General features: G+C 63.3%; 58 protein-coding genes and 1 riboswitch (2 of these 59 only partly in view). Of the genes, 33 read left to right on the plus strand and 25 right to left on the minus strand.

Translation table 11 applies throughout. The features are described 5' to 3' along the window. Positions 1-483, plus strand: the 3' portion of a protein-coding gene (fdhD, locus tag ACFO3E_RS11395; protein WP_380805143.1) for a formate dehydrogenase accessory sulfurtransferase FdhD. The gene continues 321 nt to the left of window position 1, outside the view; the window shows 483 of its 804 coding nt (coding positions 322-804); its start codon lies off the left edge, out of view; the stop codon is at positions 481-483. Here the strand turns inward: fdhD and ACFO3E_RS11400 are convergent. Continuing rightward, entirely contained in the window at positions 470-2,065 is a 1,596-nt protein-coding gene (locus tag ACFO3E_RS11400; RefSeq protein WP_066531145.1) for an alpha-glucosidase, read from the minus strand. The genes fdhD and ACFO3E_RS11400 overlap by 14 nt on opposite strands. Before the next feature lie 82 nt (positions 2,066-2,147). After that, positions 2,148-2,339, plus strand: a riboswitch (cobalamin riboswitch). 168 nt (positions 2,340-2,507) lie between these two features. Here ACFO3E_RS11400 and ACFO3E_RS11405 point away from each other — a divergent pair. From ACFO3E_RS11405 to ACFO3E_RS11460, 12 genes are all read left to right on the plus strand, one after another. Beyond that, positions 2,508-2,915 carry a DUF1636 domain-containing protein gene (locus ACFO3E_RS11405; protein ID WP_066531146.1) on the plus strand — a complete coding sequence of 136 codons (408 nt, stop codon included), beginning with the start codon at positions 2,508-2,510 and terminating at the stop codon, positions 2,913-2,915. Next, positions 2,912-3,928 carry a nicotinate-nucleotide--dimethylbenzimidazole phosphoribosyltransferase gene (cobT, locus tag ACFO3E_RS11410; RefSeq protein ID WP_066531148.1) on the plus strand — a complete coding sequence of 339 codons (1,017 nt, stop codon included), beginning with the start codon at positions 2,912-2,914 and terminating at the stop codon, positions 3,926-3,928. Before ACFO3E_RS11405 ends, cobT begins: the two co-directional genes overlap by 4 nt. Beyond that, positions 3,925-4,488, plus strand: coding sequence for a histidine phosphatase family protein (locus ACFO3E_RS11415; protein WP_066531149.1), 564 nt, complete (start codon positions 3,925-3,927; stop codon positions 4,486-4,488). Before cobT ends, ACFO3E_RS11415 begins: the two co-directional genes overlap by 4 nt. Continuing rightward, on the plus strand, positions 4,485-5,195 hold the full coding sequence (locus ACFO3E_RS11420; protein ID WP_066531151.1) for an adenosylcobinamide-GDP ribazoletransferase: 711 nt from the start codon (positions 4,485-4,487) through the stop codon (positions 5,193-5,195). The genes ACFO3E_RS11415 and ACFO3E_RS11420 overlap by 4 nt, the downstream gene beginning before the upstream one ends. Further along, positions 5,192-6,169 carry a threonine-phosphate decarboxylase CobD gene (gene cobD, locus ACFO3E_RS11425; protein WP_380804810.1) on the plus strand — a complete coding sequence of 326 codons (978 nt, stop codon included), beginning with the start codon at positions 5,192-5,194 and terminating at the stop codon, positions 6,167-6,169. The genes ACFO3E_RS11420 and cobD overlap by 4 nt, the downstream gene beginning before the upstream one ends. 13 nt (positions 6,170-6,182) lie before the next feature. Continuing rightward, the gene (gene cbiB, locus ACFO3E_RS11430; RefSeq protein WP_380805145.1) at positions 6,183-7,085 is read left to right on the plus strand and encodes an adenosylcobinamide-phosphate synthase CbiB; all 903 of its coding nucleotides are present in this window, start codon (positions 6,183-6,185) and stop codon (positions 7,083-7,085) included. Continuing rightward, entirely contained in the window at positions 7,082-7,621 is a 540-nt protein-coding gene (gene cobU, locus ACFO3E_RS11435; RefSeq protein WP_066531157.1) for a bifunctional adenosylcobinamide kinase/adenosylcobinamide-phosphate guanylyltransferase, read from the plus strand. The genes cbiB and cobU overlap by 4 nt, the downstream gene beginning before the upstream one ends. Positions 7,622-7,956: 335 nt before the next feature. Beyond that, entirely contained in the window at positions 7,957-8,247 is a 291-nt protein-coding gene (locus ACFO3E_RS11440) for an NAD(P) transhydrogenase subunit alpha part 2 (protein WP_066531158.1), read from the plus strand. A 3-nt stretch (positions 8,248-8,250) separates the two neighbouring features. Then, entirely contained in the window at positions 8,251-9,642 is a 1,392-nt protein-coding gene (locus ACFO3E_RS11445) for an NAD(P)(+) transhydrogenase (Re/Si-specific) subunit beta (RefSeq protein WP_066531160.1), read from the plus strand. Between the two features lie 337 nt (positions 9,643-9,979). Continuing rightward, positions 9,980-10,567, plus strand: coding sequence for a hypothetical protein (locus ACFO3E_RS11450; RefSeq protein ID WP_066531164.1), 588 nt, complete (start codon positions 9,980-9,982; stop codon positions 10,565-10,567). A gap of 119 nt (positions 10,568-10,686) precedes the next feature. Next, a complete protein-coding gene (locus ACFO3E_RS11455; protein ID WP_380804815.1) occupies positions 10,687-11,001 on the plus strand; it encodes a hypothetical protein in 315 nt (104 codons plus the stop codon). Positions 11,002-11,111: 110 nt separating this feature from the next. Next, positions 11,112-11,720: a Crp/Fnr family transcriptional regulator gene (locus ACFO3E_RS11460; protein WP_225870627.1), complete on the plus strand. Its 609-nt coding sequence runs from the start codon at positions 11,112-11,114 to the stop codon at positions 11,718-11,720. A gap of 76 nt (positions 11,721-11,796) precedes the next feature. Here the strand turns inward: ACFO3E_RS11460 and ACFO3E_RS11465 are convergent, their stop codons facing one another. The 5 genes from ACFO3E_RS11465 to ACFO3E_RS11485 form a co-directional block, all read right to left on the minus strand. Beyond that, a complete protein-coding gene (locus ACFO3E_RS11465) occupies positions 11,797-12,474 on the minus strand; it encodes a Ros/MucR family transcriptional regulator (RefSeq protein ID WP_066531166.1) in 678 nt (225 codons plus the stop codon). Between the two features lie 469 nt (positions 12,475-12,943). Beyond that, positions 12,944-13,219: an HU family DNA-binding protein gene (locus ACFO3E_RS11470; RefSeq protein ID WP_066531167.1), complete on the minus strand. Its 276-nt coding sequence runs from the start codon at positions 13,217-13,219 to the stop codon at positions 12,944-12,946. A gap of 361 nt (positions 13,220-13,580) precedes the next feature. Next, complete coding sequence (locus ACFO3E_RS11475; protein WP_066531169.1) at positions 13,581-15,188, minus strand: phytoene desaturase family protein; 1,608 nt, start codon at positions 15,186-15,188, stop codon at positions 13,581-13,583. Next, positions 15,185-16,366: an aromatic ring-hydroxylating oxygenase subunit alpha gene (locus ACFO3E_RS11480; RefSeq protein WP_380804819.1), complete on the minus strand. Its 1,182-nt coding sequence runs from the start codon at positions 16,364-16,366 to the stop codon at positions 15,185-15,187. Before ACFO3E_RS11480 ends, ACFO3E_RS11475 begins: the two co-directional genes overlap by 4 nt. Before the next feature lie 62 nt (positions 16,367-16,428). Beyond that, positions 16,429-17,412, minus strand: a complete 984-nt coding sequence (locus ACFO3E_RS11485; protein ID WP_380804822.1) for a bile acid:sodium symporter family protein — start codon at positions 17,410-17,412, stop codon at positions 16,429-16,431. Between the two features lie 70 nt (positions 17,413-17,482). On the opposite strand from ACFO3E_RS11485, the gene ACFO3E_RS11490 reads away from it, so the two are divergent. From ACFO3E_RS11490 to ACFO3E_RS11520, 7 genes are all read left to right on the plus strand, one after another. Further along, the gene (locus ACFO3E_RS11490) at positions 17,483-18,241 is read left to right on the plus strand and encodes an enoyl-CoA hydratase (RefSeq protein ID WP_066531175.1); all 759 of its coding nucleotides are present in this window, start codon (positions 17,483-17,485) and stop codon (positions 18,239-18,241) included. A gap of 48 nt (positions 18,242-18,289) precedes the next feature. After that, positions 18,290-19,975, plus strand: coding sequence for an MFS transporter (locus ACFO3E_RS11495; protein ID WP_335676159.1), 1,686 nt, complete (start codon positions 18,290-18,292; stop codon positions 19,973-19,975). Between the two features lie 89 nt (positions 19,976-20,064). Then, on the plus strand, positions 20,065-20,685 hold the full coding sequence (locus ACFO3E_RS11500) for a TetR family transcriptional regulator (protein ID WP_197486362.1): 621 nt from the start codon (positions 20,065-20,067) through the stop codon (positions 20,683-20,685). Positions 20,686-20,791: 106 nt separating this feature from the next. Beyond that, positions 20,792-21,703, plus strand: coding sequence for a sulfate adenylyltransferase subunit CysD (cysD, locus tag ACFO3E_RS11505; protein ID WP_066531762.1), 912 nt, complete (start codon positions 20,792-20,794; stop codon positions 21,701-21,703). A gap of 122 nt (positions 21,704-21,825) precedes the next feature. After that, the gene (gene cysN / locus ACFO3E_RS11510; protein ID WP_380804827.1) at positions 21,826-23,739 is read left to right on the plus strand and encodes a sulfate adenylyltransferase subunit CysN; all 1,914 of its coding nucleotides are present in this window, start codon (positions 21,826-21,828) and stop codon (positions 23,737-23,739) included. Continuing rightward, a complete protein-coding gene (locus ACFO3E_RS11515; RefSeq protein WP_066531186.1) occupies positions 23,736-24,509 on the plus strand; it encodes a 3'(2'),5'-bisphosphate nucleotidase CysQ in 774 nt (257 codons plus the stop codon). Before cysN ends, ACFO3E_RS11515 begins: the two co-directional genes overlap by 4 nt. A 15-nt stretch (positions 24,510-24,524) precedes the next feature. Continuing rightward, positions 24,525-25,250: a dienelactone hydrolase family protein gene (locus ACFO3E_RS11520; protein ID WP_066531188.1), complete on the plus strand. Its 726-nt coding sequence runs from the start codon at positions 24,525-24,527 to the stop codon at positions 25,248-25,250. Here the strand turns inward: ACFO3E_RS11520 and ACFO3E_RS11525 are convergent. Next, complete coding sequence (locus tag ACFO3E_RS11525) at positions 25,243-26,028, minus strand: SIMPL domain-containing protein (protein ID WP_156518683.1); 786 nt, start codon at positions 26,026-26,028, stop codon at positions 25,243-25,245. The two genes, ACFO3E_RS11520 and ACFO3E_RS11525, sit on opposite strands and share 8 nt — an antisense overlap. A gap of 121 nt (positions 26,029-26,149) precedes the next feature. Here ACFO3E_RS11525 and ACFO3E_RS11530 point away from each other — a divergent pair, with 121 nt between their 5' ends. Then, positions 26,150-26,965 (plus strand): DUF1206 domain-containing protein, encoded by an 816-nt coding sequence (locus tag ACFO3E_RS11530; RefSeq protein WP_380804831.1) that lies wholly within the window; start codon positions 26,150-26,152, stop codon positions 26,963-26,965. A gap of 2 nt (positions 26,966-26,967) precedes the next feature. Here the strand turns inward: ACFO3E_RS11530 and ACFO3E_RS11535 are convergent, their stop codons facing one another. The 3 genes from ACFO3E_RS11535 to ACFO3E_RS11545 are packed head-to-tail and all read right to left on the minus strand — an operon-like array spanning position 26,968 to position 29,158. After that, positions 26,968-27,258 carry a hypothetical protein gene (locus ACFO3E_RS11535; RefSeq protein ID WP_380804833.1) on the minus strand — a complete coding sequence of 97 codons (291 nt, stop codon included), beginning with the start codon at positions 27,256-27,258 and terminating at the stop codon, positions 26,968-26,970. After that, positions 27,255-28,841 carry a PepSY-associated TM helix domain-containing protein gene (locus tag ACFO3E_RS11540; protein WP_380804836.1) on the minus strand — a complete coding sequence of 529 codons (1,587 nt, stop codon included), beginning with the start codon at positions 28,839-28,841 and terminating at the stop codon, positions 27,255-27,257. The genes ACFO3E_RS11535 and ACFO3E_RS11540 overlap by 4 nt, the downstream gene beginning before the upstream one ends. Next, on the minus strand, positions 28,838-29,158 hold the full coding sequence (locus ACFO3E_RS11545) for a hypothetical protein (protein ID WP_380804839.1): 321 nt from the start codon (positions 29,156-29,158) through the stop codon (positions 28,838-28,840). Before ACFO3E_RS11545 ends, ACFO3E_RS11540 begins: the two co-directional genes overlap by 4 nt. A gap of 148 nt (positions 29,159-29,306) precedes the next feature. Between ACFO3E_RS11545 and ACFO3E_RS11550 the strand changes: the two genes are divergently transcribed. After that, positions 29,307-30,203: a LysR family transcriptional regulator gene (locus ACFO3E_RS11550; protein ID WP_197486364.1), complete on the plus strand. Its 897-nt coding sequence runs from the start codon at positions 29,307-29,309 to the stop codon at positions 30,201-30,203. Here the strand turns inward: ACFO3E_RS11550 and ACFO3E_RS11555 are convergent. Genes ACFO3E_RS11555 through ACFO3E_RS11565 form a run of 3 tightly spaced genes read right to left on the minus strand, consistent with a single transcriptional unit; the run spans position 30,200 to position 35,854 of the window. Then, a complete protein-coding gene (locus ACFO3E_RS11555; protein WP_380804842.1) occupies positions 30,200-31,564 on the minus strand; it encodes an efflux transporter outer membrane subunit in 1,365 nt (454 codons plus the stop codon). The genes ACFO3E_RS11550 and ACFO3E_RS11555 overlap by 4 nt on opposite strands. Then, the gene (locus ACFO3E_RS11560) at positions 31,561-34,701 is read right to left on the minus strand and encodes an efflux RND transporter permease subunit (protein ID WP_380804844.1); all 3,141 of its coding nucleotides are present in this window, start codon (positions 34,699-34,701) and stop codon (positions 31,561-31,563) included. The genes ACFO3E_RS11555 and ACFO3E_RS11560 overlap by 4 nt, the downstream gene beginning before the upstream one ends. Positions 34,702-34,708: 7 nt before the next feature. After that, a complete protein-coding gene (locus tag ACFO3E_RS11565; protein WP_380804847.1) occupies positions 34,709-35,854 on the minus strand; it encodes an efflux RND transporter periplasmic adaptor subunit in 1,146 nt (381 codons plus the stop codon). Between the two features lie 264 nt (positions 35,855-36,118). Here ACFO3E_RS11565 and ACFO3E_RS11570 point away from each other — a divergent pair, with 264 nt between their 5' ends. Continuing rightward, entirely contained in the window at positions 36,119-36,853 is a 735-nt protein-coding gene (locus tag ACFO3E_RS11570) for a response regulator (protein WP_066531205.1), read from the plus strand. Next, positions 36,850-38,220 carry an ATP-binding protein gene (locus ACFO3E_RS11575; protein ID WP_380804850.1) on the plus strand — a complete coding sequence of 457 codons (1,371 nt, stop codon included), beginning with the start codon at positions 36,850-36,852 and terminating at the stop codon, positions 38,218-38,220. The genes ACFO3E_RS11570 and ACFO3E_RS11575 overlap by 4 nt, the downstream gene beginning before the upstream one ends. Here ACFO3E_RS11575 and ACFO3E_RS11580 read toward each other — a convergent pair. From ACFO3E_RS11580 to ACFO3E_RS11605, 6 genes are all read right to left on the minus strand, one after another. After that, positions 38,201-38,836: an ATP-binding cassette domain-containing protein gene (locus ACFO3E_RS11580; protein ID WP_066531209.1), complete on the minus strand. Its 636-nt coding sequence runs from the start codon at positions 38,834-38,836 to the stop codon at positions 38,201-38,203. The two genes, ACFO3E_RS11575 and ACFO3E_RS11580, sit on opposite strands and share 20 nt — an antisense overlap. Beyond that, a complete protein-coding gene (modB, locus tag ACFO3E_RS11585) occupies positions 38,826-39,524 on the minus strand; it encodes a molybdate ABC transporter permease subunit (RefSeq protein ID WP_380804853.1) in 699 nt (232 codons plus the stop codon). Before modB ends, ACFO3E_RS11580 begins: the two co-directional genes overlap by 11 nt. A 5-nt stretch (positions 39,525-39,529) precedes the next feature. Further along, positions 39,530-40,294 (minus strand): molybdate ABC transporter substrate-binding protein, encoded by a 765-nt coding sequence (gene modA, locus ACFO3E_RS11590; RefSeq protein ID WP_380804856.1) that lies wholly within the window; start codon positions 40,292-40,294, stop codon positions 39,530-39,532. A 91-nt stretch (positions 40,295-40,385) separates the two neighbouring features. Beyond that, on the minus strand, positions 40,386-40,934 hold the full coding sequence (locus ACFO3E_RS11595; RefSeq protein WP_066531215.1) for a septal ring lytic transglycosylase RlpA family protein: 549 nt from the start codon (positions 40,932-40,934) through the stop codon (positions 40,386-40,388). Between the two features lie 345 nt (positions 40,935-41,279). Next, positions 41,280-41,453, minus strand: coding sequence for a hypothetical protein (locus tag ACFO3E_RS11600; RefSeq protein WP_156518685.1), 174 nt, complete (start codon positions 41,451-41,453; stop codon positions 41,280-41,282). Positions 41,454-41,557: 104 nt separating this feature from the next. Then, complete coding sequence (locus ACFO3E_RS11605; protein ID WP_225870629.1) at positions 41,558-41,755, minus strand: hypothetical protein; 198 nt, start codon at positions 41,753-41,755, stop codon at positions 41,558-41,560. 478 nt (positions 41,756-42,233) lie between these two features. Here ACFO3E_RS11605 and ACFO3E_RS11610 point away from each other — a divergent pair, with 478 nt between their 5' ends. Then, entirely contained in the window at positions 42,234-42,431 is a 198-nt protein-coding gene (locus ACFO3E_RS11610) for a hypothetical protein (RefSeq protein WP_066531770.1), read from the plus strand. A gap of 31 nt (positions 42,432-42,462) precedes the next feature. Here the strand turns inward: ACFO3E_RS11610 and ACFO3E_RS11615 are convergent, their stop codons facing one another. Genes ACFO3E_RS11615 through ligK form a run of 3 tightly spaced genes read right to left on the minus strand, consistent with a single transcriptional unit; the run spans position 42,463 to position 45,081 of the window. Beyond that, positions 42,463-43,353, minus strand: a complete 891-nt coding sequence (locus ACFO3E_RS11615) for an amidohydrolase family protein (RefSeq protein WP_380804860.1) — start codon at positions 43,351-43,353, stop codon at positions 42,463-42,465. Then, entirely contained in the window at positions 43,350-44,414 is a 1,065-nt protein-coding gene (locus tag ACFO3E_RS11620) for a 4-oxalomesaconate tautomerase (protein WP_066531218.1), read from the minus strand. Before ACFO3E_RS11620 ends, ACFO3E_RS11615 begins: the two co-directional genes overlap by 4 nt. Next, positions 44,407-45,081, minus strand: coding sequence for a 4-carboxy-4-hydroxy-2-oxoadipate aldolase/oxaloacetate decarboxylase (ligK, locus tag ACFO3E_RS11625; protein ID WP_380804862.1), 675 nt, complete (start codon positions 45,079-45,081; stop codon positions 44,407-44,409). The genes ACFO3E_RS11620 and ligK overlap by 8 nt, the downstream gene beginning before the upstream one ends. 105 nt (positions 45,082-45,186) lie before the next feature. Here ligK and ACFO3E_RS11630 point away from each other — a divergent pair, with 105 nt between their 5' ends. From ACFO3E_RS11630 to ACFO3E_RS11660, 7 genes are all read left to right on the plus strand, one after another. Continuing rightward, complete coding sequence (locus tag ACFO3E_RS11630; RefSeq protein WP_066531222.1) at positions 45,187-46,338, plus strand: LysR substrate-binding domain-containing protein; 1,152 nt, start codon at positions 45,187-45,189, stop codon at positions 46,336-46,338. A 64-nt stretch (positions 46,339-46,402) separates the two neighbouring features. Continuing rightward, positions 46,403-47,314, plus strand: coding sequence for a DUF1932 domain-containing protein (locus tag ACFO3E_RS11635; protein ID WP_380805147.1), 912 nt, complete (start codon positions 46,403-46,405; stop codon positions 47,312-47,314). A gap of 267 nt (positions 47,315-47,581) precedes the next feature. Beyond that, positions 47,582-48,607, plus strand: coding sequence for an amidohydrolase family protein (locus tag ACFO3E_RS11640; protein WP_066531223.1), 1,026 nt, complete (start codon positions 47,582-47,584; stop codon positions 48,605-48,607). A 100-nt stretch (positions 48,608-48,707) separates the two neighbouring features. Further along, positions 48,708-49,739: a Rieske 2Fe-2S domain-containing protein gene (locus tag ACFO3E_RS11645; protein ID WP_380804866.1), complete on the plus strand. Its 1,032-nt coding sequence runs from the start codon at positions 48,708-48,710 to the stop codon at positions 49,737-49,739. After that, positions 49,736-50,137, plus strand: a complete 402-nt coding sequence (ligA, locus tag ACFO3E_RS11650; protein ID WP_066531225.1) for a protocatechuate 4,5-dioxygenase subunit alpha — start codon at positions 49,736-49,738, stop codon at positions 50,135-50,137. The genes ACFO3E_RS11645 and ligA overlap by 4 nt, the downstream gene beginning before the upstream one ends. Next, complete coding sequence (locus ACFO3E_RS11655; protein WP_066531227.1) at positions 50,137-50,982, plus strand: class III extradiol dioxygenase subunit beta; 846 nt, start codon at positions 50,137-50,139, stop codon at positions 50,980-50,982. The genes ligA and ACFO3E_RS11655 overlap by 1 nt, the downstream gene beginning before the upstream one ends. A gap of 136 nt (positions 50,983-51,118) precedes the next feature. After that, positions 51,119-52,057 (plus strand): Gfo/Idh/MocA family oxidoreductase, encoded by a 939-nt coding sequence (locus tag ACFO3E_RS11660; RefSeq protein WP_066531228.1) that lies wholly within the window; start codon positions 51,119-51,121, stop codon positions 52,055-52,057. A 79-nt stretch (positions 52,058-52,136) separates the two neighbouring features. Here the strand turns inward: ACFO3E_RS11660 and ACFO3E_RS11665 are convergent, their stop codons facing one another. Genes ACFO3E_RS11665 through ACFO3E_RS11675 form a run of 3 tightly spaced genes read right to left on the minus strand, consistent with a single transcriptional unit; the run spans position 52,137 to position 53,432 of the window. Further along, positions 52,137-52,364 carry a hypothetical protein gene (locus tag ACFO3E_RS11665; RefSeq protein ID WP_066531232.1) on the minus strand — a complete coding sequence of 76 codons (228 nt, stop codon included), beginning with the start codon at positions 52,362-52,364 and terminating at the stop codon, positions 52,137-52,139. Continuing rightward, entirely contained in the window at positions 52,354-52,557 is a 204-nt protein-coding gene (locus ACFO3E_RS11670) for a hypothetical protein (RefSeq protein WP_066531235.1), read from the minus strand. The genes ACFO3E_RS11665 and ACFO3E_RS11670 overlap by 11 nt, the downstream gene beginning before the upstream one ends. After that, a complete protein-coding gene (locus tag ACFO3E_RS11675; protein ID WP_380804870.1) occupies positions 52,554-53,432 on the minus strand; it encodes a helix-turn-helix domain-containing protein in 879 nt (292 codons plus the stop codon). The genes ACFO3E_RS11670 and ACFO3E_RS11675 overlap by 4 nt, the downstream gene beginning before the upstream one ends. Before the next feature lie 152 nt (positions 53,433-53,584). Here ACFO3E_RS11675 and pobA point away from each other — a divergent pair, with 152 nt between their 5' ends. Continuing rightward, positions 53,585-54,184, plus strand: partial view of a 4-hydroxybenzoate 3-monooxygenase gene (pobA, locus tag ACFO3E_RS11680; RefSeq protein ID WP_066531237.1) — the 5' portion only. Its footprint extends 570 nt past the window's final position; the window shows 600 of its 1,170 coding nt (coding positions 1-600); its start codon is at positions 53,585-53,587; the stop codon falls past the right edge of the window.

Genomic DNA, 54,184 nt, shown 5'->3' on the forward strand with positions numbered 1-54,184 from the left:
CATCGCGTGTCGGATTCCTCCTGTGGCTTATGCGGCGTTGAAAATCTGGAGCAGGCGATCCGCCCGCTTCCGTTTGTCACCTGCCGCTCGAAAGCAAGCCGCGATGCGATTTTCCGGGCGCTGGAGCAGTTGCACGAACATCAACCGCTCAACGCGCGCACCGGCGCCACCCACGGCGCGGCGCTGGTCGATGCCGATGGCGTGATCCGCGCGGCCTTTGAAGATGTCGGCCGCCACAACGCCTTTGACAAGCTGATCGGGGCGATGCGGCGGCAGGACCTCTCCTGGGACGGCGGCTTTGCGCTGCTGTCCTCGCGCTGCTCCTATGAACTGGTGGAAAAGGCAGTGCTGGCCAACTGCCCGTTGCTCGTCACCATTTCGGCCCCGACCCGCCTTGCCGCCGATCGCGCGCAAAGCGCGGGCCTGCCGCTGGTGGTGCTGGCGCGGTCCGACGCGATGCTGGCGACCGTCACTCTCGAATGATCAGCGCCCCGTAAGCGGGCAAGGTCCCGATCGCCGCGCCATTCACCGCCGCTACGATCTCGCCCTTCGGCGCAAACTCATTTGGCCAGACTGCCGCCTCCGCCGACAGGTTGAACACGCATAGCAGCGCGTTCCCATCCGCATCCCGGCGAAACACAAGCCTGTTCTCATCCGCGAGCAGCAATTCCATGCCGCCATGGCGCAACGCTCCATTTTCCTTGCGCAGCGCCAGCATCACGCGGGTGAAGTTCAGCAGCGAGTCCGGATCTTCCTCTTGCGCATCCACGGCACGCGCCAGATTCTCTTCCCCCAGCGGCAACCAGGGTGTCGCCGTGCTGAACCCCGCTTCGCTTGCGCTCGCTTCCCACGGCAACGGCGTGCGCGCCCCGTCGCGTGAAAGGGTCAACGGCCAATTGGCGATAGCCTCCGGGTCCTGCAGCCGCTCGAAGGGGATATCGACCTGCGTGATCCCCAGTTCCTCCCCCTGATAGAGGATCGCATTGCCGCGCAGCGCGACCAGAAGCGCCATCTTCTGCCGCGCGAACGCCGACCGGTCCTCCATCGCGCACCAACGCGACAGGGCGCGTGGCGCATCATGATTTTCGAACGCCCAACTCGGCCATCCCATGCCCGGCTTATCAGGCCAGCGCGCGACGGTTTCGGCGACCAGCGCTGGGGTCAGCGCCGCAGCATAAAGGAAATCAAATCCATAGGCGCTGTTCAGCCGCTTTTCTCCGGCCGTATAAGCTTTCATCTCTTCCTCGGCGCGGTTGCCGCCGACTTCGGCCATGGTGAAAATCGCCCCATAACGGTCGGTGAGCGCCCGGATGCGCTCGACAAAGCCCAACATATCGGGATGCGATTGGCTGTAGCGGCGAATCTGATAGTCGAACGGCCGGGTGCGCGGCTTGCCATCGTCCGGTGCAGGCGGATTGTCGCGCAGCATAGGGTCGTGCATCGCATGATTGAGCGCGTCGAGCCGGAAGCCGTCCACGCCCCGCTCCAGCCAAAAACGCATGGCGTCCAGCAGCGCATCCTGCACCTTGGGATTATGGACATTCAGTTGCGGCTGGCTGCTAAGAAACTGGTGCATATAATATTGCCCTCGGCGCGCGTCCCAGGTCCAGGCCGGGCCACCGAACACCGACTGCCAGTTGCACGGCGGCGTGCCGTCGGGCTTTGGATCGGCCCAGACATACCAGTCATGCCGGGGATTGCCCTTATTCTCCCGGCTTTCGCGAAACCAGTCATGCAGGTCCGATGTATGGGCATAGACCTGATCGATCGTGACCTTGAGGCCCAGTTCATGCGCCCGCGACACCAGCGCGTCGAAATCCTCGATCGTGCCGAATATCGGATCGACCCCGCAATAATCCGCGATGTCATAGCCAAAGTCGCGCATCGGCGACGTGAAGAAAGGCGAAATCCAGATCGCGTCGGCCCCCAACCGGGCGATATGCTCCAGCCGCCGCGTGATGCCGGGCAGATCCCCGATCCCGTCGCCATCGGAATCCTGAAAGCTGCGCGGATAGATTTGGTAGATGACGGCGCCCTTCCACCAGGGCTGGCCGGAGTCGCTCATGGGTGACGCTCCCTTGCTGCACCCGCAGCATACACATGTCCCCGCCGCCATCTACCGCTTGCGAGCAGGCCATCGCCGCTTTATCAGCAGCCCCGCGACAGGTTCCCCGTTAGGGGATCAAAAGGGAAGTCGGGTGCGATACCCGCGCTGCCCCTGCAACTGTAAGCGGTGAGCGGACCGGCCACAGCGCCATTGGGGATCAACTGTTCCCGAGAAGGCGGCCGGAAAGCACTGACCCGTGAGCCAGGAGACCTGCCTGCCGCAGTCGTTCTTCGACCGGACAGGGTGTGCCGGGCGAACGGGGTCTCCCTCGCGCAGCGACAGCCATCGCCTTTCCGGTCCGCTTGCTTGCGTGCCTGGACAAGGCTGTTCGCGGTTCAAGAAGCGGGAGGACCCTGATGACGGTCTTTCATGTGCATATGATTATGAAAGGGCGCGTCTGATGCTGCGCCCCGTACAAGATCGAGCGTCGGTGGTCGTCTGCTCCACCTGCCGCCTGTCCGCCGACCAGCGGGAGGATGCGGAAGGCCGCCGCGGCGGCGCTCTGCTGGTGGAAGCGATGCGCGATCTTCAGGCGCAGGAGTCCGCCTACGCTGCCGTCGCCGTGCAGGACATGCCCTGCCTCTTCGCCTGCCAGCGCCATTGCACCGTGCATGTGCGTGGACAGGGCAAGGTCGGCTATGTGCTGGGCGACTTCACGCCCGATGCGGATGCTGCCCGCGCCATCCTCGACTACACGCTCCGCCACGCCGCCAGTGAGGAAGGCGTCGTGCGCTATGCCGACTGGCCGCAGGGGGTGAAGGGCCACTTCATCGTCCGCACGCCTCCCGAAGGCTTTGTCTGCACATGATCCGCTTCGAGGACAGAGCCGCCTTCGACCGGGCGCTCGACCGACTGCCGGAGCCGGATGGGAGCGCCATCGAAGCCTCCGCCGCCCGCCAGGCGCAACTCACCAAGCCCGCCGGGTCGCTAGGCCGCCTGGAGGAAATCGCGCTGTTCATGGCGGGCTGGCAAGGCAGGGAGCGTCCGCGCGCCGACCGCATCCGCGCCGCCATCTTCGCGGGCAATCATGGCGTTGCAGCCCGTGGCATCAGCGCATTCCCCCCAGCAGTAACTACGCAGATGGTGGCGAATTTCCAGGCAGGAGGCGCAGCGATCAACGCGCTCGCCGCCTCCTGCGGAGCCGAGCTTTCCATCGTCCCGCTCGACCTCGACCGCCCGACCGCCGACATATGCGAAGCCCCGGCGATGAGCGAGGCGGAATGTCTCGACGCGCTCAACGCTGGCGCGGCCGCCGTGACGGCAGGCACCGATCTGCTGTTCGTTGGCGAAATGGGCATCGCCAACACCACGCCCGCCGCAGCCCTTTGCGCTCAATCCTTCGGCGGCCTCTCCCCGGACTGGATCGGCAGGGGCACCGGCGTCGATGATAACGGCTTGGCGCGAAAAGCGGATGCCGTGGCAAAGGCCCTCGCGCTCCACGGTCCCCATTGCACCAGCGCCTTCGAGACGCTCCGCCGCCTCGGCGGGCGTGAGATCGCCGCCATGGCCGGAGCAATCCTCGCCGCCCGCCACCTGAGCGTGCCCATGCTGCTGGACGGCTTCATATCCAGCGCCGCCATCGCCCCTCTCGCCCGCGACAATCCGGCCATCACCGCCCATTGCCTCGCCGCCCATAATTCGGCGGAAACAGGCCATGCCCGGCTCCTTCAGGCACTCAGGCTGAAACCGCTGCTGCAGCTCGACATGCGTCTTGGCGAAGGGAGCGGCGCTGCCGTCGCCGCACAGATCGTCCGTTCGGCGCTCGCCGCTCATGCCGGCATGGCGACCTTCGCAGAGGCCGCCGTAGCAGGCGCGCTGTGAACAGCTTTGCCCTCCACCTGATGCGCCATGGCGCGCCGCAAACGCCGGGCCTGCTGCTGGGCCATAGCGATGTGCCGCCTGATCTTGACGCCATGCAGCCCTGCCTCGAACGCGCCCGCGCCGTCGACTTCGCGCAAGTCCTCAGCTCCGACCTCGGCCGCGCCAGCAGCCCCGCGGCACTCATCGCTGCAGAGCGCGCGGTGCCTCATCACGCCGGCGCCCGCTGGCGCGAATTGCATTTCGGCGCATGGGAAGGGGCCGAGCCGGCCACGCTTCCCACGTCGGACGTGGGCCGCTTCTGGGACGCACCAGACGAAAACCCGCCACCCGGAGGAGAGCGCTGGTCCGACCTGCGTCTCCGCGTCGAAAGCGCGCTCGCTACCATCGACCAACCCACGCTGGTCCTGAGCCATGCTGGAACGATGCGCGCCGCGCTGACGCTGCTCTGCGGCTTCACTTACCGCCAGTCCTGGGCGATCGATCTGCCTTACGGCGCCCTGGTGTCCCTGCGCGTCTGGCCCGAAACGCAAAGCGCACAGATTAGCGGATTGGTCACATGAGGCGGCTGATCCTCGCCCTGCAACTGATGACCAGCCTGCCGCTCCCTCCTGTCAAGGCGGACGAGACGGATTTCGCCGCCGCCATCCGCTGGTTCCCCGCAACCGGGTTCGCCGTGGGCGCAGCAGCCGCAGCGGCAATGACGCTCGGCCTGAGCGTCGATTCTTGGGTCGCCGCCTTGTTCGCCCTGCTCGCCTGGGTCGCAGCAACAGGCGCGCTCCATCTCGACGGTCTCGGCGACATCGCCGATGGCGCAGGCGCGGTGCATGGCGACCGGGCCAGGCTCTCCGCCGTCCTCGCTGATCCCCATATCGGCAGTTTCGGCGTCGTCGCCATCATCCTCCAACTGCTGGCAAAGTTGATCCTCCTGCGGCTGTGGGCGGAACAGCTCCCCGCATGGGGCCTGATCCCGCTCGCTGTGATCGCGCGCATCGGCCCGCTGGCCTGGACGCTTTGGCTCCCACCGTTGCATGAAGGATTGGCCAGCCGCTTCCGCGAAGGCGTGAAACCCGCCCACCTCGTTGCATGGTCGGCGCTGGCGCTCGCGATATGCCCGCTCTTGCCTGCGCTGGGATCCGCCGCGCTGCTGATCCCGCTCTGGGCATGGTGGCTGCGCAGCCGTATCGGCGGTATTTCGGGCGATGGTCATGGCGCAGGGATAGAAGTAGTCGAAAGCGCGCTGCTCGCCGCTCTGGTATTCGCCCGATGACCGACGTCTTTCGCTGGCATGGCGGCCGCCTCGCGCAAGCCCGCGCCCATTATGGAGCGAGCGTTAAGCGCTGGATCGATCTTTCCACCGGCATCAATCCGCAGCCTTGGACTGGCTTCACCCATATCACACCCGATTGGCACGCTCTTCCTGATCCTGCCGCGCTCGCCGACCTGGAATCCGCCGCCGCCCGCCATTTCGGGACGGACCCAGCCCATGTCTGCGCGCTTCCAGGCAGCGAGATCGGCCTCCGCCTGCTCGGCACACTGCTTGACCGTCCCGGTTTCCACCTCATCCCTTCTTACCGCACGCATGCCGCCGCCTTTCCTAAATCTTTGCCGCTCGTCGCGCCGGAGGATGCGCCGCCCGGCACGGCATTGCTGCTCGCCAACCCCAATAATCCGGACGGCCGTCTTTTCCCCAGGGCGCATATGCAGGCGCTGCTCGCCCATCAGGAAAAGCGAGATGGCTGGCTGATAGTCGATGAAGCCTTCGCCGACTGCGTCCCCGAAGCAAGCATCGCAAATGAAGTGGCGCAGGAGAGGCGCCTGATCATCCTGCGCTCCTTCGGCAAGTTCTTCGGTCTTGCCGGTCTGCGCCTCGGCTTCTTGATCGCGCCGCCCGCGATCATAGCGGCGTGCCGTCAGATGCTCGGCGACTGGCCCCTCTCCGCCGCAGCGATCGACTTCGGCCGCGCCGCCTATCGCGACCGGGCCTGGATCGACCAGACCGTCACCACTCTGCACGGCCGTGCGATCCAGCTCCACCAACTGCTCACCCGCCACGGCTTAGAAACGCAGGGCGGTTGCCCGCTCTTTCGCCTCATAGAGACGCCGAACGCCGCCGCCTTGTTCGACACACTCGCGCGCCAGGCGATCCTGACGCGTCCGTTCGAGGATCATCCAAATTGGCTCCGCTTCGGTCTGCCCGCAGACGCCGCCGCCATGGCCCGGCTGGACGCGGCCCTTGGTTGAACTCACCGCCTTGATGCTGGACGCCGCATTAGGCTGGCCCCAGCGGCTGCACGCCCGCATCGGCCATCCGGTCGGCGCGTTTGCCCGCATCATCTGGGCCTGCGAACGCCGCTGGAACCGCCCAGGCCGCTGGCGGCGTCTAGGCGGCGTTGCTACGCTATTGCTCCTCCTCTTCACCGCTATCGTCGGCGCATGGCTTGTCGAAACCGCGATTTACCATCTGCTTGGCCGCTGGGCCTGGGCCGGTCTCGCGCTCGCAGCATGGCCCGCGCTCGCGCAACGCAGCCTCTTCGATCATGTCTTCCCCGTCATAAGAGCGCTCGAAGCAGGCAACCTCCCCGCCGCTCGCAGAGCCGTCAGCCTGATCGTCGGCCGCGACACAGCAGCCCTCGACGAAGCAGGCATTGCCCGCGCGGCCATTGAAAGCTTAGCCGAAAGCTTCTGCGACGGCGTTGTCGCGCCGCTCTTCTGGCTGTTCGTCGGCGGCCTGCCCGGCATCTGGGCCTATAAGGCGGCAAACACCGCCGACAGCCTGATCGGCCATCGGGAAGAGCCCTTCGCGGCTTTTGGCTGGGCGGCGGCGCGGTTCGACGATCTGCTCAACCTCGTTCCCGCACGCCTTTCGGCTGCCCTCCTCTGTATCGCCGGGGGCGGGGGCTGGCGCATCCTCGGCCGCGACCATGCCCGCCACGCGTCTCCCAATGCGGGTTGGCCGGAAGCCGCCATGGCAGGCGCGCTCCGCATCCGGCTCGCTGGCCCCATCCATTATGACGGCGTGTCCCACGATAAGCCCTGGATCGGCGGCGAAGGGAGGGAGGCGACGTCCGCCACCGCGCGCGCCGCGCTCGACCTCTACATCCGCGCTTGCGCTTTGCTCTGGCTAGTGACCGCCTTGATCGAAGGAGCCCGCCTATGACCGCTTTCCAACGGCTTTTCGTCCTGGGTGGTGCGCGCTCGGGAAAGAGCCGCCATGCTGAGGCGCAGTGCGAAGCCATGCCCGGCACGCTCAGCTATGTCGCCACAGCCGAGCCATTCGACGCCGAAATGACGGCGAGGATCGCCCACCACCGCGCCCACCGCAGCCCCCGCTGGCAAAGCGTGGAGGCCCCGATCGATTTGCCCGCCGCCATTCGCGGCGCCCACGGGTCCGGCGCGATCCTGGTCGATTGCCTTACCCTCTGGCTCTCCAATTTGCTGTTGGCGGAGGAGGATATCGCCCCTTGGATCAGCGCGCTTATCACCGCGATCAAGGAATGCGCCACGCCGATCGCGCTCGTCAGCAATGAAGTTGGCTTGTCCATAGTCCCAGAAAATGGGTTGGCCCGGCGGTTCAGAGACGAGGCGGGCCTGCTCAACCAACATGTCGCGGCGGCTTGTGACAAGGTGCTGTTCGTCGCGGCCGGTTTACCCATAATTCTAAAACAGCACGGGCGTTCGGCACAGACCTTTTAAAAACTGCATCATAGTATAGAGTTACCTTGCGGGCCAATGGGAGGGGACTGAACGATCATCGAAGCGGCCTTTTCCTATTCCAAATGAAGGAGGCCGGCTTCCCTGTTTGCCTGAATACACCGAATAAATTCATTGCGCGAATCGACAGGGTGATATTTGGGTGCGACCGGCTTGTCTGTGGTCGAACGGATCAATATGGGACGGCCCAATAATGCGTGGAGGGGTTTTATGGGAGCCAGCGATCATGGCAGGGACGATATGTCCCGGACCGGGGGAAATCGGAAGACCACCAGTGTCTCGACCGGATGGCGGTTCCTGGACAGGGGATATAGCAAGTGAACGCTCTTAATGCAGATTATCTGTTCGTCTTCATTTTGGCGGCTTTTGTCGGCTTTCAGCTGATCAAGAAGGTGTCGCCGCTGCTGCACTCGCCGCTGATGTCGCTGACCAATGCGATCGCGGCGGTGGTCATCGTGGGGGCGATTACGATCACGGGTGAGGAAGGCGCGACGCCGCTCGCCAAGACGTTGGGCTGTGTGGCGGTGTTCTGCGCGACCGTGAATCTGGTCAGCGGTTTCATGATCACGGACCGCATGCTCAAGATGTTCAAGCCGCGGGGGAAGTAACCGATGGACGCTTTCGTTCCTTTCGCGGCGATTGCCGCATCGACCCTGTTCATCCTCTCGCTGATGTGGATGAGCCATCCTTCAACGGCCCGGCGCGGCGTCCGCGCGGGCGAGATCGGCATGGTCATCGCCATCATCGGCGCTCTCGTCCAGCATGAGGTCGTCGATTATAATCTGATCCTCATCGCCATGGTGGCAGGCGCGGCCGCGGGTATCCCGATGGCGCTGCTCATGCCCATGACGGCCATCCCGCAGCGGACCGCGATCTCCCACGCCTTCGGCGCGCTCGCCGTCGGCCTCATCGGCGCTGCCGAATATTACAAGCATGCTCACGCCGAATATGCGGGCAGCTTCGTGCTGTGGGCGCTGATGTTCGAAATGGCGCTGGGTTTCCTGACCTGCACCGCATCGGTCATCGCTTTCGCCAAGCTGCAGGAAATCATGGGCAGCCGTCCTGTGTCCTTCCCCGGCCAGCGCATCGTCAATGGCGCGGTCGCCCTGGGCGCGCTCGTGATCGCGATCATGCTTGCGCTCGACCCGACGCAGACCTGGCTGTTCCCGGCCTTCGTCGCGCTGGCGCTGCTCTTCGGCATCCTGCTGGTCATCCCGATCGGCGGCGCGGACATGCCGACCGTCATCGCGCTTTTGAACAGCTATGCGGGTCTCGCGGCCAGCGCTATGGGCTTTGCGCTCGGCAACAAGCTGCTGATCGTCGCGGGTGCGCTTGACGGTGCGTCGGGCTTCATCCTCGCGGTCATCATGTGCAAGGCGATGAACCGCAGCTTCGCCAACGTCATGTTCGGCGGCTTTGGCAATGTCGTGGCGGGTGTTGCTGGCGGCAAGGACGATCGCGTCGTCCGCTCCGCCTCGGCCGAGGAAGCCGCGATGCAGCTGGAAAATGCCAGCACCGTCGTCATCATCCCCGGCTATGGCATGGCCGTCGCCCAGGCGCAGCACAAGGTCAGCGAACTATACCAAGCGCTCACCAAGAAGGGCGTGGACGTCAAGTTCGCCATCCATCCGGTGGCGGGCCGCATGCCCGGCCACATGAACGTGCTGCTGGCCGAAGCCAATGTGCCTTATGAGCAGCTGGTTGACCTTGACGACATCAACCCCGAACTGCCTCAGGCAGACGTCGCTGTCATCATCGGCGCGAACGACACGGTGAACCCCTCGGCGCGCGACGATCCCAAGAGCGCGATCGCGGGCATGCCGATCATCGAAGCGGACCGGGCCAAGTCGGTCTTCGTCATCAAACGCTCGATGAACGCTGGTTTCGCCGGGATCGACAATCCGATCTACTATAACAGCAACACCCAGATGCTGTTCGGCGACGCCAAGGATATGGTCGGCTCCATCGCCAAGGAACTGAGCGGCGGCAGCGGCCTCCACTAAGGCGCGCTTTCCCTCACCGGCAAAAGAAAAGCCCGCTGCCCCTTAAGCAGCGGGCTTTTTCGTGCGCGCTAAATCCGCCTCATCGGAACATGGGGAAGGGATCGGTCATCGTGGGGAGGGCGGGCGCTAAACCTCTGCCATCCGCTGCAACTGCATTCCAATCATTCCCTCCCATCTCGCGCTGCAAGGAGGCTGGGTCCCCTTTTCCATCACCCCAATACAAAGTGCCGACAATGACACTTTACCCTCCGGCAAAGTGTCATCCGCGACAAAAGCGACCAATTCGCCACGCAAGGGATTCACATTGGCCCCCACTTGTGCTTGATTCATCCCCGTTATGTTTCATGGTTCGATCAAGCCCCGTTCTCCCGGCGCTGGCGATCTCTCCGCCCTGCTGGACCGGCTTGCCCATGCGAGCACGCGACCACGCTACGCTTTCATGCTGCTGACGCTGATCGCCGAAGTCGCCCGCCCGGACGGCAGCGCCGGGCCGCTGGTGGCGAAGGATGGGACCGTGCAGCCGCTGCGCGACTGGCTGTGCGATGCGTTGACCCCCATGGGCGGGCGCGATCCGCGCCGCCTGGCGCTGGCCGCACGGCTACGCGCGGAGCTGGCGGGGCAGGGGGCGTTGCCCGCCGACCCGGACGCCGCGAGCCTCGCCGTCGAGGAACAGGTGAAGCTGCGCGTTCGCGCCTCGGGCAAGACCAATCTCAGCCGTGCCGTATCTGAAATGGTCGCAGCCGGCCTCTTGCGCCGCCACTATCAGGGCTATCGCGTCGATCATCATAATCGCGGCGCGCAGCGGCAGGCCGTTTACACGCTGACCGGCCTCGCTTGCATTTTGATCGCGCCCGCGACGCCGATCCCCGTGCCGCCTGTCGCGCCTCCACCCAATCGCCCACGCCAGGGCGAACTCAGCCTCTAGGGCCAGCCATCCCCACTGGCGTAACGCCTTTCCGCTTGGCTTTTGCCTGACAAGGGCAGACACTCCCCTTCTCGAACTAGCAGCGTCGGGTCCTGAGTCTCCGTTTTAGGGAGATGGTTATGAACAACGCGATGCCCCGCGGACCTGACAGCACTCCTTATCTGCCCAACAGCGGGAAGACGCGCGCAATGGATCAGCTCACCCCGCGTTACCGCCACCTCACGCGTCGACGGCTGCACGCCTGGCCCGACGCAACATTCCCCCTGTCACGTCAAGCATCGGACTCTGCCGCCACCAGCGCCTGCGGCCAGGGCACCACCCCGTCCGCGCATATCCGGCAGCCCGAGATTTGGTATCCCGTCCCACCCAACGCTGCAGCCGGCCAGCCGGAAGCGCCCACGCCGCTTCGCACGCCAACCGCCGCGCAGCGATGAAAGCCGCGACGTGCATCGAGGCGCAATGCGTCCCAGCCTTTCGGCGCCTGGCCGCATTGGCTCCGATCGATCGGCAAGCGGACGTAGCACTTTCCGGCGCTTTAATGCGCATGCGTAGCATCAGGCCGGGACAGGAATTGATGGCCTATGGTGCGCCCGTCTCCGGCCCCTTGATTATCCTGAGCGGTTGGGCGGTGCGCTCGCGGATCCTCGCTGACGGACGGCGGCAGATCATGAGTTTCATCTTGCCCGGCGACCTCATCGGCAACTGCCGCCAGCGCTGCCCATTATCCGTATCCAGTATAGTGGCGCTCGGCTCTTTGACGTTGTGCCCTGGACCGATTGCCATTCCGGCGCTCGACCAAGTCTATGCCGTCAGCCATGCGCTGGACGAAGCCTATCTACTGGCCCAGATCACCCGCCTTGGCCGCCTCAGCGCGGAGGAGCGGCTGATCGATCTCATGCTGGAATTATATGAGCGGCTGTCGCTCTCCGGCCTCACCGCCGATGACGGCTTTACCTGGCCGCTGACGCAAAGCGCCCTTGCCGACGCCCTCGGGCTGACACCCGTCCACGTCAACAGGACGCTGCAGCACTTGCGAGGGCGAGGTGATGTAACCCTGCGTTCGGGCCATCTGCAACTGACGGACCCGTATCAGCTGGCCAAACGGGTCGGCCATATAACAGCGCGCGTGACGGGCAGCAGCGAACTGTCATGACCAGCGCTGCCGATAGTCGGCAGACCGGCAGGAAAGGGGCCATCGCACCAAAGCGACGGCCCCATTCTCGAGAGATTTAAGCGGCCGGCTCTGCCGGAGCCGGCGCAGCCTTCGCCCGCGGCTTGCGCGGAGCCTTGTCGGCCTTCGGCGCTCCCTTCGGCGCAGCACCGCCAGCCGCATTGGCGGCAGGCTTGGCAGCAGCCTTGGGCGCTGCCTTCGCGGGCTTCGCCGCCTTCGCCTTGCTCGCCGGAGCCTTCGCGGCGCTTTGCGCAGCAGCAGGCTTCGGAGCAGCCTTCATATCCGCGTCCGCCGCCTTGGGCGCAGCAACCTTCTCTCCCGCACCGGCAGGCGCAGGCTTGCGGCCGAGGCCCAGCCGGGTAGCGACCGCGCGGCGCGCTTCGGAATAGCTTGGCGCAACCAGCGGGTAGGATTTAGGCAGATTATAGCGAGCGCGATATTCGTCGGGCGACAGGCCATGGGTCGCCAGGTGCCGCTTCAGCGTCTTGTAAGGCTTCCCATCGATCATGCTCAGAATATGTTCCGGCGACGATAGGCTTTTGCGCGCGGAAACGGCGGGCGTATAAGTCGCCGCCTGCGCTTCGGAAGCACCTGCCGCCGGATCATCAGTCAAGGCGGCGCGGGTGGTGCGGATCAGATCGGCCAGGCTTTCGCTCGGAACCGAATTGTTGGAGACAAACGCACTCAATAGCTCAACCGTGAGCGTCGTGATGTCAGGCTGCGGATTTTCAGACATTGGCGCGCTTCTCCACACAGAATAACGAGGCGGACCTTCTGCGCTCTTTGCATTCAAATGTAAATCATCTTTGCCGATGGCATTTAGCGCATATCTGTCCCTTTGAAGGACGCTTCTGATTTGTGGCGGCTGTCATGACCAGGTCGAACAGCTGATATTGATAAACTCGACTATCGACATGATGGAGCAAGATGTCGATCGAGCCGGGGCCTTGCGACTATTGTGGCGCGACTGGCGCGGCATCCGCCTTATCCTGCCGTCCTGCCTGAGAAAGCCCGCTAACAAAAAAAGGCCGGTCCCGAAGGACCGGCCAGCTGAGTTTTTAGGAGAGGATGCCTGAAAGGCAGGGGCGCCTCTGGCCCACCTCGCTTCTCCTGACAATTGTTTTGATCGGCGGCTCGATTGCGTGTCACGCAATCGTAATATTTGACGGCGCCCGCTTCCTCAAGAAAAAGGGCGGGCGGCCATTTTAGCCGTTCAGCTGGTCCTTGACCGCCTTGGCAGGCGTGAAGGTCAGCTTCTTCGAAGCGGCGATCTGGATAGCTGCGCCGGTTGAAGGATTGCGGCCTTCACGCGCCGGCTGATCCTTGACCTTGAACTTACCAAAACCGCTCAGCGAAACTTCTTCACCCTTGGCGGCGGCGCCAGCGATGGCCGCAAACACACCATCAACATATTTGCGAGCATCGGCCTTGGTCAGGCCATGTTCAGCGGCGACGGCTTCAGCGAGGTCGGTATTGTTCATGGATCGTCTCCCTTTCGTGGACGACGGGTCTTAACCTGTCTCTGCGCGCGCAACTAGGGGGGTTTTTGCCGATTAACTCATATTTTCGGCCCAGATTCGGTATATTTGAGGGCCTCCTGACCCTTTCACCGCCCTTGGCGGCTCCGATTCTCTTTTCCGAATGCCATCCTAAACCCGTTCCAGGAGGCAAGATCATAGGCCCCAAGCGGATCACATCGGCGTTGCAGGACAGCTTAGGGCCAAGGACAGGAAGCCACTGCTCGTCCTGAGTAGCCAATCTGCACGTGTTGAGATGGCGTATCGACGGCCAGGCGCGCAACGATGCGCCAAGCGTCTTCGACCCTCAGCGCTACAATCAAGTTCAGCGCCCAAACAACCGTCCACTCAGCGCACCGTCGTTCAAGACCACCCGCGCTGCATTATGCCCTGGCGCGCCGCTCACCCCGCCGCCGGGATGCGTGCCCGCACCGCACATATAAAGCCCCTTCACCGGCCCGCGATATGCCCCGTGGCCCAGCACTGGCCGCGCTGCCCACAATTGGTCCAATGTCATCGCGCCATGCATGATGTCACCCCCGGCCAGCCCGAATTTCCGTTCCAGGTCCAGCGGCGACAATATGTCCTTCGCAATGACTGATCGCGCAAAGCCGGGCGCATAGTCGTCCACCGTCGCGATCACATCATCCGCGGCCGCCTCGCGCGCCTCGTCCCAACTGCGGCCGTCAGGCAGCTCGGGCGCGAATTGCTGGCAAAAGAGGCTCGCCACATGGGCGCCCCGCGGGGCGAGGCTGTCGTCGATGATCGATGGGATCAGCATCTCGACAATCGGCTCGCGCGACCATCCCCGCGTCTTCGCATCGGTAAAGGCGCGATCCATATAGTCCATGCTGGGTGCAATGATGATCCCGGCCTGCAGATGCTCGCCATTGCCCGGCAGGCAGGAAAAGTCCGGAAGCGCCGACAGCGCGACATTCATCCGGAAACTGCCCGATGCCGCCCTGAACCCCCGGATGCGCTTCAGGAAATCGACCGGCAGATCGTTTGCCGCCATCATGCGCTCATAGAGCAGTTTCGGCCCGACATTGGCAATCACCGCGCCGCCCATAACCTCCTCGCCGCTATCCAGCCGCACGCCAACGGCGCGTCCCCCGTCGACCAGCACGCGCGCTACCGGCGCATCCACGCTGATCTCCACGCCCATGGCCTCCACCACCCGTGCCATGATCTGCGTGATGGCGCCCATGCCGCCCACGCAATGGCCCCACGCGCCCTTCTTCCCGTTCACCTGGCCAAAGACATGGTGCAGCAGCACATAGGCGCTGCCCGGCGTATCGGGCGACGCATAATTGCCGACCATCGCGTCGAAGGCGAAAGCGGCCTTCACCGCTTCGCTCTCAAACCAGCCATCCAGGAACCCGCGCGCGGATTTCAGAAACAGGTCCAGCACGTCGCGCTTCTGCTCCAGCGAAAGCGCGCCGACGCGCCGTCCCTGCGCCAGCGCCCCCATCACCATCGACAATCGATCGCCCGCATTGGGCGGAACCTTCAGCATCATGTCGCGCAAAAGGTCCGCGACCACCTCTAGCGCATCCAGATAGGCAGGCAGGGCCGCCGCATCCTGCGCGCTGAACTTGGCGAACTCAGCTTGGCTTTTCTCGAGCCCCCCGCCGACTTTCAAATAGCGTCCATCGGGCTGCGGCAGAAAATTGGCGATCGGCCGCTCGATCACCCGATAGCCATGTTGGGCCAGCCGCATGTCGGCAATAACTTTGGGGTGCAGCAGGCTAACCGTGTAGCTGGCCACCGAATTACGGAAACCGGGGTGGAACTCTTCCGTTACCGCGGCCCCGCCGACAATATGCCTTCGCTCCAGGATGCGCACCTTATATCCCGCTCGCGAAAGATAGAAGGCGCACACCAGTCCATTATGCCCACCGCCGATGATAATGGCGTCATAACGCTTGCTCATGCGGCGTTAGCTCCCCTCCTGCGTCGGGAGGGGGCGGGGGAGGGCAGGCCCGATCCATTAACCTCCGCTCGTACCCTGTTCCGCAAAAGCTCCGGAAACATCCGCTGCATCCGCGCAAAAAAATGCCGCAGTGCCACCTCTTCCTTGCTCAGCGGACCCCTTGCATAACTACGCGATCCCAACCCCGCCTGCACCCGCTCAAGCAGGGTGGTGTCCTCCGCATTCACCCGCCGGTTGATCCGCCAGTTCAGATAGCGCGCCGCCTTCATCTCGCGCCGCCCATCCGGCGCGGCATAGGCGATCTCCCGGATCAGCGTCTGCGTCGGCGATACCGGCAACCACTGCATGAAATCGATCTGATCGGGATAGATGTCGAAGGCTATGTTCGGCCAAAGCCTGATATAGGTCCAAAGCCGTTGCCGTTCGGGCGGCAGATGCGGTATTTGGGGCAGGAAATGCTGATAGGCGCGCTCGGTCGGATTGCCCGAAGGCTTCGTCCTGATCGTCCCGCTCATCCGGTCTGCATGCTCGGTTGCGTCGACCGCATAGCTCTCGCCCATCAGCCGCTTGAGCCCCGGATGCGCTACCCCGACATGCAGCGTGTCGCAATAATTTTCGCCGATGATCTTCCAGTTGACCGCCCTCGGCCGCAACGTCTCGCGCCCCAACGGCCGCAGTTGATCGAAGCGATAGGCGGCAATGTCGTCAGCATAGGGGGCCAGCATCTCCGCCACTGAAGGCCCGCCATCATCCTCCAGCCGGACGAACAGAAATCCGTGGACATGCTCTACTTCGAGGGCGCTCAGGCCAAGGCGCTCCCTGTCCAACTCGCCATAGCCCGCTCTTCCCGGCACCGCGGTCAGCTGCCCGGCATTGTCATAGGTCCAGCCATGATAGGGGCATATCAGCTTCTTCGCGCACCCCTTCGCGCCATCCATGATCCGCGCGCCCCGGTGGCGGCAGACATTGGTGAAGGCCCGAACCGCGCCATCATCGCCCCGGATCAGGATGATGTTCTCGCCGATATAATCGAAAGTCAGATAGTCTCCGGGCTCCAGCAGTTCGCTCTCATGTCCCGCGATCTGCCAGGCTGGGCGAAATATGCGGGCAATCTCTAGCGCAAAGAAGTCCGGGTCCCGATAAGTCCAGGCTGGCAGGCCCCATCCCTCCAGGTCCATCCCGATCCTCCCTTTTGCCGAACTTATACATGTGTATAACAGCTAGGGCCGTTCAGACAATTTTATTTCGCTATTTCACTCGCTACTTTGGCATACCGCCGCGCCAATCCAGCACAAACGATCAACTGAATCTGGTGGAACAGCATCACCGGCAGCAGGATCGGCCCTGCCGCACTTGCGGGAAATAGCACTCCCGCAATCGGCACCCCGGTCGCCAGGCTCTTCTTCGACCCGCAAAATTGCAGCACCACCGCATCTTCCCGCGATAGCCCCAACACCCGTCCCAACCCCCAGGTGAAGAGCAGCACCACGATCAATATCGCGATGGACAGCAGCGCCAGCAGCAGCAATTCTCCCCGCGAAACCTTGTGCCACAACCCCTCGACCACAGCGGCGCTGAAGGCGGAATAGACGATCAGCAGGATCGACCCCCGATCCACTCGCCCCAGCATCGCCCGGTGCCGCTCCACGAACCCGCCGATCCACGGCCGCGCCAGATGGCCCAGCAGGAATGGTAGCAACAGTTGCAGCACGATCCCTTCCACCGCCGACAGGGAGATCAGGCTGCCCGTCCCGCCGCCCATGTTCTTCTGCATTAGCAGCGCCACCAACAACGGCGTCAGCACGATCCCCAGCAGGTTGGAAAAGGACGCGCTCACCACCGCCGCCGCCACATTGCCCCGGGCGATCGAGGTAAAGGCGATCGACGACTGCACCGTTGAAGGCAGCAGCGTCAGGAACAGCAGTCCCGCCCGCATCGGCGTCGGGATCGCCTCCACCTGTTGCGTTGCCAAGCCGATCAGCGGGAACAGCGCGAAGGTCGTCCCCAGCGTCGCCAGGTGCAGCTTCCACGCCTTCGCCCCGCTCCAGATCGCGTCACGCGACAGCTTCGCTCCATGCAGGAAGAACAGCAGTACGATCCCTGCGTCGGCGGCAATGCCGACTATATGCGCCTCTTCACCCCGCGCGGGAAGGAAGGAGGCCAGCGCCACCATTGCAATAAGCAGCAGCAGGAAGGGATCGGCAATTTCCCGAAGACGGCTCATACGCGCGGCTGTAGGCAGTCTTGCAGGAAAAGGATAGACGCTGGCCAATGGTCAGGCCACGGAGACGATCATGAGCGATGCAATTGAACTGATAGAAGAGAGTGGCGTCCTGGAGATCCATATCGATCGTCCGGACAAGAAAAACGCCCTGACCGCCGCCATGTACCATGCCATGACCGCCGCCCTTGCCGACGCCTCAGGGCGCTCTGATATTGGCGCAGTGCTGATAACGGGCAGGGGAGGCGCCTTTTGTGCGGGCAACGACCTTAAGGATTTCACCCAAGGCCCCCAAGGCGGTGAAGCCGCCTTCGCCTTCATCCGCGCCATCGCGAGCTTCGACAAGCCGATCGTCGCCGCTGTTCAGGGCTTGGCGGTAGGTGTCGGCACGACCATGCTCTTCCATTGCGACCTTGTTTATGCGGCGCCCGACGCGCGCTTCATCATGCCCTTCGTCAACCTGGGCATCGTGCCGGAAGCGGGCTCCAGCCTGCTCGCGCCCGCCACCATGGGCCATGCGAAGGCTGCCGCTATGCTGCTCCTCGGCGAGCCGATGGACGCGGAAACGGCCGATCGCTCTGGGCTCGTCACTGCCATCGTCCCTGCCGACGCTCTGCTGGACCACGCCCGCGCAAAGGCGGCGGCTCTCATGAGCAAGCCGCCCCAGGCGCTCGCGGCCACCCGGCGCCTGCTGAAAGGCGATCCGGCCATGCTGCTTCAGAGGATCGATGAGGAAGCCAGGCTGTTCCGCGACATGCTGGGATCGCCTGAAGCGCAGGAAGCCTTCGCCGCTTTCTTCGAAAAGCGCGCTCCTGTTTTCCGCCGCGGTTGAACCGGCGCAGAGGCTCCGCCAATAAAAGATGGAAAAGGGAGAAGGCGGATGAGTGAAGAGGCCCAAGCCATGTCGGAAACCGCGCCCACGGGTAGCCGCTTCACTCTGCTGGAGCCGCTGCGCCAGCGGACCTACCGCACGATCTGGATCGCCAGCCTCTTTTCCAACTTCGGCCAACTGATCCAAGGTGTCGGCGCAGCCTGGCTGATGACGCGCCTTACTTCCTCGCCGCAGATGGTTGCGCTCGTGCAAACGGCCATCATGCTGCCGCTGATGCTGGTCGCTCTACCCGCCGGAGCGATTGCCGACATGTTCGACCGCCGCAAGGTTGCGCTCGCGGGCCTCGCCTTCGCCTGCGCCATGGCGATCTGCCTCACACTGCTGGCCTGGGCCGAACTGATCTCTCCCTGGATATTGCTCCTCTTCTGCTTCCTGATCGGCGCAGGCGTCGCGTTGTTCGCTCCCGCTTGGCAGGCGTCTATCGGCGAACAGGTCAGCGAGGAACATTTGCCTGCCGCCATAGCGCTTGGTTCGATCAGCTATAATGTAGCGCGCAGCTTTGGCCCGGCTATAGGAGGCATCATCGTCGCCGCGCTGGGGGCGATGGCGGCCTTTGCCGCCAACGCGCTCTTCTATTTGCCCTTGGTCCTGGCCTTCCTGCGATGGGAGCGCGCCCATAAGCCTTCCCGCCTGCCGCCCGAGCGGATCGACCGTGCGATCGTCTCAGGCATCCGCTATGTCGTGCACTCGCCGCCAATCCGCGTCGTTTTGATACGGACGCATGTCGTGGGTCTGGCAGGCGCCTCCGTGTCGGCATTGACGCCGCTGATCGCAAAGGATCTGCTGCAGGGGACAGCGAGCACCTATGGCCTGTTGCTGGGCGCTTATGGCGTGGGCGCGGTGCTGGGCGCGATGGGACTGGATCTGGTGCGCCAGAGGCTTCGGCTTGAGCAGGCGGCGCGTCTCCTGGCTGTCCTATTGGGCGCGATGATCATCCTTGCCGGGATCAGTACGCACGTCGTCCTGACCTGCGGCGCGTTGATGGTGGCGGGTGCGGCCTGGATGATCCTGGTTGCGCAGTTCAATGTCGCCGTCCAGATGTCCGCCCCCCGCTGGGTCACGGCCCGTGCGCTCGCCTGCTATGGTTCAGCGCTGACCGGCGGTCTTGCGATCGGCGCATGGGGCTGGGGGTCTGTCGCCGCGGCGGTCGGGACGGGGGATGCGATGGTCCTTTCCGGGACCGCAATGGCCTTGAGCGCCTTGTTGGGCTTCGCCATTCCCTTGGCTCGATCCCTGCCCGATGGACTGGAACAAAGCATATTGACCCATCAGCCACAGGTGGGTCTGGCCCTTACCCCCCGCAGCGGCCCTGTTGTTATCGAGATCGACTATCGGGTCGATAGGGACCAGGCGCGGGATTTTTACGCCGCCATCCAGAAATTGCGCAGCGCGCGGCTACGCAGCGGCGCATTTGGCTGGTCGTTAGCGCGCGACATCGCCGACCCGGAGCTATGGACCGAACATTATCACTGCCCGACATGGGGCGATTATCTTCGCCAGCGCGACCGCATGACGATCGCGGACCGCCAGATGGAGGACACCGTCAACATATTCCACAAGGGTGGCAATGAGGGGCGGGTCCGGCGGCGGCTTGAAAGGCCGACGGGCTCCGTGCGGTGGCGCGCAGACACGCCCGATCGCCGGGACGAGGCGATCGATATTTTTCTCCCCTAGATCATGGGGATAGGGGCATGGTGTGCAGCTTTCGTTGTGAATATCGGCGAGCGCGTTAGAGTTCGCCTGTTTCAATGTTGGAGAGCGGCATGCCAAGGCAGGCAAAACGGACGGTTGGGCGTCCCCGGAGGCTGACTCTGGACGCGATCGTCGATGCGGCCTGTGAAGTCGGCATTGCGAAACTGGAAATGAGCCTCGTCGCCGAAAGACTGAACACAGGCGTAGCGACGCTTTACGGCTATGTGCGGGGGCGCGACCATCTCCTTGAACTGGTGGCTCAGCGTCTGGTCGGGCAGGCGCTCATCAAGGATGAAGGGCAAAGCTGGCAGGACATTCTGCGCGAGCATGCGACAATTACATATCGGCTGTTTCGGTCGCTGCCGCATCTCATCACCAATCTGATGGCCAAGGAACCCGAACAACACAATTTCGATTATTCCCGCCGGGTATTGGGCATGCTGGAGGCCAGGGGCATACCGCCGTCGACCGCCGTCTACGCCTATGTCGAGATTAATCAGGTGGTCATCGGCGCGGCGATCAGCATGATGCGACGGGAAGCACTGGAAAGCCTATCCGTGGATGATGAAGGGCGCCACGTGCCCTGGCCTGACATCCTAGGCGATTACCGTCCGACATTGGAACGTATCATTCTGGGCTACGAAGCGGATTTAGGCACCATCGCTATTACTCCGATTACCGTACCTGAATAAGACGGGCTCCAGTGCCGGAAAAAGCCCTTTCACGATTTTCTCCCATTTGGGAGGTTTGATGATTCGCGCCTTCTGTCATTCGAAAGGTCGAAAGGCTGGAAAGACGATGACAGATAGCAAAACGCTCACCCACCTGGCGCGCCTGGAAGCGGAGAGCATTCATATTTTGAGAGAGGTTGTGGCCGAGGCTGAAAAGCCGGTCATGTTGTATTCCGTGGGCAAGGACAGCGCCGTGATGCTGCATCTGGCGCGCAAGGCATTTTATCCCTCGCCCCCGCCATTCCCCCTGCTCCACGTCGATACGACCTGGAAGTTCAAGGCGATGTACGAACTGCGCGACCGCATGGCGCGTGAAAGCGGCATGGAACTCCTGGTTTATCATAACCCCGAAGCCCAAGAACGGGGGATCAATCCGTTCGACCATGGTCCGCTGCATACCGACATGTGGAAGACCGAAGGTCTGAAGCAGGCGCTCGACCTCTATGGTTTTGACGCGGCATTTGGCGGTGCACGCCGCGATGAAGAGAAGAGCCGTGCCAAGGAGCGCATCTTTTCCTTCCGTACGGCGTCGCATGGCTGGGACCCGAAGAACCAGCGGCCGGAGCTGTGGAACCTCTACAACGCCAAGAAGAACAAGGGCGAGAGCATCCGCGTCTTCCCGATCAGCAACTGGACCGAGCTGGACATCTGGCAATATATCCACCTTAACAATGTGCCGATCGTGCCGCTCTATTTCGCGCAGGAACGACCGACCGTGGAGCGTGACGGCATGCTGCTGATGGTGGATGACGATCGCTTCCCGCTGCAGCCCGGCGAGGAGCCTGTGATGCGGTCAATCCGCTTCCGGACGCTTGGCTGCTACCCGCTGACCGGAGCTGTGGAAAGCACGGCGCAGACGCTGCCTGAAGTGATCCAGGAAACGCTGCTGACCACAACGTCCGAACGCCAGGGCCGCGCCATCGACAAGGATGCAGGCGGCGCGGGCATGGAGAAGAAGAAGCAGGAGGGGTATTTCTGACCTGAGCCGTCATCCCAGCGACCCGCAAGGGCGGCGAAGCCAACGCTGGGATTTCAGGCCACCAGAACCTTCCCAAAGATCAACGAGATGCCGGCCTGCGCTGGCATGACGGGACAAGATCAATGACCGACACACTCGACGAACCCATTTACAAGACCGATGCCCTCATCGCCGAAGATATCGACGAATATCTGAAGGTGCATGAGCACAAGACGATGCTGCGTTTCATCACCTGCGGGTCGGTGGACGACGGCAAGTCGACCCTGATCGGCCGCCTGCTTTATGACAGCAAGATGATCTTCGAGGATCAGCTTGCCGCGCTGGAAGCGGACAGCAAGCGCGTGGGCACGCAGGGGCAGGAAATCGACTTTGCGCTGCTGGTCGATGGCCTCGCCGCCGAGCGCGAACAGGGCATCACCATCGACGTGGCCTATCGCTTCTTCGCCACCGAAAAGCGCAAGTTCATCGTCGCCGATACGCCAGGCCACGAACAATATACGCGTAACATGGTGACGGGCGCCTCGACCGCTGACCTCGCCGTTATCCTGATCGACGCGCGCAAGGGCGTGCTGACGCAGACCAAGCGCCACAGCTACCTTGCCCACCTGATCGGCATCCGGAACATCGTACTGGCCATCAACAAGATGGACTTGGTCGATTATGACCAAGCGGTCTATGACGGCATCGTCAAGGATTATACCGAATTCGCTCGCTCGATCGGCATCCAACATTTCGTGCCCATGCCGATTTCGGGTTTCAAGGGCGACAATATCACCGGCCCGTCGGAAAACACGCCCTGGTACAAGGGCCCGGCGCTGATGGCGCATCTGGAGACCGTCGAAGTCAACAGCGCGACCGATGCGGAAAAGCCCTTCCGCATGCCGGTGCAGTGGGTGAACCGCCCGAACCTTGATTTCCGTGGCTTTTCCGGCCTGATCGCGACCGGCACGGTGAAGCCGGGGGACGCCGTGCGCGTGCTGCCTTCGGGCAAGACCAGCACGGTGACGCGCATCGTCACGCTGGACGGTGATCTGGACGAGGCGGTTGCGGGGCAGTCCGTCACGATCTGCTTTGCCGACGAGATCGATTGCTCGCGCGGCGACGTGATCGCGCTCGCAGACAATCCACCCCAGTCAGCCGACCAGTTCGAGGCGACGATCGTCTGGATGGCGGACGAGGAAATGCTGCCGGGGCGTCCTTATTGGCTGAAGGTAGGCACGCAAACTGTCACCGCGACGGTGCAGCAGCCCAAATATCAGGTGAACGTCAACACGATGGAGCATCTGGCGGCCAAGACGCTGGACTTGAATGCCATCGGTGTCGCGAACCTTTCGACCGACAAGCAGATCGTGTTCGAGTCCTATGAGCAGAACCGGACGCTTGGCGGCTTCATCCTAATCGACAAGATCACCAATGCGACCGTGGCTGCGGGTATGCTGCACTTCTCGCTGCGGCGGGCGCAGAATGTTCATTGGCAGGCGACCGACGTTACCCGCGAGTTCCATGCGGGGCTGAAGAACCAGAAGCCTGCGGTGCTGTGGTTCACGGGCCTGTCGGGTGCGGGCAAGTCAACCATCGCCAATCTTGTCGAAAAGAAGCTCGCGCGGATGAACCGCCACACCTTCCTGCTCGATGGCGACAATGTCCGCCATGGCCTCAACAAGGACCTGGGCTTCACCGATGCTGACCGTGTGGAAAATATTCGGCGCGTGGGTGAGGTGGCGAAGCTCATGACCGACGCGGGCTTGATCGTCATCACCGCCTTCATCTCGCCCTTCCGTTCGGAGCGCGAAATGGTGCGGCAGATGATGCAGCCGGGCGAGTTTGTCGAAGTGCATATCGACACCCCGCTGGCCGAAGCTGAGGCACGCGACGTCAAGGGCCTTTACAAGAAGGCGCGGGCTGGGGAGCTGAAGAACTTCACCGGCATCGACAGCCCCTATGAGCCGCCAGAGGATCCGGAAATCCGCATCGATACCACTGGTATGACCGCAGACGAGGCCGCCGACCTCATCATCGCAAGGCTGATCCCATGAGCCAAGAGATGAGCGATGGCGATCTTGCCGCGCACCTCGCCGAGGTCGCAGGAAGGATCCTGATCAACGTCCGCGAATCCGGCCTGTTCAGCGCCAAGGCGTTGGGCAAGGCGGGCGACCAGACGGCGAACCAATTCCTTGTCCATGCCCTGCGCGAAGTGCGTCCGGAGGACGGGCTGCTGTCCGAAGAAGAGAAAGACAATCCCGACCGGCTCGCCAAGAGCCGGGTGTGGATCGTCGATCCGGTCGATGGCACCCGCGAATATGGCGAAGAGCGGTCCGACTGGGCGGTGCATGTCGGCATGGCGGTCGATGGTGAGGCCGTGCTGGGCGCGGTCGCACTGCCGGGCCTGGACCTCACCGGCACTGGCACCGGGACCGTGCTGCGCTCCGATCAGCCGCGTCCGCTGCCGCCTGCGCCCGAAAAACTGCGTATGGTCGTATCGCGCACCCGCCCCGCCAAGGAAGCGGTGGCGGTGGCCGAACGGCTCGATGCGGAGCTGGTGCCCATGGGGTCGGCAGGCGCGAAGGCGATGGCCGTGATCTTGGGTCAGGCGGACATCTACCTCCATTCGGGCGGCCAATATGAATGGGACAGCATGGCTCCCGTCGCGGTCGCGCAGGCGCACGGCCTCCATTGCTCGCGCATCGACGGCAGCCCGCTCGTCTATAACCAAAAGGACGTGTATCTGCCCGACCTGCTGATCTGCCGGAAGGAACATGCTCAAAATGTCTTGGGCCTGATCGCGGAGGTACGGATCGACGCCTGAAGAGAGGAACGTGGGATGAGCGTGCTTGAGCCGTTCGACTATGCGCATGACGGTTTAAAGCTGTCGGGCCGCCTCGCGCGGCCCGCCGGTCCTGGCCCTCATCCTGCCGTCCTGGTGATGCATTCGGCTCTTGGCCCCGACCGGCAGACGGGTGAGCGGGCACAGGACCTGGCGAAACTCGGCTATATCGCGCTCGCCACCGACCTGTACGGGCTCGGACTCGCGGGCCCCGACCTCGACTATATGCCGCTATTCCAGCAATATCAGGAACAACCCGATCTGCTGCGCGGCCGTATTCTCGCCGGATATGAAGCCCTTCGCGCGCTCCCAGAAGTGGACGCAGGACGTATCAGCGCGATCGGCTATTGCTTCGGCGGCCAATGCGTACTGGAACTGGCGCGCAGCGGTGCCGACGTGCGATCCGTCGTCAGCTTCCACGGGCTGCTAAGCACCGCCCGGCCAGCCCAACCTGGCAAGGTAAAGGCGCAACTGCTGGTCCTTACCGGCGCGAAGGACCCCTTCGTCCGCGAAGAAGATGTCCGCCGCTTCCAGGAAGAAATGACTGCAGCGCAAGCGGACTGGCAACTCACCATCTATGGTGAGGGCTACCACTCCTTCACCGCCCCCGAAGCGGCGACGTTGAATTTCGAAGGCATCCGCTACGATCCGCTGCTCGACCGCCTGTCCTGGGCCCAGGCCACGGCTTTCCTCGACGCGACGCTGAACAGGCCCGCTACCTAGTCAAGGCGAACTGCACCGATACCGTCGCGCCCAGCGTCAACTCTCCCGGCGCGACCGGGCTCGGCGGCGGCGGCGGAGCAGGCGGCGCGCCAGCCATCCGTCCCGTCACGAAGATGGGCTGAGGATAATAGCCGCCGCCTTCACTGATCGACAGAATGCGTGAAATCCGCAAGCCCGCAGCACGCGCATAGAGTTCGGCGCGCGACCGCGCTTCCTTCACCGCCTCGACCCTTGCCTCGTCAAGCGCCGCCTTGGGCTCATCCAGCGTGAAGGACGGCCCATCCACCTGATTGGCGCCTTCCGAGACCAGCGTGTCGATGATCCGGCCCATCTCGCCTAGCTTGCGCACCCGCACCTGAACATTGTTGCGCGCCTCATAGCCGATGATTCGGGGAGGCTGTGGTGTAACCGGCGCGACATAGGGTTCGCGCGTCATGCGGGCGCGGATTTGCGCTTCCTGTTCCGGATTGGAATATTGCGGCTGCAGCGAAAGCGCCGACGTCTGGATGTCGCGATCCGCGATCCCCGCCCGCTTCAACGCTTTCACGACGTCATCCATGCGCGTTGCATTGGCGGCTAGCGCCTGGCCGCCTGTCTTGCCTTGCGTCACCACGCCCGCTGAAAACATGGCGACATCGGGCACGCGGCGGCTCTGCCCTTCTCCGCTGACGACCAGCAATGTCTCCTCAGGCGTCAGAACCGGGCTCGCTGTCGGAAGCTGCGCCTGGACCGCCGGAGCGACGCTTGCCGCAATGACCAAAAAGGCAAAGCTTTTCATCAGCATTTTCTCCATCATTGTCGAAGCGCAACGTGTGTGTCCGCTTCCGGTTGCAAGGCTTCTTTCATCCATCGCAACTTCGTCGCCCTGCTCGCGTTGAGGGGTCGGAGGCGTGATGAAGATGATGCGACAATCCCCGGCGGGCTGGCTGACCGTCTTCGCTCGACTAGGCTTTGCGGCGAGAGGCTTGGTCTATCTGCTGATCGGCGTGGTCGCGATCGACGCAGCGCTAAACGGCGGGCGACCGAGCGATAACCAAGGGGTAATGGGAACAGTCGCGGATGCGCCCGGCGGCCAATTGTTGCTGCTTCTCTGCGCACTCGGATTTGCCGGTTACGCCTTTTGGCGGCTGACCGAAGCGGCGCTTGATCCCGAACATCGCGGACAAAGCATGAAGGGCAAATTCGAACGCGCCGGCTATGCCTTGAGCGGCATCATTCACATCGGCCTCGCGGCCGCCGCGGTCAGGCTTGCCACGCGCAACTCCCCTTCTCCCAATGGCGCGCCAGGCGATGAAGCCGTCCAGGACTGGTCGGCATGGCTGATGGAACAGCCTGCCGGGCCTGTGCTCCTGGGACTCGCCGCGCTGCTGCTGTTCGCGACCGCGGCCGCGCAGGCGATTAAGGCGTATAGGGCGCGGTTCGATGAGCTTGCAGGCGATGTTCCGGCGCCTGACAAGGTGCGTCTGTTGGGCCGCGTCGGCTATGCCGCGCGGGCTCTCGTCTTCGCCCTCATGGCCTGGTTCCTGCTGAATGTGGTCATCCATCATAATCCGGAAGAGGCAGGAGGATTGGGCGCGGCGTTGCGGCATCTGCGCGCGCAGGATCACGGACCCTTGCTGCTGCTGGCCGTCGCGACGGGTCTTGCGCTCTTCGGTGTCTTCAGTCTGGTGGAGGCGCGCTACCGTCACCTCCGTGTCGTCACGCCAAGGATCTGAGCCTATCCCTTGCTTTTGCGAGCGCTCGCCTCGGCCCCGCTGGCGAACCATAGCGCGATCGCCCATCCTCCGACCGCGCAGCCGCCGAACCAGATCAGCCACATCGCCGCGTCTCCGGTGAGCGCGATCAGCAAGCCCGGCACCGCAGCCCCCAGCACATGAAAATAGCGTCTCGCCTTGTCATGACCTTCGCTCAGCCCCGCAGCTCGTCTGCGCTTGGGGTCGCCAAGCGCAAGCAAGAGGATGAAGATGATAGAGGCTAGCGTGGCGGCGAACGTCAGTGCGGTCATCATTCGGCGGCCTGGAGGAACGCAGGCTGACGAGCGATCCGCTCCGCCCGCCGCGAAGCGACCCGCGCAATTACCCAGCCTCCGGCCAGCAACAGCGCGCTATCGACCGCAGCGATGATCGGTTGCCCCTCACGGATTGCAACGCCCCAGCCCGGACCTCCCATGAGCAAGCGCAGCAACGGCAGGCCAAGCAGCAGAACGCCGATCGCGCCCTCCATCAGCGGCGCGAGCTTCTCCCGATCACGCAAGAAAAAGCCGCCAAGGATCGCCGCTGCTGACGCAATCAGGAAACCGGCAGGCGTCCAGAACAACGCCTGTCCAGACGATGTGGTGAGGAAAAATGCAGCAACCGTACATAGTAGCGCGAACGGCAGGCCAAGTCCGATAATCGTCACCAGGCGATCGAGCCATCCCAGCGTTCGCGCTTCGATCGCTCTCCGTACGACCCAAAGGCGAAGGCCGGTCAATGTCACATAGCACATCGCAAAGCCCAGCCCGAACCAGATCGCTTTGGAGAGCAGCCCCGCGAAATTGCCGAAATGCAGCGGCGACATGATCGCGGCGAGTGTGCCCCCTGCCGATGGCGTCGCGCCGATCAACGGCTTGACCTGTTTGAAACCACCGTCCGCTCCATCATAGAGCAGGCTGATCGGGACAACGCCGCTTTCCTCGGGCGGATGAAAGGTCGTGACCTTGGCGTCGGCCCGCCCGAAATTCTCGATCGTGACGAATGTGGGGATCTCACCCGTCCGATGGATCGCATCGCTCGTGATCCGGTCAAGGCCGCTGGTCGCCGCAGGCCGTGGGTCGGGCTTACCCGGATTGCCGAACACTGTGTCGTTGAGCGCCTGAACATCGCCGCCAAAGGCGGCCATGGCGACTATGGGCACCCCGACCGTTCCAAAGAAGGAGAAGAAGCTGCCGGTGAAGGCGAGGATGAAGGCGAAGGGCAGGCTCCATGTCCCGGCAACACTGTGCCGGTCCCGGTTGAACAGCACCGGATTGGCCCTGGGCCGCAGGGTGAAGATATCCTTGAAAAGATGCCGGTGGATCATCAGTCCCGAAATCGCCGCCACCAGCATCGCAAGGCCCAATATGCCCGTCAGCAGAAGCCCCCAGGGGTTCGGGATGTGCAGCCGCACATGCGTATCGACCAGGAAATGGCTCAGCGCGTCATCATTGTGTGGGCCGAACACTTCTTCGCCGGTTCCGCTCTGCCGGTCCACCACTCGCCCGTCGCGATCGACCTGATAAGAAATACCGCGGCTCACAAATGTGCCGTCGGGATCGGTTTCGTGCCGATGGAAAAAGGCGCCCAGCTCATGGTCGCCGACTTCGAACAGATCGACGCCTTCATGATATTTGGACGGCGTCTGTGCGCCCAGACTTTCCACGGTTTTGCCGATCGGCCGTTCAAAGGCTGAACTGGTCGATACGTGACCGGCGGACCAGGTGCCGATCTCCTCCGCAAACACCGCCGCCGTGCCGGTCAGGATCACGGCATAAAGGACCAGCCCCAGCAATATTCCCGACCAGCCATGGACCGCGACCATCAGCTTCGTTTCATTCTTGGGGAGATGGATCATTTGCCTGCCACCTTCGCTGCTGCCGTACGGTCGAGAAACTTGTGCGCGAGCAGCCCTCCGTGGCTGACCAGCAGGAACAGCGCGACAAGCGCGATGCGGCCGACGCTGCGATCAAGGCAGGCATGAAAGAAGAGCGTCGCCCAGATCAGCGGCGCCGCCACCAGCGGCAGGACCAGATTGTCGATTCCCGCCCGTCCGCCGGGCAGCCACAGTGCCATGCCCGCCATCACGACCACGGTGACCAAAACCGCACCCGGTCCGGCAAGCAGGATGCAGCTCCAACGGCGGCCTGTTCCGGGGATGACTTTCCTCATCATCGGCCCCTTCATAGAGCGACAACCATATGATGCAAGTCATTAGCATTAAGGGGGGGGTGCGCTAAGTCACTTTCCCCACGCCCTTTTGCTTTGCCGACCCTTCCTGATATGCGGCTTCATCGACCCGCGGAAGGAAGGCATGCGCTTCATGAAGATGCACCAATTGCGCGCCTTGGCGGAGATCGTGAAGGCAGGAAGCATCCAGCGGGCAGCGCGGGCGATGAACCTGTCGCAACCAGCGCTCAGCAAATCGGTCCGCGAACTGGAACGCCAGCTTGGCGTCCCCCTGCTGGTGCGCGGCGCGACCGGCGCGACGCTGACCCCGTTCGGCGCGATCCTGTCGAAACGCTACGAAGTCATGCAGAAGGAGTTGGACAAGGCGCGCGAGGAAATCGACTGGCTGAAGGGCACGCTGGGCGGCCGGCTGCTGGTCGGCATGTCCCCGCCAGCCGCCGGGGCCGGAATGGCAAGCGTTTTCGCCAGCTTCCGCCAGCGCCAGCCTTCGGTGGAGCTGGAACTGCTGGAACTGCGGCCTGCGCAAATCTTCGACGCGGTGCGCAGCGGCGTCATCGATCTTGGCATTGTCCATCATTATGGCGCAACGGACGTCGCCGGGCTGCAATGCGTCACATTGAAGAGCTATCAGACGGTCCTCGCCATCGGCGGTCATGACCCCGCGCTCCCGCAGTGCATCGAACAGCTATGGGATCGGGAATGGATCACCAGCGATCTTGCCGATCATGCCGACGGCTATATCTCGGTCCTTGCGAGCCGCCTGGGCATTGACCCGCCAAGCCGCCTGTTTCGCTGCACCTCCATCGCGGTCTATTTCGAACTGGCGGAGCAGCCCCAACTGGTCAGCCACTGGGCCGACAATATTAGCCCCTATCTCGACATGAAATTCGCGTCCGGTGCATTGACCAGGCTGAACCTTGGCATCGACCTGCCCGCCATGGACATCACGCTGGTTTATAAGGATGACGAGCTTCTATCTCCGGGAGGCGCGCTGCTGACGAAGATCATCCGCTCCGCCTTCGACCTTTAGAAGTCCGCGCCGATCACCCTGTAGAGCGCTATCCGGTTCTGCAACAATTCAAGGTCGGTCGCGATGGCGCTGCGCCGGGCCGAATAGAGCGATCGCTGGTTGACCAAAGTCGTCAAGAACGGGTCGATCCCCGCCCTGTAGCGCTGCTCGGACAGCGCATAGGCTTGCTCATTGGAAACGACCAGCGCCCGCTGCGCCCGCTGCTGTTCCCCGATCGTCCCCGCGCGCGCCAGGGCGTCCGCGACTTCCCGAAACGCACTTTGGATCGCCCCTTCATAGCTGGCGAGTGCCGCGTCGCGCTGCGCCTTGCTATACTGAATATTGCCGCGCACCCCGCCGCCGAAGATCGGCAGGCTCGCCGAAGGCGCAGCTGTCCAGCTGAAAGCGCCACCGCTGAACAGCGATGAGAGCGCCGAGCTCGCCACCCCGATCGCCGCCGTAAGGCTGATCTTCGGGAACATCGCCGCCCGCGCAGCGCCGATATCGGCATTGGCCGCTTGCAGCTGATGTTCGGCCTGCAGCACATCGGGCCGCTGCAGCAATATATCAGACGACAGGCCAGCGGGCGCCCGCGCCGTCGATCCGATCAGCGCGCCGAGCGAAACCGGCAGCAGCGCGTCTTCCACGGGCGCCCCGGCGAGCAAGTCGATCGCGTTCCGATCCTGCGCCACCTGGGTGACCGCCGCCGCGACATCGGATCGCGCCTGTTCGACGATCGTCTCGGCCTGATGAACATCCAACTTGCCCGACAGGCCAACGCCATTCAGCGAGCGGGTGAGCATCAATGTCCGCTCCGCACTGGCCAGCGTATCGCGCGAAACGGCAAGCAACTGCTGATCGGCGGCCAGGGTCGCATAAGCGCTGGCGGTTTCGGCAACCAGTGCGATGCGGGCGGCGTGCGCCCCTTCCTGCGTCGCCAGATAAGATTGCAGCGCCGCTTCGGACAGGTTGCGCAAGCGCCCGAACAGATCGATCTCAAACGCGCTGAACCCCACGTCCGCGCTGTAGCTGTCCTGCCGCTCACCATTGCGGCGGCTGAGCGTCGCGCCTGCGTCAGCGCTCACCGTCGGCAACTGCGCAGCCCGTTGGATGCGATATTGCGCCCGCGCGGCCAGCACATTGGCCAGCGTGACGCGCAGGTCGCGATTATTGGCGAGCGCGCGCTCGATCACAGTGCGAAGGCGCTCATCACCGATCACCTTATTCCAGGGCAATCCGGCCTTCTGCGCCGTATCCTGTGCAGAATAAGCGGGACCCCTCGGCCAGGCAGGAGGCACTGGCGGTGCCGGTCGCTCATAATTCGGCGCAAGGTTGCAGGCGGCCAGCGCGGCCGTGCAGCTCAAGAGGGCAAGGCGCTTCATGCCGGCACCTCCGTTCCAGCGGCCGGTGGCGGACTGTTCTTGTGCGTGAAGAAGCGCATGATCGTGAAGAAGAAGAGCGGCACGTAGAAAATCGCCAGCAATGTGCCCGTCAGCATGCCGCCCGCAACGGCCGTGCCGATGGCGATGCGGCTCTGCGCTCCTGCGCCATTGGCGAGCGCCAACGGCAGCACGCCCGCGATAAAGGCCAGTGATGTCATGATGATCGGGCGGAACCGCAGCTTCGCCGCGTCCATCGCCGCGCTCATTGCATCCTTGCCCTGGCGGTAGGCAAGCTCGGCGAACTCGACGATCAGGATCGCATTCTTCGCCGCGAGGCCCATGGTAGTGAGCAGGCCGACCTGGAAGAAGATATTATTCTCCAGCCCGCGCGCCCACACCGCGATGACCGCTCCCACCAGGCCCAGCGGGATGACGAACAGAACGGCAAGCGGCACCGACCAGCTTTCATACAGCGCGGCGAGGCACAGGAAGACAACCAGCACGGACAGCGAATAAAGCAAGGGCGCCTGCCCGCCGGAAAGCTGCTCCTGATAGGAAAGGCCGCTCCAGCTATAGGTCGTCCCGGCGGGCAATTGCTTTTGCAGGCGGATCATTTCATCCATGGCCTCGCCCGAACTGGCGCCCGGCGCGGCCTGCCCCTGAATTTCATAGGATGATTGCCCGTTGAAACGGGACACGGTCGTCGGCCCCATTTCCCAGTGCGTCGTGGCAAAGGCGGAAAATGGCACCATTTCGCCCGTCGCTGCAGACCGCACCTGCCAGTTTTGAATATCCGTCGGCAGCGCGCGATAGGGGGCATCGGCCTGCATATAGACGCGCTTCACCCGGCCGCGATCGACAAAGTCGTTGATGTAGGTGCTGCCCCAGGCGGAACTCAGCACATCGTCCACCTCACTCTGGGTAAGGCCCAGCACGGCCAGCTTTTCGCTGTCGATATCGACCTTCAATTGCGGCGTGTCCTCCAGCGTGGCGGCGCGCACGCCTGCCAGCAGCGGACTTTGCGCGGCGGCGGCGAGCAATTGGTTGCGCAGCGCCAGAAAGCGTTCCCGGCTAAGGGCGCCGCTGTTCAGCAACTCGAAGGTGAAGCCGTTCGATTGGCCAAGCCCGCGTATGGAGGGCGGCGTCATCGCCAATATCTTCGCGTCGCGGATGGCGGCAAGCTGTTTGGTGGCGCGCGTCGCGATCTCGCCCGCGCTGTTGGCCTTGCCTTTGCGATCCTCCCACGAGGTAAGGTTGATGAAGCCCTGCGCCGTATTCTCGCCCTGTCCGGCAAAGCTGAAACCTTGGGCAATGAAGATGCTGCCGACATTCTCGGCTTCGTCATTCAGGAAATAGTTGCGGACGCTTTCGATGGCCGCTGTGGTGCGCGAGGATTTCGCGCCCGCTGGCAGCGTCATCTGCACCATCACCTGTCCCTGGTCCTCGACCGGCAGGAAGCTGGTGGGCAGCCGCACGAAGAGCAGCGCGAGGACGCCCAGGATCAGCACATAGACGCCCCAGAAGAGCGCGCGCCGGTGCATCACCTGCTTCAACCGCAGCATATAGCCGCCGGTTACGCGGTCGAACCAGCGATTGAAGCGGCCCGGCCATCCCTGCTGCCGCCTCTCTTCGCTGGCGGGCTTCAACAGCGTTGCGCAGAGCGCAGGCGACAGGATCAGCGCCACTACGACCGACAGCAGCATGGACGACACGATGGTGATCGAAAATTGGCGGTAGATGACGCCAGTCGATCCGCCGAAAAAGGCCATGGGCAGCAGGACCGCCGACAGCACCAGCGCAATCCCGACCAGCGCGCCGCCAATCTCGCCCATCGATTTGATCGTCGCAGCGCGGGCGTCCAGCCCCTCCTCATGCATCAATCGCTCGACATTTTCGACGACCACGATCGCGTCATCGACCAGCAGGCCGATCGACAGCACCATGCCGAACAGAGTGAGCGTGTTGATGGAATAGCCGAATAGCGCAAGCACACCGAAGGTGCCGAGCAGAACGACGGGCACGGCGACCGCGGGGATCAGCGTCGCGCGCCAGCTTTGCAGGAACACGAACATCACGACGACGACTAGTCCGACCGCTTCGATCAGCGTCTGCACCACCTCCTCGACGGACAAACGTATGAACGGCGTAGTGTCGCGTGGGTAAGCGACGCCGTAGCCGTGGGGAAGGTTGGCCGACAACTCGGTCACCTTGGACTTCACCAGCTCTGCGGTCTTCAGCGCATCCGCCCCAGGCGCGAGTTGCAGCGCGACGCCGGAACCCGGATGACCGTTGAGCGCGGCCGATGAGGCGTAGCTTTCATTGCCCAGCTCAACCCGCGCGACATCAGACAGGTGAACCACCGACCCGTCGCTCTGCGTCTTCACGATGATATTGCGGAACTGCTCGGGCGTTTGCAGGCGCGCGCGGGCCCTTACCGTCGCATTAAGCTGCTGCCCGGCCGGTGCCGGATCAGCACCGATCTGCCCCGCCGACACTTCGACATTCTGCGCCCGGATCGCACTTTCCACATCGGATGGCATCAGCTTGACGGTGGCGAGCTTATAGGGGTCCAGCCAGACCCGCATCGCATATTGCGACCCAAAAATCTGCACCGCGCCGACACCCTCGATGCGCGAGATTGGATCCTGGAAATTATTGACCAGATAGTCCGAAATGTCGGTCTGCGTCGAACGATCGGTCTGATCGTAAAGGGCGACCAGCATCAGAAAGTCGGTTTGCGACTTGGTGACGGTAAGCCCCTGCTGCTGCACCGCATTGGGCAGGCGGCTGAGCGCCTGCTGCACCTTGTTCTGCACCTGCACCTGGGCAGTGTCGGGATCGGTCCCCTTCTTGAAGGTAACGGAAATCCGCGCCTGCCCATTGGCCGTCGAGGTCGAGGAGAAATACATGAGGCCATCGATGCCGGTCAGCTGCTGCTCGATGACCTGGGTGACGCTGGTTTCGACAGTGTCGGCCGATGCTCCGGGATAGTTGGCGTTGACGTTGACGGAAGGCGGCGCAATGTCGGGATATTGTGCAATCGGCAGCGACAGCATCGCTCCAAGACCGGCAAGCATGATGCCGATTGCGATGACCCAGGCGAAGATGGGCCGTTCGATGAAATAGCGGCTTAGCATCGCGGTCCTACTTGCCCCGGCCGATGACGGCCGCACGCACCGTGTCGCCGGGCTGGACCTTGTCCGTTCCTTCGACGATCAGCCGGTCACCGGCTTTCAGGCCCGAGGTAACGAGCCATTTGTCCCCGACTGCTTGCGCCGCCATGACGGTACGCTGCTCGACCTTGTTCGCCTTGGTAACGATCAGCGCTGTCGCATTGCCCTTGGGATCGCGGCTGATGCCCTGCTGCGGCGCCAGGATGCCCCCGGGCACCACCGATTGCGGCGCGACGACGCGCACGAACATGCCGGGCAGCAGCAAACTGTCCGGATTGGGGAAGCGCGCGCGCAGCGTGATCGTGCCGCTATTTGGATCGACGATCGGTTCGGCGAACTCGACCCGGCCTTCCATCGGATAGTCGCTGCCGTCGTCCAGCTTCAACCGGATGACCGCGCTTGCCGGAAGCGCCTTGCCCGCCGCAAGCGCGCGGCGCAGCGCTAGAAGCTGCGCGCTCGATTGGGTGATATCGACGAATATGGGATCAAGCTGCTGGATGGTGGCGAGCGGCGTCGTCTGGCTGGCGGTCACCAGCGCGCCGGGCGTGACCATCGAACGTCCGATACGGCCGCTGATCGGCGCCCGCACTTCGGTGAAGCGCAGGTTGATGCCTGCCGTCTGCAGCGAAGCGCGGGCCTGCTGTACCGCGGCGCCCGCCTGCCGCGCCGCCGCCACCACATCGTCCCGGTCTTGCGCGCTGACGGCCTCCGTTTGCCCCAGAGCCTGATAGCGGCGGGCCTTGGCCTGCGCCGCGACGGCGGTCGCCTGCGCATTGGCGAGCGCCGCCTGGGCCTCATCGCGCGATGCTCGGTAGAGCGACGGGTCGATCTGATACAGGGGCTGACCGGCCCGGACATAGGAGCCCTCAGTGAAAAGGCGCTTCTGAACGACGCCCGCGACCTGGGGTCGAACCTCCGACATCATGGTCGATGCCGTCCGGCCGGGCAACTCGGTCGAAACCGTCACATCCTGCGCCTGCAAGGTGACCACGCCCACTTCGACCGGCTTCTTCTCCGGCGGCTTCTTCTGCCCGCAGCCCGTCGCAAGTAGGCAAAGCGCCACGGCTGCTGTCGCATAGCGGGAAAGCGAATAAGGGGCGGCAGGGCGCAGCGGCATGGCGGCAGGCATTCCAAACATGTTCAGTGGTGCAGGAACTTCACCCGGCGCAGGGGGAGGAGGGGAGCGCCGGGTGAAGGACGGACCCGCAGCACTGACGCTTGTCAGACGGGCAGGAACCGACCATTCCTATTTGCCCCATGTCCTCCGTATTCATAGAGGCAAGATGTCCCATTGTGCATCGCAACATGTCCAATTGTATCCGAACGTATCAACCTGCCGCCACCAGAAGACATCTCTCCTCCCCCAGGTTATTTTAATTCCATGTTTCCTTCATTAAATCACCGCACCCCCCGTCTGATCGTCGTTGATGACGACCCGGACATCCGCGATTTGATGGTCGGACAGCTGCTTCAAGACCATTATGAAGTCCTGTCCGCAGGCAGCGTATCCGAACTCAAGGCAGCGCTCGCCGTTCAGCCAGTCGATCTTATCGTGCTGGACCTTAACCTCCCCGACGGCGACGGCCTCGCCCTCTGCCGCGAACTGCGGGGTCAGGGCAGCGATGTGCGCATCATCATGGTTTCCGCGCGGGGAAGCGCGATTGATCGAGTGCTCGGATTGGAGTTGGGAGCGGACGATTATCTGACCAAGCCTTTCGAACCGCGCGAACTTCTGGTCCGGATCCGCAACCTGCTCCGCCGGACGCAGGTCGATGGCGGTGATCGCCAGCGCGACAAGGGTGCGCGCCTTGCCCGTTTCGGGCCGTGGCGGCTAGACCTGTTCCAGCGGAGGCTGATCGCCGACGATGATCGCCTCGTCATGCTCTCTTCTGCCGAATTCCGACTGCTGTCCCGCTTCATCGAGGACCCCAATATCGTTCTTTCACGCGAACATCTGGTGCCGGAGCGGCGGGCGACGGCAGCGTTCGACCGATCCATTGATCTCCAGGTCAGCCGCTTGCGCCAAAAGCTGGCAAGCGCCCCCGGCGGCGAAGAGCTGATCCTGACGGTGCGCGGCGAAGGATATGTATTCGCCACCCCGGTGTCCTACGAATGATCGGATCGATATCGTCCCGCGCGCGGACTTTCTTCCGGTCGCTAGCCGGCCAGATTTTCCTGCTGCTCACGATCGGCATGTCGCTCGCGGCAATGCTCGCCCTGCTGGTCGCCGAACAGAGCCGCAGCCACGACTTTCAACGCTGGCGAATCCAGCGCGTCGTCGCCAGCGCCGAAGACATCGGGCACCGCCTGCAGCGAGATCCGCAGCGCGTGGAGGCCATGCTGGCGGCGCAGCAGATCATGGGCGCAGCCGCAGCGCCCGAAGGCATCGCCGTCGCTGAACCTGACGCGGCGCTGGCCAGTGCGCTCAGGGCGCGGTTCGGCCCGGCTTCAAACCCGGAAGCGAGCCAGGTTCCTACCGGTCTTTGCTTTCCCGCTCTGCATTATAATCCGTCGGAGCGTGCCGCTGGCGTCATCGATGCGCCGCGGCCGGATTGTTGGATCGTACGCTTCACCGACAGTACCGGAGCCCGCCGATCGATGGCGCTCAATCTGCCGCGTTTGGCGAGGCCCCCCAGCATGGTGGCAAACCCGCTCTACATGCTGCTGATCGTGATCGCCTCTGCTGGTCTGGCGATCATCGTGGCCCGCATTGTGGCGGAGCCGCTGCGCCGTCTGGAGCATGCGGCCGAAGCCTTCTCCGTTTCCCTTGACCCGGAGGAGATACCCGAAAGTGGTCCAGAGGAGGTGAGGGCGGCGCTATCGACCTTCAATCTGATGCAACGCCGCGCGCGCGCGGGATTCGCGGAGCGGACGCAGTTGCTCGCCGCTATCAGCCACGATCTGCAAACGCCGCTCACCAGGCTGCGTCTTCGTCTCGAGCTTGTCGAGAATGAAGAATTGCGGACGCGCCTGTTACACGACCATCAAGCGATGCAGACGTTGGTGCGGGAAGGGCTGGACCTCGCCGCAAGTACGGAAGCGCAAGAAGAATGGTCGGTCATCGACATCGACTCCCTACTGGAAAGCATGGTCGAGGACGCGCAGGATTTGGGTGCGCCCTTGCGCTTCACCGGGGGCTGTGGAGGCACCGTACGCGTCAAGCCCAACGCGCTTAGCCGCTGCATCAGCAACCTTGTCAGCAACGCGATCAAATATGGTGGCAGCGCGGAAATCGGATGCTCGCGCCAGGGCGGGCGTGTCTTGATCTACGTTCGCGACCGGGGTCCCGGCATCCCACCCGATCAACTCGATCAAATGTTCGAGCCCTTCACGCGCGGCGCTGCGGGTCAGCCGGGCGGACGGCCGGGGACCGGTATCGGCCTGACCATCGCGCGCTCATTGGCGCTAACATTTCAAGGATCGGTCCGCCTCGCCAACGCAGAGGATGGCGGGCTGATCGCGATTATAGAAATGAAGGGCTGATCTCGACCCTGTGCGTCGCCAAGCGGTCCGCCTCCGCCGGATTATGCGTCACATAGACGATAGGAAGGCCAAGCTCGTCGCGGATGCGCAGAATGACATCGATGATCTCGTTACGTCGGGCAGGATCGATCGAAGCGAGCGGCTCGTCCATCAGCAGCGCGCGGGCGCCAGACAGCAGCGCCCGGCCGATCGCCACCCGCTGGGCTTCTCCGCCGGACAGGCTATGGGGCCAGCGGATGAGCAGATGCTCGATGCCAAGGAACACGACTACTTCTTCCAGGGACATCCAACGATCCTCCGGCAGAGCCAGTCGATAACCGTAAAGCAGGTTTGCCCGAACCCGAAGATGGGGAAACAAGCGGCCGTCCTGAAACACGTAGCCCAGTCGGCGGCGATATGCAGGCCGGTCGATGGCCTTGGCGGCATCGAACAGCATGTCCCCGGCGATGGTCACATGGCCCTCGTCCGGCCGCAGCAGCCCCGCCATCATGTTCAGAACCGACGTCTTGCCTGCGCCGGATGGCCCCGACAGCAGGGTCAGCCCAGCCGGGGCGACGAACCGAGCCTCTATAAGATGCCCCCCCAGCCTTTTCCGAACATCGACATCAAAGGACATGGCCGTTCCGTTCCAATCGCAGGCGACGGCTGAGGGCTTCTGAAAGCAAGAGTGCGCCTAGCGACAGAGCGATGGAGATCAGTGCTAGACGCCAGACGGCCGCATCGGCGCCGGGCACCTGCAACGCACTATATATCGCGATGGACAATGTGCGGGTTTCGCCGGGTATGTTGGACACGAAGGTGATGGTTGCTCCGAACTCCCCGATCGAGCGGGCAAAGCCCAAGATGAAGGCGGTCGCGATGCCGGGCAGCGACAAAGGCAACAGGATGGTAAAGAAACTATAGGCGGGACTGGCCCCCAAAGTGCGCGCGGCATCTTCTATGCGGTGATCGACGGCTTCAATCGACAAACGTATCGCCCGTACCATCAGTGGCAGCGCCATGATCCCGGCCGCGATAGCTGCGCCGGTCCAGCGGAACATGACCGTGAGGCCGAGCCAATGTTCCAGCACGCTGCCGATCGGACCGGCTGGACCAAAGGCCATCAGCAACAGCCATCCTATCACCACGGGCGGCAGTACCAGCGGCAGATGCACGGCCGCATCGAGCAGCAGCTTGCCCGGAAAGCGCCCCCGTGCCAGCGCCCAGGCTAAAGCGAAGGCGAAAGGCAGCATCATGAGAACAGCGGCCAGGCTGACCTTCAGCGACAGGCGCACAATCTCCCACTCTTCAGCGCTGAGCAGCATCGCGCTTACGGTGTCCCAAAGCCATAGCGGCGGAAGATCGCTTTACCTTGAGGAGATAGCAGAAAGTGGCGGAAACCAGCGGCGTCTCGGTGAGTCGAGCGGGTCAGTAGCGCCAGCGGGTAGGTGATCGGCGGATGGCTGGCGGCGGGAAAGATACCCGCGATCCGCACCGATTTAGTCGCGCGGGCGTCGGTCTCATAGACGATGCCGAAGGGAACCTGGCGCCTTTCCACCATGGCCAGGGCGGAGCGCACATTTTCCGCTGCTGCAATCCGGTTGGATAGCGCGGGCCAGACGCCCAGCGTAGTTAGCGCCGCCTTCCCATATTTGCCTGCTGGAACGCTCTCAGGATCGGCCATGGCCAGTCGTCCGGCGCCTACTGCGCGGGCGAGCGGAAAACCGCGCCGGATCGAAATCCTGCTCCGCTGATCCGCTGGCGCAACCAGGACGAGCCGATTGGTGAGGAAAGAGACGCGCGTGCCCCGCATTACCAGCCTCTTAGCCGCCAGGGCATCCATCCACGGCTCATCTGCCGACAGGAACATGTCGGCAGGCGCGCCTGCTTCGATCTGGCGGGCGAGCGCGGAAGAAGCCGCGAACGATAGAACCGGGCGATCATGGCCCCGCGCGGCCCAGGCATCGGCAGCGGCCGTCAACGACTCCTGAAGGCTCGCGGCGGCAAGAACCAAAGGCCCGCGGTCACGCGCTATGGCGGGCTGACACGGGGCGGCCACCAGAAGGAGGATCAGCAGGTAAAGGAAGCGGCGCATAGATTGTCCAGCTGACAGGATATATATATTTGCTGCTATACAGCGCTTCAGCACCAAGGCGACGGGTAAATTCCCTGCCATGCCTTGAATATCACTCGCGCGGCAGGGAAAGTCGGCGGCGCTGCGCGGCAAGCGCTTCGCCGGCGAGTGGTGGTCGTTGCTTGGCGGCCTTGCCCTTGCGGAGACGTTTGCGGTCCTTCTCGTCCGGATCAGCCAGACGCACCTGCACGGCGGCATGCCCTTGCCGATCGATGCCCAGCAACTTGGCGGCTCCGCGCGACAAATCGATGATGCGGCCCGGGGCGAACGGGCCACGATCGTTGACGCGAACCAATATCGTGCGGCCGCTCGTCAGTTCCGACACTTCGACGTAGGAAGGTAGCGGCAGCGTCGGATGAGCGGCGCTGATCCCGTCAGGGCGAAATTTTTCCCCACGCGCAGTCCGATTCCCGGATTCATGTCCGTACCAACTCGCATAGCCGACTTCATCGTAACCGGGCTGTTCGGCAGGGACATAAGCGACTCCGCGCGCTGTATAAGGCCGCCCGATCCGCACCGGAGTGTCGGAAACAGGTTGATAGGAAGCGCAGCCGGCGGCGAGCAGCGAAAGGAGCGGGAGGAAGCGGTGGAGAGCTGGCATGGCTGTCCCATAACGTGGCGGCCAAGGCAGGGGCAATCCGCTTCCGCCACAAAGTCTTAACTCGCGATTTCAGGGCGGTAGTAGCAGCGCTGTGTCAACTCTCCGAAAGGCGATGTCGCTGTTGCTCCTAATGGTCATCCGACAGCATTAAGCGCAATGGCGGGCGTGGCCGCGCGAGCTAAGGTGGTCCTCAGCCGCGGGCGCCCGGGGAACCCGCGCTATTCGCAGGGTTCCCCCCAGATCCCTGCGAGACTGGGCCCGGCTGCCCCGACCATCATAAGTCGAAGGCATACAGCCGGGCCCAACTGTCTCGATATGAATTCCCGGGATGACGCGCAGGCCCCTTCAGGTCTTGGGGCGTAAATCCTTTTGCTGGTCCGCGTCGTCGATCGCCTTTATCAACTCATCGAAAGCGCCATCGCGAGGGATCGGGAAAAGTCGTGAGAAATTCTCGCCAAGCCGCCGAACATCGTCCTGCGTCAACAGTCCGATTGCGATAATAGGGTCACGGGTGTCCATTTAGACCCCTCCTGACTGGCGATAACGACGCAAAAGCCATCTGGTGCCAAGCTGTTGCGCTGGAATGGCAATAATCTGCTTTAACCTGTTGGATGTCTGCCGCATCAGGAGGTCCGCCACCTGGAACGTGCAGCGTCATATTTCTGACGCTCGCGTTCGGCGCGTTCTTCCAGTTGCTGGAAAGCTCGCGCCTGTTTTTCGCGCAGTTCCCGGATCTCCGCTTTAAGGCGCGCCAGTCGTTCTTCTAGCGCCGCCATAGCCGACTTCGCCGCATTCTGTTCCTGAACAAGGGCCTCTTCCACTTCGTCCAGCGCCTTGCGGCTCGGCTTGGACGGGGCGCTGGCTGTCTAACGCGTGTCTTGGCCTCCGTCTTTGTCGATGTTGTCTTCTTCCCCGGCGCTTGCTGCACTTTGTTGAGGGAGGCGAAATGTTCGGCTGCGCTGGCGCGTGGGCGCTTGATGACTTTGCCCGGCTCGGCGAGCGGATCTTTGATTAGCTGGGGATCGCTGACCTGCTCGGCAGCACCGCGTGCGAAGAGATTCGCATCGGCTCCCCACGCTTCCAGCGCAGCCTTCAGGCTCGGCGCGGCGACATACGCGTCGTAAAGCCTTTAGGCTGTGAAATACTTTTAGAGCGCGAGCCATGCCGATTGAACGCTTCGGCTCGCTTCGGCTCGCTTCGGCTCGCTTCGGGATGCTTCCCGCGCCCATATTCGCGGCAAGTTGGGAAACTGGGTCGCACCGACGCGTTGGAGAGTGTCAGCAAAAAAAGGAGCAGCCGGTGCAAGAAGATAGGAAGAGCGGCCAATCGGCCGACCAACCAGCGGAGGGCCGGAACGACATTCCCGCACCTGAACGCGGTTCGCCGCACAGCGAGCCGGATCAGGAGAGCGGCGAAGCGGAGGAGAAGATCGAAAAAGGCGAGGTCAAGGACTCCAATCCCCTTGCGCCGCCGGTGAACACGCAGGCGGGCAGTTGATTGCGAGACTGAGCATGCTCCGCCCTGGCGTTCAGCTGCTGCTCTTTGTTTCCTCTGGCCAGTAGAGCCGCATTGGATTGTCGATCAGCAGCTTGCGCTGCAGGTCGGCGGTCGGCGCTATGCGCGGAATGATGTCCACCAATGCGCCGTCGTCCGGGGTCGCCTTTTCCATGTTGGGATGCGGCCAGTCGGTCCCCCAAAGCACGCGATCCTGATAGTCCGCGACCAGGGGCGCAACGGCGCAGGCGAAATCGTCCCAGGGCGGCCCGTGGGGATCGAGCCGGTCGGGGCAGGTGACTTTCGTCCAGATATCTTCGCGGCTGTCGAGCAGCGATCGGAAGGCGCGCATGTCGGCACCGTCCGGCCCTTGAGACACGTCAGGGCGGCCCATATGGTCGATCACGATCAGGGTTGGAATGGCATTTAGGAAGGGGCGCATCTCTTCCAATATGGCCGCTTCGAAATAGACGACCACGTGCCAGCCGAACGGTTGGATGCGATGCGCAACCTCCAGGAACTTGTCCTTTGGGGCGTTATCGACAAGGCGCTTGAGGAAGTTGAAGCGTACGCCCCGAATGCCGCCTTCATGCAGCTTTTCAAGCTCTGCGTCACTGATAGCGGGATCGACCACCGCGACGCCGCGCGCCCTGCCGTTCGACTTTGCGATGGCGTTCAGGGTGGCGGCATTATCGGTGCCGTGGCAGCTCGCTTGAACAATTACGTTACGGGAAAAGCCCAGGCGATCTCGCAGGGCAAAGAGCATGTTAGGTCCTGCGTCTTCAGGCAGATATTTGGCCTTCGGACTAAAAGGAAACTGCGCCATCGGGCCAAAAACATGGCAATGCGCATCGACCGCGCCGGGCGGTGGCGTGAAGCGGGGGACGGACGGGTTGCAATGCCAAGAGACGATACGATCCGTCATGCGAAGACTTCCCCATCCATCAATTTGCGGGCCGTGCGCAGCATGGCGGCGCTGGCGACGTTGCCCTGATCGTCCAGTTCCATGACGCAAGTGGTTTCGCCAGTGGGATGTTCGACCGAGAGCGTCTTGCGGCTGCCTTCGGGAATGACGGCTACTTCTGCGGCGGGGGAGCCTTCGATGAGGCAGGCGGTGGCGACGCTGACGGCACCAAGAACCCCTATGGAGGCATGGGCCCGGTGGGGAATGAAGCTGCGCACCGTTATTGCTCCGCCATTGCGGGGCGGGGCGACGAGCATCATCTTGGGCACGGACTTTTCCCGGACATCGCCCAGGTTCATCCGCTCGCCGACAGCCAGGCGTATCTTTTCGATGCGGGCTTTAAGGATTGCGTCATTGTCGAGCGTGTCGCGGTCTTCATAGCCGGTAATGCCGACATCCGCGGCCTTCATGACAACGCAAGGCATGCCATTGTCGATCAGGGTGACAGGCACGCCTTCGACTTCATCGGTGGCATTGCCGGTAGGGAGCAGCGCGCCGCAGGAGGAGCCGGCCGTGTCGCGGAACTCCAGCGGGATGGCGGCTGCGGCACCGGGGACGCCGTCGATCCGGGCATCGCCATCATAGCGAACCCTGCCACCCGGAGTCTGGATCGTGGCGATGGCGATCTGGCCGCTATTTTCCATGTAGATTGCGACGCGGGTTTCGCCTTCTCGGGCGGCGACTAGGCCACGCTCTATGGCGAAGGGACCGACGCCCGCGAGAATGTTGCCGCAATTTTGTGCGTCGGTGACGATCGCCTGATCGACGAAGACTTGGAGGAAGAGATAGTCCACATCGACACCGTCGCGGGAGGACTTGCTGACGACCGCCACCTTGCTGGTCAGGGGATCGGCGCCGCCCATACCGTCTATCTGGCGCGGGTCGGGGGAGCCCATGACGCGCAGGAGGAAGGCGTCGCGGGCGGCAGTGTCCGAGGGCAGGTCTTCGGCGAGGAAATAGCCGCCCTTCGACGTGCCGCCACGCATCCACATGACGCGGGCTGAGCTTTGGTGCTCAGACATATTTCAGGCCCATTTCTTCAAGGCGCGGGCGCATATTGTAGATGTCGAGGCCAAGTTCCCCGGCAGCGAGGCGGGCGCGCTTGGCTTCTTCGGCGGCTTCGCGGGCTTGGGCTTTTTCGAGGATGGCGGCGGCGTTGGCGCGGGGGACGATGCAGACGCCGTCATCGTCGGCGATGATGACGTCGCCGGGATTGACGAGGGCGTTGGCGCAGACGACGGGCACGTTGACGCTACCAAGCGTCGCCTTGATCGTGCCCTGGGCGTGGATAGCTTTCGACCAGACAGGGAAGTTCATGGCGGTGAGATCGCGAATGTCGCGGACGCCAGCATCGACGACGAGGCCGCGGCAGCCGCGGGCTTGGGCGGAAGTGGCGAGGAGGTCGCCGAAATAGCCGTCGGTGCAGGGGCTGGTCGGGGCGAGGAGGAGGATGTCGCCTTCGCGAAGCTGTTCGATCGCGACATGGACCATCCAGTTGTCGCCGGGAGGGGCGGAGATCGTGACGGCGCTGCCTGCAATGCGGGCGCCGGGGTAGATGGGACGCATATAGGGGGCGAGAAGTCCGCTTCGGCCCTGGGCTTCGTGGACGGTAGCGACACCGCAATGGGCAAGGCCGTCGATGACGGAAAGGTCCGCTCTGTCGATGTTTTGGACGACTATGCCGGACATGATTTTCTTCCCTCTCCTGCGAAACCAGGAAGGAAGTGGCGAAAAGAATGGAGTTGCTCAAATTTGAACTGTGCCCTTCCTATTAGATTTTGCTAAGTCTTTTCCATGAATCCTGACCAGTTCAATATCCGGCACCTGGCTGCCATGGCCGCTGTGGTGGAGCAAGGGAGCGTCAGCCTGGCGGCGCGGGCGGTGAATTTGACGCAGCCGGCTGTGACGCAAGGCATTGCGAAACTGGAGGCGCAACTTGGCCTGACCTTGTTCGAGCGGCAGCCGGGCGGCATGGCCCCGACCGAAGCAGCGATCCGTTTCGCGCCGCGGGTCGAGGCGGCGCTGCGGCTGATCGGGAGCAGTCGGGTGACGGCGGCGCAGATACGGGCTTTCGTCGCGCTGGCGCAGGCAGGAAGTTATGCGGCAGCGGCGGCCGAGGCGAGGGTGACGGAGCCGTCGCTACACCGGGCGGTTGGCGATCTGGGGCTGGCGATGGGATACAGGCTGGCGGACCGGAGGGGACGCGGGCTGGTGCTGACGCGGCAGGGCGCAGTGCTGGCGCGGCGGCTACGGCTTGCGCTGGCGGAGCTGCGGTCGGGGTTGGATGAACTGGCGGAACTGAAAGGCCAGGAGAGCGGACGGATTGTCGTGGGCGCGATGCCGTTGTCGCGCGCGCGGCTGCTGCCCCGGGCGATCAGCGCCTTTCGCAAGGATTTTCCACAGGTGCATATCAGCGTGCATGAAGGGTCGCACGCGGAACTCGTCGGGCCGCTGCGCGATGGCGAGGTGGACATGATGATCGGCGCACTGCGCGACCCGTCGATCGGACAGGATCTGGATCAAAGGCCGTTGTTCGAGGACAGGCCGACCATATTGGCGCGGGCGGGGCACCCGCTGGCGAAGGGGTGGGACGCGGACGCACTGCGCCGATATCCATGGATTTTGCCGCCCGAGGGTGCGCCGCTGCGGCGACTGTGGCGGCATATGTTCGAGGCGCTCGGCGGCGATTTGCCTGCAGTGCCGATCGAATGCGGGTCGGTGATGACAATCCGGGAACTGCTGGTGAGCGGGGACTATTTGACGATGCTGTCGATCGATCAGTTGGCGCTGGAGCTGAATGCCGGGCTGGTGACGGATATTGGTCCGGCGCCGGGAGCTATCAGCCGGACGATCGGCCTCACCACGCGCGCCGATTGGCGGCCGACCCGGTTGCAGCAGCGTTTCATGGCAGCGGTGGAGACCGAGGTCGCGGATATCAATTCGTAATTTCTTATAGCGGAGCCATGGATTCGATTGGCCGGGGCCGCAGCCTTCGGTCATGGCTGTGCCCATGGAGCAGGAAGTCGGTCTGATCGGGTTTGGCGAGGCGGGTTCGACCTTTGCGATGGCGGGCGCATGGGGCGCACGGGCGCATGTGTTCGACTGCAAGACCGAGAGCGCCGCTGATCGAGACGCGATGCTGGCCGCCTATGCCCAGGCGCATGTGCTGGGCGCGCGCTTCATGGAGGATGCGCTTTCGGGCGTGGGTCTGGTCATTTCGCTGGTCACAGCCGATCAGGCGTTGGACGTGGCCGAGGCGGCGGCCGAATGTCTGACCCCGGGCGCGATCTATTGCGACATGAACAGTGTCGCGCCGCAGACCAAGGAGGCGGCTGCGCGCGCAATCGCGGCGGTGGGGGGCCATTACGTGGATGTTGCGGTCATGGCCCCGGTCCATCCGGCGCGTCTGTCGGTCCCGCTGTTGTTGAGCGGCGCGCGGGCGGAAGAGGCGGCTGCGCGGCTTGGCGCGCTGGGCTTTGCCAATATGCGTGTGGTGGGCGAGGCCGTGGGACGTGCTTCGTCGATCAAGATGATCCGGTCGGTGATGGTGAAGGGGATAGAGGCGCTGACTGCCGAATGTGTGCTGGCGGCGGAGGCTGCGGGCGTGCGTGACGAGGTGCTGGCGTCGCTGGATGCGAGCGAGAAGGCGCGGCCCTGGGCGGAGCGGGCCGATTATAATCTCGACCGGATGCTGGTGCATGGACTGCGGCGCGCGGCTGAGATGGAAGAGGTGGTCAAGACGCTGGAGGGGTTGCGCACCGGCGCTGCGATGACGCGCGGGACGGTGGAGCGGCAGCGGGCGATTGGGGCGTTAGGGGTGAAGGTGGCGCCGGAGGGGCTGGAGGCGAAGCTTGGCGTGATTTCGAAGGACGTCGTCCCGGCGGGGGCTGGGATCTGTTCGGGTGAGGAGGTTTCGGCCTGATCATTTGTTGTTCCTGTCTCCGTTCGTGAGGAAAGGGGCTTCGGCAGGCTCAGCCCGAACGGGGCAGAGGGGGTGATGAATGGACGGACGGATGATGTGGTGCGCCGACCGCCTGAAATGCCAGCGTTGGTTTCGCTGCCCTTGCGGGTCGCGGGCATGACGGAGTGTTGCGGGCTGGTGTTGGTGTAGCTGCGGCATGGGTCCCGGCACCCGCTGGAAGGAAAATTTGCGGCGGGTGACGCGAGAGGGATGGGAAGAGTTGAGACGATGAGCCTGATTATTGACTGCCATGGCCATTATACGGTGCTTCCCAAGGGGCATGACGCCTGGCGGGAGGAGCAGAAGGCGGCGTTCAAGGCGGGCCTCACGCCACCGCCTTATCCTGACATCAGTGACGATGAGATCCGCGATACGATTGAATCGAACCAGCTGCGCCTGATCAAGGAGCGGGGGGCGGACCTGACGATCTTTTCCCCGCGCGCTTCGGCCATGGCTCCGCATGTGGGGGATGCGGCTGTGGCGAAGGAATGGGCGATGCGGTGCAACGACCTGATCGCGCGGGTGGTGGCGATGTTTCCCGAGAAATTTGTTGGCGTGTGCATGCTGCCGCAGTCGCCCAAGGCCGACATGGCGAACAGCATCGCGGAACTGGAACGCTGTGTCACCGAATTGGGCTTTATCGGCTGCAACCTCAATCCCGATCCGGGCGGCGGGCATTTTCAGCATCCGCCACTGACGGACCGCTATTGGTATCCCTTTTACGAGAAGATGGTCGAGCTGGACGTTCCGGCGATGATCCATGTGTCAGGCAGCTGCAACCCGGCAATGCACGCGACCGGCGGCTATTATATCGCGGCGGACACGATCGCCTTCATGCAGTTGCTGGAAGGCGATCTGTTCAAGGATTTCCCGAAGCTGCGCTTCATCATTCCGCATGGCGGGGGCGCAGTGCCCTATCATTGGGGGCGCTATCGCGGCCTGGCCGACATGCTGAAGAAGCCGAGCCTCGACACGCATCTGATGAACAACATCTTCTTCGACACATGCGTCTATCATCAGCCGGGCATCGACCTGCTCGCCGACGTGATCGACAACAAGAATATCCTGTTCGGGTCGGAAATGGTGGGTGCGGTGCGCGGGATCGATCCGACGACCGGCCATTATTTCGACGATACCAAACGCTATGTCGATGCGCTGGATATCGGCGAGGCCGAGCGGCACGCGATTTTCGAAGGCAATGCGCGGCGCGTCTTCCCCCGGCTGGACGCGCAGTTGAAGGCGCGCGGCCTGTGAGTTTCCGAACGAACCAACTATCCCCTTGGGGGGTAGGTTCATCTCCCGCCCCTGAGTTGGAAGGCAGGGGCGGGAGATGGATTTCACGGAGCCGTGTGCAATGAGTTGGATAACGGACGCCTGGTATGTCGCGGCGTGGGACGGAGAAGTCGGCCGCGAGCCGATGGCGCGGACCATCTGCGGCAAGCCGGTGATGCTCTATCGCAAGCTGGACGGGACGCCGGTCGCGATGCGCGATGCCTGTCCGCATCGCATGTTGCCCCTGTCGATGGGGATCAAGGAGGGGGACAGCATCCGCTGCCGCTATCATGGGCTGAAGCTGGGGGCTGACGGCTGTGCGGAAGAAATGCCGTTGCGCACTGATCCGGTGAACAAGGGCATATGCGCGGAAACTTTCGCGGTGGTGGAGCGGCATCGCTTCATCTGGCTGTGGGTCGGGGATAAAGCGAAGGCTGATCCGAACCTGATCCCGGATTTCTGGCCGTGCAGCGCGCCGGGATGGGTGTTTGACGGCGGCTATGATCCGGTCGCCTGCGATTACCGGCTGATGATCGACAACCTCATGGACCTGACCCACGAAACCTATGTGCATTCGGGCTCCATCGGCCAGATCGAATTGATGGAAGCGCCCATCGAAACGCGGGTGGAAGGCGACGGCGTGTTCGTCAGCCGGTGGATGCCGGGCGTCGAGCCGCCGCCATTCTGGCGACTGGCGCTGGGTCGGGATTGCAAGGTCGATCGCTGGCAAGTGTGCCAGTTCGTCGCGCCTTCCAACGTGATGATCGATGTGGGGGTGGCTCCGGTCGAGATGGGGCTGACGCTGGCGGATCATGATGCCGGGACGCGAGGCTTCGTGATCGATGCGATCACCCCTGAAAGCGAGACGAGCATGCATTATTTCTGGGGGATGGCGCGCAATTTCCTGACCGATGATCCAGGCTTTACGGTGCGGTTCAAGACGCAGCAGGGCGGCGTGTTCGCGCAGGACCTGGAGGTGCTGGAGGCGCAGCAGCGCTCTATTGCGGCCAATCCAGACATCAAGCTGCGCGGATATAATATCGACGAAGGCGGGGTGCGCGCCCGGCGCGTGATCGACCGGCTTCGCAAGGCAAAGGAGGCGATGGCCGCATGAGCGACATTCACGACTATCTCGCCGAGTTCGACGATATTCCCGGCACGCGCGTCTATACCGCCAAGCGGGCGCGACAGGGATATTGGATGAACCAGTTCGCCATGAGCCTGATGAAGGCGGAAAATCGCGAGCGATGGAAGGCGGATGAGCGCGGCTATATCGACCAATGGCCGATGAGCGAGGAGCAGAAGCTGGCCATTTTGGACCGCGACTATAATCGCTGTCTGGATCTGGGCGGGAACATCTATTTCCTGGCGAAGGTGTTTTCGACCGATGGCCTCAGCTTCCTGCAGGCGGTGGGCACGATGACGGGGATGAGCCCCGAAGATTATCAGGCGATGATGATCGCCGGGGGGCGCTCTCCTCAAGGCGTCCGATCGATCAGGGAGAAGCGTTGATGGCCCGCATTACAGCTGGCGTTGCGACCAGCCATGTGCCCGCGATCGGCGCGGCGATGGACAATGGGAAGGTGGACGAGCCCTATTGGGCGCCGCTGTTCGCGGGCTATGACTGGTCGCGCCAGTGGATCGCGCAGGAAAAGCCCGATGTGGTCGTGCTGGTCTATAATGACCATGCGTCCGCGTTCGACATGAAGATCATTCCGACCTTCGCGATCGGCTGCGCGGACCATTATGGGATCTGCGACGAGGGTTGGGGGCCGCGGCCGGTGCCCGACGTTGAAGGGCATGCGGACCTTGCCTGGCACATTGCGCAGAGCCTGATCCTGGACGAGTTCGACATGACCATCATCAACGAGATGGATGTCGATCATGGGCTGACCGTGCCTTTGAGCCTGATGTTCGGGCAGCCGGACAGCTGGCCGGTGAAGGTCATTCCGCTGGCGGTGAATGTCGTCACCTATCCGCCGCCGACGGGTAATCGCTGCTGGATGCTGGGCGAGGCGATCGCGCGGGCGGTGGAGAGTTTCCCCGAGGATCTGAACGTGCAGATATGGGGCACGGGCGGCATGAGCCATCAGTTGCAGGGACCGCGCGCGGGGCTGATCAATGCGGAATGGGACAATCGCTTCCTGGACATGATGAGCGCCCAGGATGACGGGACTCTGCGGGCTATTCCGCATATCGAATATCTGCGGGAGACGGGCTCTGAAGGGATCGAGATGGTGATGTGGCTGGTGATGCGCGGAGCGCTGGGGCGAAACGTCAAGGTGCTGCATCGCCATTATCATGTGCCCGCGAGTAATACGGCTGTGGGGCATTTGGTGCTGGAGCCGCTGGACTGAATTTCCCCTCCCGCTCGCGGGAGGGGTCGGGGGCGGCTTTCGCCTGACCCTCTCAAGCGTTGCAGGCGATTGCCAATGCAGTCGCACCCACCCCCTAACCCCTGCGGGAGGGGGGATAATGAACGGAGTTTTTCTCATGCGTATTGCCCTCGCCGGTGCGGGTGCTTTTGGTGAAAAGCATCTTGATGGCCTGAAGAATATTGACGGCGTGACCGTCACATCGCTGGTCGGGCGCAATCTGGAACCGACGCAGGCGGTGGCGGCGAAATATGGGATCGGCCATGCGACGACCGACCTGGCCGATACGCTGGCGCGGGACGATGTGGACGCGGTGATCCTCTGCACGCCGACGCAGATGCATGCGGCGCAGGCGATCGCGTGCATGGAAGCGGGCAAGCATGTCCAGGTGGAGATACCGCTCGCCGACAGCTGGGCCGACGCGCAGGCGGTGCTCGCCAAGCAGGAGGAGACCGGGCTGACCTGCATGGTTGGGCATACGCGGCGCTTCAACCCGAGCCATCAATGGGTGCACAATCGCGTCCAGGCAGGCGAGTTCAATGTCCAGCAGATGGACGTCCAGACCTATTTCTTCCGCCGGCAGAACATCAACGCGAAGGGCGAGCCGCGGTCGTGGACCGACCATCTGCTGTGGCACCATGCGGCGCATACGGTGGACCTGTTCGCCTATCAGGCGGGGAAGATCGTGGACGCGCATGCGATGCAGGGACCGATCCATCCGGAACTGGGCATCGCGATGGACATGTCGATCCAGTTGAAGAGCGAGACGGGGGCGATCTGCACCCTGTCGCTGAGCTTCAACAATGACGGGCCGCTGGGGACTTTCTTCCGCTATATCGGCGACACCGGCACCTATATCGCGCGCTATGACGATCTGGTGAACGGCAAGGAAGAGCCGATCGACGTGTCCAAGGTGGATGTGTCGATGAACGGGATCGAGCTGCAGGACCGGGAATTTGTCAGCGCCATCCGGGAGGGCCGGGAACCTAACAGCAGCGTAGCGAAGGTGTTTGATTGCTATCGTGTGCTGGGGGAGCTGGAGCGGCAGTTGTGGTAAAGGTGATAGACTAGCTCCGTTCGGGCTGAGCTTGTCGAAGTCCGCGTGCGCCCTTCGACAAGCTCAGGGCGAACGGAGGTTAGCTGCTGAGCAACGGGTGCCGCATCCGCAGGTCGTCCATTAGCGTCTCTATGATCGAAATCTCCTGCGCCGAACCCGTCGGTGTGATCGACCAGTTGCAATGCGGGTGCGTGTCGCGACTGTAGAGGCGGACGCGGCCGATCACCTTGCGCCAATGATGCTTGCTGCGGCCATAGTCGCGGACCAGGCGGGCGACGAGGAGGTCGGTAATCTTGTCAGCTGTCATCTTCGGCTTTCTCTCCGCCGATCCAGCGGCCGGGCAATTCAAGATAGGCTTCCAGTTCGCGCCAGTGGCGGTCCCATCCGGGGCCACGGCGATCCTCCGGCACATAGGCTTCGACCATGCGCCGCGCGCGGGCCACGACATTGCCGGGCGGCGTGCGCAGGCGGTCGAGAATGTGGCGGATGTCCTCGCTCATGACGCGCTGATAGCCCGGCCCTTGGCGGCGCGCCAGTCGCGGGGAGATTGGCCGCTGTGGCGGGTGAAGAAGCGGGAGAAATAGGCGGGGTCCTCAAAGCCTATGGCATAGGCGACCTCCGCCACGGAAAGGTTGGAATAGAGGAGCAGACGCCGCGCTTCGAGCAGCGCGCGCTCGTCCAGCATCGCGGCGGGGGAGAGGCCCGCCACGCGGGCGCAGGCATGGCGGAGCGCGGTTTCGCTGACGCCCAGGGCGCGGGCGTGGATGGCGACGGGTTCCCGGTGGCGGAAGCGTTGTTCGATCCGTTCCCGCAGCCGGGCGACGAGGCGGGCCTGGCGGCCGCCAGTGGTGGCGCTGTCGCCGGAGAGGGCGGCGTGACGCAGAGCCTGCACCATCAGCCAGTGGAGATGCGCTTCGACAGCGGCGCGTTGGCCGGGAGCGGACCAGGCGAGTTCCTGTGCGAGCTGACCGATGCGCCCTTCGACCTTATCCGATTGGGACAGGGCAATGGCGCGGGACGCGCGGAAGAGTGGCTGGAGGTCGGGATCGCGTTCCAGCATGTGGTGGAGATAGCTGTCGGCGATGGTCGTCACCCAGCCGCGGGAGTCCATGTACCAGCTAAAGCCGTGGATGATCCCGGCCGGGATGAGCAGCAGGCAAGGCGCATCGAAGGCGACGCTGTCGCCATCGGCGCGCATGGATCCGCCGCCTTCCGCAATCAGGATGATATGGTTGAGGTCGCGATGGACATGCGGTTGGATTGTCCACTCGCTCGGGCGGGAGCGATCGTCCAGGCTTTCGACATGGACAAAGCCCTCGGCAACGCCGCGCTGGGGCTCTCCATAGAGATAGAAGGTGGGGACAGGCGCGGTCATGGCTGTTGAATCGTCCAAATCATAGGCCAGTTTGACCATGTCCGGCAAGGGCGGCGAGGCGCATCATGAGCGGCACTCATATTGCCGCGATTTCTTATCCCCGATCGATGGCGATCGCTTGGAAATCGCTTTGAAAGCCGGAGAGGAATTGCATGAGAACGCAAGTCGCCATCGTCGGCGCAGGCCCCGCCGGGCTGCTGCTTGGCCATTTGCTGCGCGCCGAGGGGCTGGAAGCGGTGGTCGTCGAGCGCGCATCCGCCGATTATGTGCTGGGCCGCATCCGCGCGGGCGTGCTGGAGCGGACCACGACGGACCTGATGGACAGGCTGGGGCTCGGCGAGCGGATGCATCGCGAGGCGTTGCCGCATGCCGGGTTCCATCTGGCCGATGGCGAAAGGCTGATCCGCATCGACATTGCCGCGCTGACCGGGCGGCAGGTGATGGTATATGGCCAGACCGAATTGACCCGCGACCTGATGGACGCCGCGCCCGGCCGAGGATTAGAGATCATCTACGAGGCGGGCGATGTGGCGCTGCATGATGTGGAGAGCGATGCGCCTTACCTCACCTACAGCAAGGATGGGCGCGAGCATCGCATCGAGGCGGAGTTTATCTGTGGATGCGACGGCTTTCATGGGCCTTCGCGGCAAGCGATCCCGGCACGTGTCGCGACGGCCTATGAGAAGATCTATCCTTTTGGCTGGCTGGGGATATTGGCCGATGTGCCGCCCTGTGACCATGAGCTGATCTAC

It is taken from the genome of Sphingobium tyrosinilyticum (genome assembly GCF_042654265.1).
Classification (GTDB): Bacteria; Pseudomonadota; Alphaproteobacteria; order Sphingomonadales; family Sphingomonadaceae; genus Sphingobium; species Sphingobium tyrosinilyticum.

Coding starts and splice junctions, on each gene's coding strand:
- ACFO3E_RS11570 (WP_066531205.1), top strand. CDS start 36,119: ATGTTTCCTTCATTAAATCACCGCACCCCCCGTCTGATCGTCGTTGAT.
- ACFO3E_RS11490 (WP_066531175.1), top strand. CDS start 17,483: ATGAGCGATGCAATTGAACTGATAGAAGAGAGTGGCGTCCTGGAGATC.
- ACFO3E_RS11615 (WP_380804860.1), bottom strand. CDS start 43,353: ATGACGGATCGTATCGTCTCTTGGCATTGCAACCCGTCCGTCCCCCGC.
- ACFO3E_RS11480 (WP_380804819.1), bottom strand. CDS start 16,366: ATGGACCTGGAGGGATGGGGCCTGCCAGCCTGGACTTATCGGGACCCG.
- ACFO3E_RS11640 (WP_066531223.1), top strand. CDS start 47,582: ATGAGCCTGATTATTGACTGCCATGGCCATTATACGGTGCTTCCCAAG.
- ACFO3E_RS11565 (WP_380804847.1), bottom strand. CDS start 35,854: ATGCCGCTGCGCCCTGCCGCCCCTTATTCGCTTTCCCGCTATGCGACA.
- ACFO3E_RS11445 (WP_066531160.1), top strand. CDS start 8,251: ATGGACGCTTTCGTTCCTTTCGCGGCGATTGCCGCATCGACCCTGTTC.
- ACFO3E_RS11475 (WP_066531169.1), bottom strand. CDS start 15,188: ATGAGCAAGCGTTATGACGCCATTATCATCGGCGGTGGGCATAATGGA.
- ACFO3E_RS11655 (WP_066531227.1), top strand. CDS start 50,137: ATGGCCCGCATTACAGCTGGCGTTGCGACCAGCCATGTGCCCGCGATC.
- ACFO3E_RS11470 (WP_066531167.1), bottom strand. CDS start 13,219: ATGAACAATACCGACCTCGCTGAAGCCGTCGCCGCTGAACATGGCCTG.
- ACFO3E_RS11630 (WP_066531222.1), top strand. CDS start 45,187: ATGAATCCTGACCAGTTCAATATCCGGCACCTGGCTGCCATGGCCGCT.
- ACFO3E_RS11675 (WP_380804870.1), bottom strand. CDS start 53,432: ATGACCGCGCCTGTCCCCACCTTCTATCTCTATGGAGAGCCCCAGCGC.
- ACFO3E_RS11575 (WP_380804850.1), top strand. CDS start 36,850: ATGATCGGATCGATATCGTCCCGCGCGCGGACTTTCTTCCGGTCGCTA.
- cobT (WP_066531148.1), top strand. CDS start 2,912: ATGATCCGCTTCGAGGACAGAGCCGCCTTCGACCGGGCGCTCGACCGA.
- ACFO3E_RS11635 (WP_380805147.1), top strand. CDS start 46,403: ATGGAGCAGGAAGTCGGTCTGATCGGGTTTGGCGAGGCGGGTTCGACC.
- ACFO3E_RS11465 (WP_066531166.1), bottom strand. CDS start 12,474: ATGTCTGAAAATCCGCAGCCTGACATCACGACGCTCACGGTTGAGCTA.
- ACFO3E_RS11560 (WP_380804844.1), bottom strand. CDS start 34,701: ATGCTAAGCCGCTATTTCATCGAACGGCCCATCTTCGCCTGGGTCATC.
- ACFO3E_RS11535 (WP_380804833.1), bottom strand. CDS start 27,258: ATGATGACCGCACTGACGTTCGCCGCCACGCTAGCCTCTATCATCTTC.
- cobU (WP_066531157.1), top strand. CDS start 7,082: ATGACCGCTTTCCAACGGCTTTTCGTCCTGGGTGGTGCGCGCTCGGGA.
- modB (WP_380804853.1), bottom strand. CDS start 39,524: ATGCTGCTCAGCGCTGAAGAGTGGGAGATTGTGCGCCTGTCGCTGAAG.
- ACFO3E_RS11530 (WP_380804831.1), top strand. CDS start 26,150: ATGATGCGACAATCCCCGGCGGGCTGGCTGACCGTCTTCGCTCGACTA.
- ACFO3E_RS11500 (WP_197486362.1), top strand. CDS start 20,065: ATGCCAAGGCAGGCAAAACGGACGGTTGGGCGTCCCCGGAGGCTGACT.
- ACFO3E_RS11450 (WP_066531164.1), top strand. CDS start 9,980: ATGTTTCATGGTTCGATCAAGCCCCGTTCTCCCGGCGCTGGCGATCTC.
- ACFO3E_RS11670 (WP_066531235.1), bottom strand. CDS start 52,557: ATGAGCGAGGACATCCGCCACATTCTCGACCGCCTGCGCACGCCGCCC.
- ligA (WP_066531225.1), top strand. CDS start 49,736: ATGAGCGACATTCACGACTATCTCGCCGAGTTCGACGATATTCCCGGC.
- ACFO3E_RS11520 (WP_066531188.1), top strand. CDS start 24,525: ATGAGCGTGCTTGAGCCGTTCGACTATGCGCATGACGGTTTAAAGCTG.
- ACFO3E_RS11400 (WP_066531145.1), bottom strand. CDS start 2,065: ATGAGCGACTCCGGCCAGCCCTGGTGGAAGGGCGCCGTCATCTACCAA.
- ACFO3E_RS11595 (WP_066531215.1), bottom strand. CDS start 40,934: ATGCCAGCTCTCCACCGCTTCCTCCCGCTCCTTTCGCTGCTCGCCGCC.
- ACFO3E_RS11420 (WP_066531151.1), top strand. CDS start 4,485: ATGAGGCGGCTGATCCTCGCCCTGCAACTGATGACCAGCCTGCCGCTC.
- cbiB (WP_380805145.1), top strand. CDS start 6,183: ATGCTGGACGCCGCATTAGGCTGGCCCCAGCGGCTGCACGCCCGCATC.
- ACFO3E_RS11550 (WP_197486364.1), top strand. CDS start 29,307: ATGAAGATGCACCAATTGCGCGCCTTGGCGGAGATCGTGAAGGCAGGA.
- ACFO3E_RS11495 (WP_335676159.1), top strand. CDS start 18,290: ATGAGTGAAGAGGCCCAAGCCATGTCGGAAACCGCGCCCACGGGTAGC.
- ACFO3E_RS11525 (WP_156518683.1), bottom strand. CDS start 26,028: ATGAAAAGCTTTGCCTTTTTGGTCATTGCGGCAAGCGTCGCTCCGGCG.
- ACFO3E_RS11515 (WP_066531186.1), top strand. CDS start 23,736: ATGAGCCAAGAGATGAGCGATGGCGATCTTGCCGCGCACCTCGCCGAG.
- ACFO3E_RS11665 (WP_066531232.1), bottom strand. CDS start 52,364: ATGACAGCTGACAAGATTACCGACCTCCTCGTCGCCCGCCTGGTCCGC.
- modA (WP_380804856.1), bottom strand. CDS start 40,294: ATGCGCCGCTTCCTTTACCTGCTGATCCTCCTTCTGGTGGCCGCCCCG.
- ACFO3E_RS11660 (WP_066531228.1), top strand. CDS start 51,119: ATGCGTATTGCCCTCGCCGGTGCGGGTGCTTTTGGTGAAAAGCATCTT.
- cobD (WP_380804810.1), top strand. CDS start 5,192: ATGACCGACGTCTTTCGCTGGCATGGCGGCCGCCTCGCGCAAGCCCGC.
- cysN (WP_380804827.1), top strand. CDS start 21,826: ATGACCGACACACTCGACGAACCCATTTACAAGACCGATGCCCTCATC.
- ACFO3E_RS11455 (WP_380804815.1), top strand. CDS start 10,687: ATGAACAACGCGATGCCCCGCGGACCTGACAGCACTCCTTATCTGCCC.
- ACFO3E_RS11580 (WP_066531209.1), bottom strand. CDS start 38,836: ATGTCCTTTGATGTCGATGTTCGGAAAAGGCTGGGGGGGCATCTTATA.
- ACFO3E_RS11645 (WP_380804866.1), top strand. CDS start 48,708: ATGAGTTGGATAACGGACGCCTGGTATGTCGCGGCGTGGGACGGAGAA.
- ACFO3E_RS11540 (WP_380804836.1), bottom strand. CDS start 28,841: ATGATCCATCTCCCCAAGAATGAAACGAAGCTGATGGTCGCGGTCCAT.
- ACFO3E_RS11485 (WP_380804822.1), bottom strand. CDS start 17,412: ATGAGCCGTCTTCGGGAAATTGCCGATCCCTTCCTGCTGCTGCTTATT.
- ACFO3E_RS11620 (WP_066531218.1), bottom strand. CDS start 44,414: ATGTCTGAGCACCAAAGCTCAGCCCGCGTCATGTGGATGCGTGGCGGC.
- ACFO3E_RS11545 (WP_380804839.1), bottom strand. CDS start 29,158: ATGATGAGGAAAGTCATCCCCGGAACAGGCCGCCGTTGGAGCTGCATC.
- ACFO3E_RS11460 (WP_225870627.1), top strand. CDS start 11,112: ATGCGTAGCATCAGGCCGGGACAGGAATTGATGGCCTATGGTGCGCCC.
- cysD (WP_066531762.1), top strand. CDS start 20,792: ATGACAGATAGCAAAACGCTCACCCACCTGGCGCGCCTGGAAGCGGAG.
- ACFO3E_RS11405 (WP_066531146.1), top strand. CDS start 2,508: ATGCTGCGCCCCGTACAAGATCGAGCGTCGGTGGTCGTCTGCTCCACC.
- ACFO3E_RS11555 (WP_380804842.1), bottom strand. CDS start 31,564: ATGAAGCGCCTTGCCCTCTTGAGCTGCACGGCCGCGCTGGCCGCCTGC.
- ligK (WP_380804862.1), bottom strand. CDS start 45,081: ATGTCCGGCATAGTCGTCCAAAACATCGACAGAGCGGACCTTTCCGTC.
- ACFO3E_RS11600 (WP_156518685.1), bottom strand. CDS start 41,453: ATGGACACCCGTGACCCTATTATCGCAATCGGACTGTTGACGCAGGAC.